The 42961-nt window shown below is 68.4% G+C and carries 42 protein-coding genes, 3 tRNA genes and 1 pseudogene; 14 read left to right on the top strand and 32 right to left on the bottom strand.

What is annotated here, in order from left to right:
- Positions 1–47 precede the first annotated feature (47 nt).
- The 5 genes from ftsH to AB2385_RS11780 all read right to left on the bottom strand — a co-directional run bounded on the left by ftsH (position 48) and on the right by AB2385_RS11780 (position 7281).
- Positions 48–1784: an ATP-dependent zinc metalloprotease FtsH gene (ftsH, locus tag AB2385_RS11800; protein ID WP_367655201.1), complete on the bottom strand. Its 1737-nt coding sequence runs from the start codon at positions 1782–1784 to the stop codon at positions 48–50.
- Between the two features lie 388 nt (positions 1785–2172).
- The gene (locus AB2385_RS11795; RefSeq protein ID WP_367655200.1) at positions 2173–3492 is read right to left on the bottom strand and encodes a citrate (Si)-synthase; all 1320 of its coding nucleotides are present in this window, start codon (positions 3490–3492) and stop codon (positions 2173–2175) included.
- A 49-nt stretch (positions 3493–3541) separates the two neighbouring features.
- Entirely contained in the window at positions 3542–4489 is a 948-nt protein-coding gene (gene mdh, locus AB2385_RS11790; RefSeq protein ID WP_367655199.1) for a malate dehydrogenase, read from the bottom strand.
- A gap of 35 nt (positions 4490–4524) precedes the next feature.
- Positions 4525–5790 (bottom strand): isocitrate dehydrogenase (NADP(+)), encoded by a 1266-nt coding sequence (gene icd / locus AB2385_RS11785; protein WP_367655198.1) that lies wholly within the window; start codon positions 5788–5790, stop codon positions 4525–4527.
- Between the two features lie 396 nt (positions 5791–6186).
- On the bottom strand, positions 6187–7281 hold the full coding sequence (locus AB2385_RS11780) for a hypothetical protein (RefSeq protein WP_367655197.1): 1095 nt from the start codon (positions 7279–7281) through the stop codon (positions 6187–6189).
- A 124-nt stretch (positions 7282–7405) separates the two neighbouring features.
- On the opposite strand from AB2385_RS11780, the gene AB2385_RS11775 reads away from it, so the two are divergent.
- Positions 7406–8233, top strand: coding sequence for a class I SAM-dependent methyltransferase (locus AB2385_RS11775; protein ID WP_367655196.1), 828 nt, complete (start codon positions 7406–7408; stop codon positions 8231–8233).
- A gap of 64 nt (positions 8234–8297) precedes the next feature.
- A complete protein-coding gene (locus tag AB2385_RS11770) occupies positions 8298–8531 on the top strand; it encodes a hypothetical protein (RefSeq protein WP_367655195.1) in 234 nt (77 codons plus the stop codon).
- Between the two features lie 78 nt (positions 8532–8609).
- Here AB2385_RS11770 and AB2385_RS11765 read toward each other — a convergent pair whose 3' ends face one another.
- Genes AB2385_RS11765 through AB2385_RS11750 form a run of 4 tightly spaced genes read right to left on the bottom strand, consistent with a single transcriptional unit; the run spans position 8610 to position 10499 of the window.
- Complete coding sequence (locus AB2385_RS11765) at positions 8610–9020, bottom strand: hypothetical protein (RefSeq protein ID WP_367655194.1); 411 nt, start codon at positions 9018–9020, stop codon at positions 8610–8612.
- Positions 9017–9313 (bottom strand): metal-sensitive transcriptional regulator, encoded by a 297-nt coding sequence (locus AB2385_RS11760; protein WP_367655193.1) that lies wholly within the window; start codon positions 9311–9313, stop codon positions 9017–9019. The genes AB2385_RS11765 and AB2385_RS11760 overlap by 4 nt, the downstream gene beginning before the upstream one ends.
- Positions 9306–9944 (bottom strand): DUF1405 domain-containing protein, encoded by a 639-nt coding sequence (locus AB2385_RS11755; protein ID WP_367655192.1) that lies wholly within the window; start codon positions 9942–9944, stop codon positions 9306–9308. The genes AB2385_RS11760 and AB2385_RS11755 overlap by 8 nt, the downstream gene beginning before the upstream one ends.
- A 27-nt stretch (positions 9945–9971) precedes the next feature.
- Complete coding sequence (locus tag AB2385_RS11750; RefSeq protein ID WP_367655191.1) at positions 9972–10499, bottom strand: TlpA family protein disulfide reductase; 528 nt, start codon at positions 10497–10499, stop codon at positions 9972–9974.
- Between the two features lie 211 nt (positions 10500–10710).
- Here AB2385_RS11750 and AB2385_RS11745 point away from each other — a divergent pair, with 211 nt between their 5' ends.
- Genes AB2385_RS11745 through AB2385_RS11735 form a run of 3 tightly spaced genes read left to right on the top strand, consistent with a single transcriptional unit; the run spans position 10711 to position 15219 of the window.
- Positions 10711–11670, top strand: a complete 960-nt coding sequence (locus AB2385_RS11745) for an AAA family ATPase (RefSeq protein ID WP_367655190.1) — start codon at positions 10711–10713, stop codon at positions 11668–11670.
- Positions 11651–12979, top strand: a complete 1329-nt coding sequence (locus AB2385_RS11740; RefSeq protein WP_367655189.1) for a DUF58 domain-containing protein — start codon at positions 11651–11653, stop codon at positions 12977–12979. The genes AB2385_RS11745 and AB2385_RS11740 overlap by 20 nt, the downstream gene beginning before the upstream one ends.
- A complete protein-coding gene (locus AB2385_RS11735) occupies positions 12943–15219 on the top strand; it encodes a DUF3488 and DUF4129 domain-containing transglutaminase family protein (protein WP_367655188.1) in 2277 nt (758 codons plus the stop codon). The genes AB2385_RS11740 and AB2385_RS11735 overlap by 37 nt, the downstream gene beginning before the upstream one ends.
- A 367-nt stretch (positions 15220–15586) precedes the next feature.
- On the opposite strand, the gene AB2385_RS11730 is transcribed toward AB2385_RS11735, so the two are convergent.
- From AB2385_RS11730 to AB2385_RS11695, 8 genes are all read right to left on the bottom strand, one after another.
- Positions 15587–16087, bottom strand: coding sequence for a hypothetical protein (locus tag AB2385_RS11730; RefSeq protein WP_367655187.1), 501 nt, complete (start codon positions 16085–16087; stop codon positions 15587–15589).
- Positions 16088–16249: 162 nt separating this feature from the next.
- Positions 16250–17224 (bottom strand): homoserine kinase, encoded by a 975-nt coding sequence (thrB, locus tag AB2385_RS11725; RefSeq protein WP_367655186.1) that lies wholly within the window; start codon positions 17222–17224, stop codon positions 16250–16252.
- 7 nt (positions 17225–17231) lie between these two features.
- The gene (gene thrC / locus AB2385_RS11720; protein ID WP_367655185.1) at positions 17232–18407 is read right to left on the bottom strand and encodes a threonine synthase; all 1176 of its coding nucleotides are present in this window, start codon (positions 18405–18407) and stop codon (positions 17232–17234) included.
- Positions 18408–18410: 3 nt separating this feature from the next.
- Positions 18411–19001, bottom strand: a complete 591-nt coding sequence (locus tag AB2385_RS11715) for a GNAT family N-acetyltransferase (RefSeq protein ID WP_367655184.1) — start codon at positions 18999–19001, stop codon at positions 18411–18413.
- An 86-nt stretch (positions 19002–19087) separates the two neighbouring features.
- A complete protein-coding gene (gene thrS, locus AB2385_RS11710) occupies positions 19088–21043 on the bottom strand; it encodes a threonine--tRNA ligase (RefSeq protein WP_367655183.1) in 1956 nt (651 codons plus the stop codon).
- 492 nt (positions 21044–21535) lie between these two features.
- Positions 21536–22702, bottom strand: a complete 1167-nt coding sequence (locus tag AB2385_RS11705; protein WP_367655182.1) for a sugar MFS transporter — start codon at positions 22700–22702, stop codon at positions 21536–21538.
- A 155-nt stretch (positions 22703–22857) separates the two neighbouring features.
- Positions 22858–22933, bottom strand: a tRNA-Glu gene (locus AB2385_RS11700).
- Positions 22934–22938: 5 nt separating this feature from the next.
- Positions 22939–23014, bottom strand: a tRNA-Lys gene (locus tag AB2385_RS11695).
- Between the two features lie 169 nt (positions 23015–23183).
- Here AB2385_RS11695 and AB2385_RS11690 point away from each other — a divergent pair.
- Positions 23184–23729 carry a GNAT family N-acetyltransferase gene (locus AB2385_RS11690; protein ID WP_367655181.1) on the top strand — a complete coding sequence of 182 codons (546 nt, stop codon included), beginning with the start codon at positions 23184–23186 and terminating at the stop codon, positions 23727–23729.
- A gap of 124 nt (positions 23730–23853) precedes the next feature.
- On the opposite strand, the gene AB2385_RS11685 is transcribed toward AB2385_RS11690, so the two are convergent.
- From AB2385_RS11685 to AB2385_RS11655, 7 genes and pseudogenes are all read right to left on the bottom strand, one after another.
- Positions 23854–24309, bottom strand: a complete 456-nt coding sequence (locus AB2385_RS11685) for a PaaI family thioesterase (protein ID WP_367655180.1) — start codon at positions 24307–24309, stop codon at positions 23854–23856.
- Between the two features lie 268 nt (positions 24310–24577).
- On the bottom strand, positions 24578–26587 hold the full coding sequence (locus tag AB2385_RS11680; RefSeq protein ID WP_367655203.1) for a sodium-translocating pyrophosphatase: 2010 nt from the start codon (positions 26585–26587) through the stop codon (positions 24578–24580).
- Between the two features lie 201 nt (positions 26588–26788).
- The gene (gene ytxC / locus AB2385_RS11675) at positions 26789–27715 is read right to left on the bottom strand and encodes a putative sporulation protein YtxC (protein ID WP_367655179.1); all 927 of its coding nucleotides are present in this window, start codon (positions 27713–27715) and stop codon (positions 26789–26791) included.
- 106 nt (positions 27716–27821) lie between these two features.
- Positions 27822–28256, bottom strand: coding sequence for a vitamin K epoxide reductase family protein (locus tag AB2385_RS11670; protein WP_367655178.1), 435 nt, complete (start codon positions 28254–28256; stop codon positions 27822–27824).
- Positions 28253–28708, bottom strand: a pseudogene (locus AB2385_RS11665) (DsbA family protein); the annotation flags it as partial. The pseudogene AB2385_RS11665 and the gene AB2385_RS11670, both read right to left, overlap by 4 nt.
- 12 nt (positions 28709–28720) lie before the next feature.
- The gene (locus tag AB2385_RS11660) at positions 28721–29074 is read right to left on the bottom strand and encodes a hypothetical protein (RefSeq protein ID WP_367655177.1); all 354 of its coding nucleotides are present in this window, start codon (positions 29072–29074) and stop codon (positions 28721–28723) included.
- A gap of 363 nt (positions 29075–29437) precedes the next feature.
- Positions 29438–29509, bottom strand: a tRNA-Cys gene (locus tag AB2385_RS11655).
- A 193-nt stretch (positions 29510–29702) separates the two neighbouring features.
- Here AB2385_RS11655 and AB2385_RS11650 point away from each other — a divergent pair.
- From AB2385_RS11650 to AB2385_RS11640, 3 genes are all read left to right on the top strand, one after another.
- Entirely contained in the window at positions 29703–29924 is a 222-nt protein-coding gene (locus AB2385_RS11650) for a hypothetical protein (RefSeq protein ID WP_367655176.1), read from the top strand.
- A 79-nt stretch (positions 29925–30003) separates the two neighbouring features.
- A complete protein-coding gene (locus tag AB2385_RS11645) occupies positions 30004–30468 on the top strand; it encodes a DUF2103 domain-containing protein (protein WP_367655175.1) in 465 nt (154 codons plus the stop codon).
- A 99-nt stretch (positions 30469–30567) separates the two neighbouring features.
- The gene (locus tag AB2385_RS11640) at positions 30568–30846 is read left to right on the top strand and encodes a DUF3243 domain-containing protein (RefSeq protein WP_367655174.1); all 279 of its coding nucleotides are present in this window, start codon (positions 30568–30570) and stop codon (positions 30844–30846) included.
- A 31-nt stretch (positions 30847–30877) separates the two neighbouring features.
- Here the strand turns inward: AB2385_RS11640 and AB2385_RS11635 are convergent, their stop codons facing one another.
- The 4 genes from AB2385_RS11635 to AB2385_RS11620 form a co-directional block, all read right to left on the bottom strand.
- On the bottom strand, positions 30878–32680 hold the full coding sequence (locus AB2385_RS11635) for a hydantoinase/oxoprolinase family protein (RefSeq protein WP_367655173.1): 1803 nt from the start codon (positions 32678–32680) through the stop codon (positions 30878–30880).
- A 29-nt stretch (positions 32681–32709) separates the two neighbouring features.
- Positions 32710–33975 carry a transporter gene (locus AB2385_RS11630; protein WP_367655172.1) on the bottom strand — a complete coding sequence of 422 codons (1266 nt, stop codon included), beginning with the start codon at positions 33973–33975 and terminating at the stop codon, positions 32710–32712.
- Between the two features lie 70 nt (positions 33976–34045).
- The gene (locus AB2385_RS11625; RefSeq protein ID WP_367655171.1) at positions 34046–35422 is read right to left on the bottom strand and encodes an FAD-dependent oxidoreductase; all 1377 of its coding nucleotides are present in this window, start codon (positions 35420–35422) and stop codon (positions 34046–34048) included.
- Positions 35419–35607 (bottom strand): hypothetical protein, encoded by a 189-nt coding sequence (locus AB2385_RS11620; protein ID WP_367655170.1) that lies wholly within the window; start codon positions 35605–35607, stop codon positions 35419–35421. Before AB2385_RS11620 ends, AB2385_RS11625 begins: the two co-directional genes overlap by 4 nt.
- 50 nt (positions 35608–35657) lie before the next feature.
- On the opposite strand from AB2385_RS11620, the gene AB2385_RS11615 reads away from it, so the two are divergent.
- The gene (locus AB2385_RS11615; protein WP_367655202.1) at positions 35658–35930 is read left to right on the top strand and encodes a substrate-binding domain-containing protein; all 273 of its coding nucleotides are present in this window, start codon (positions 35658–35660) and stop codon (positions 35928–35930) included.
- 165 nt (positions 35931–36095) lie between these two features.
- On the opposite strand, the gene AB2385_RS11610 is transcribed toward AB2385_RS11615, so the two are convergent.
- Positions 36096–37055 carry an NAD(P)H-dependent flavin oxidoreductase gene (locus AB2385_RS11610; protein WP_367655169.1) on the bottom strand — a complete coding sequence of 320 codons (960 nt, stop codon included), beginning with the start codon at positions 37053–37055 and terminating at the stop codon, positions 36096–36098.
- Between the two features lie 132 nt (positions 37056–37187).
- Here AB2385_RS11610 and AB2385_RS11605 point away from each other — a divergent pair, with 132 nt between their 5' ends.
- Complete coding sequence (locus AB2385_RS11605) at positions 37188–37418, top strand: GNAT family N-acetyltransferase (protein WP_367655168.1); 231 nt, start codon at positions 37188–37190, stop codon at positions 37416–37418.
- Between the two features lie 206 nt (positions 37419–37624).
- Positions 37625–37873: a hypothetical protein gene (locus tag AB2385_RS11600; protein WP_367655167.1), complete on the top strand. Its 249-nt coding sequence runs from the start codon at positions 37625–37627 to the stop codon at positions 37871–37873.
- Positions 37874–37960: 87 nt separating this feature from the next.
- On the opposite strand, the gene AB2385_RS11595 is transcribed toward AB2385_RS11600, so the two are convergent.
- Entirely contained in the window at positions 37961–38776 is an 816-nt protein-coding gene (locus AB2385_RS11595; RefSeq protein ID WP_367655166.1) for a histidinol-phosphatase, read from the bottom strand.
- Positions 38777–38916: 140 nt separating this feature from the next.
- On the opposite strand from AB2385_RS11595, the gene map reads away from it, so the two are divergent.
- Together map and AB2385_RS11585 are read left to right on the top strand one after the other, a co-directional pair.
- Positions 38917–39663 carry a type I methionyl aminopeptidase gene (gene map, locus AB2385_RS11590; RefSeq protein ID WP_367655165.1) on the top strand — a complete coding sequence of 249 codons (747 nt, stop codon included), beginning with the start codon at positions 38917–38919 and terminating at the stop codon, positions 39661–39663.
- Positions 39664–40622: 959 nt separating this feature from the next.
- The gene (locus AB2385_RS11585; protein WP_367655164.1) at positions 40623–40919 is read left to right on the top strand and encodes a hypothetical protein; all 297 of its coding nucleotides are present in this window, start codon (positions 40623–40625) and stop codon (positions 40917–40919) included.
- A 323-nt stretch (positions 40920–41242) separates the two neighbouring features.
- Here the strand turns inward: AB2385_RS11585 and AB2385_RS11580 are convergent, their stop codons facing one another.
- The gene (locus AB2385_RS11580; RefSeq protein WP_367655163.1) at positions 41243–42199 is read right to left on the bottom strand and encodes a hypothetical protein; all 957 of its coding nucleotides are present in this window, start codon (positions 42197–42199) and stop codon (positions 41243–41245) included.
- Positions 42200–42416: 217 nt separating this feature from the next.
- Positions 42417–42961: exonuclease domain-containing protein (locus tag AB2385_RS11575; protein ID WP_367655162.1), on the bottom strand; the 545-nt coding region annotated here is incomplete at its 5' end.

Here is a 42961-nt window from a genome sequence, read left to right as displayed (position 1 = left end):
CTGCTTTTTTCAGCAGAAATGTTGTGGCCTACCCACGAAAACTTTACTCACACCAACGCCTCCACGGCCGGGCCCTCCAGCCGCTCCTGCTCCAGGAGCGCCGCCGCCACGCGCTCCAGCGCCTGCCGGCGGGCGGCCAGCAGTCCCCGGGCCCGCGCCAGGGCTTCGTCCATCAGCGACCGCATCGCCCGGTCGGCCGCGCGCAGGCTCTCCTCCCCGGGCTCCTGCTCGGCCTGGCCCACCCGCAGCGGCCCGATGTCGGGGTGCATGCCCCAGCGGGTCACCATCAGCCGGGCCAGTTCGGTGGCACGCTCCAGGTCATCGGCTGCGCCGGCCTGGGGCTCGCCGAGGATCAGTTCCTCCGCGGCCCGGCCGGCCAGAAGTTCGGTCAGCCGGTCCATGGCATCCTGCCGGGTGTGCAGGTGGCGCTCCTCCTCGGCGTCCCGGAAGAGGGTGTGGCCGTAGGAGCGGCCGTGGGGCAGCACCGTCACCCGCACCAGCTGGCCGGGGCCCCGAAGGCAGATGCCCGCCAACGCGTGGCCGGCCTCGTGGTAGGCCACCCGCAGCCGGTCGGCCCGGGAGTAACCCACGCGCCGCGTCGGGCCGCCCGATGCCACCCGCTCCAGGGCCCGGGTGACCTGCTCCCACCCAATCTCCCGGCGTCCCTCCCGCACGGCCAGCAACGCCGCCTCGTTCAGCAGATTGGCCAGGTCCGCCCCCGTGAAGCCGGGGGTGAGCCGGGCCAGCTCGGCCAGGGCGACGGAGGGGCTGAGCGGTTTGCTCCGGGCGTGCACCGCCAGGATCGCCTCCCGCCCCTTCCGGTCGGGCGGATCGACGGTGAGCTGCCGGTCGAAGCGCCCGGGGCGGAGGATGGCGGGGTCCAGCACGTCCGGTCGGTTGGTGGCCGCCATGACGATGACCCCGTCGGTGGTGTGGAAGCCGTCCATCTCCACCAGCAGCTGGTTGAGCGTCTGCTCCCGCTCTTCGGCCCCGCCGCCGGGGATCACACCCCGGCGCCGGGCGAGGGCGTCGATCTCATCGATGAAGACGATGCAGGGGGCCAGCTTCCGCGCCCGCTCGAAGAGCGCCCGCACCCGGGCCGCGCCGGTGCCGGCGAAGAGCTCCACGAAGTCGGAACCGGAGGCGGAGAGGAAGGCGACGCCCGCCTCCCCCGCCACCGCCCGGGCCAGGAGCGTCTTGCCCGTTCCCGGCGGTCCCGAGAGCAGGATTCCCCGGGGGATGCGGGCCCCCAGCACGGCGTAGCGCTCCGGCTCCCGCAGGAAGTCGACCACCTCCTGCAGCTCCGCCTTTACTTCGTCCAGGCCGGCCACGTCCCGCATCGTCACGGCGTCGCCACCGGGGTGGTAGAGCCGGGCGGGGCTGCGCTCCACGAAGAGGATCCCGCCGCCCCGGCCCATCTCCCGCCGGCTCAGCCAGAGGATGGCGCCCAGCGCCAGCAGCGGCGGTGCCAGCCGAACCAGGGTGCGCAGCAGGGTCGGGTCCGCCGGCTGCGAGTACTCCACCTGCACACCGTACTGCAGGAGCAGGGACTGCAACCGTACGTCGCCGGGAGGCAGAGTCACCGCGGCGCGGGTGCCGTCCCGGTACACTGCTTCCAGCTCGTCCCCCGTGATGCGGACGCTCACCACCTGCCGGGTCTGGACGTCGCGCACGAACTGGCTGTACGGCACGGACGCCGTTTGCTGGGCCCCCGCCTGCCGGCCGACCAGCAGCGCGGCGATCACGAGGACCGCGCCCACCCACCTCCGCACCACGCTTGGCATCGCCACACCTCCCGGCTGAGCAGCCCACCCGGGTCTCTCTTTCTAACACGTACCCCGCACGGCAAAAGTTCGATGCCGTGGGGGCCGCTCTCCGAATCCTATTCGCACGGCCTGTCCGTGGTGCCAGGGGGAATGCGCCGCGGGGGAGGGCTCGTGCTGTGTACGCCTTGCGCCCCGGGGCAGCGGGGCTCGGCGCCCCGGCCGCGTGAGCAGCGGAAGGCTCCTCGGCGGACGGGGCGTGCTCGCTCCGCACTGCGCTTCGCGGCGCCGCGCCGCGCGCCTGCGGAGAACGGTGCAGACGCCCAGAAAGCGAAGTCCGGGGAGCGCCGCCGCCAGGCGCTCCCCGGACCCACGGGACAGTGTTCCGTCTTGCGGCACAGACGAGGCGCTACTCCCGCCCGCCTGCGGCCGCCCATTCCTCCAGCATGGCGGTGGTGACCGACTTGGGCCGCTCGATGGGGTAGCCCAGCGCCCGGTCCCACACGATGTTGGCCATCACGCCCAGGGCACGGCCGACGCCGAAGAGGACGGTGTAGAAGTCCCACTCCCGCACGCCGTAGTGCCACTGGATCACGCCGGACTGCGCATCCACGTTGGGCCACGGGTTCTTGGCCTTGCCGTGCTCCATCAGGACGCCCGGGGCCACCTCGTAGATCATGCTGACCAGCTTGAACAGCGGGTCGTCCGGCATGTGCTTCAGGCAGAACTCCCGCTGGGCGGTGTAGCGCGGGTCGGTCTTGCGCAGCACGCCGTGGCCGTAACCGGGGATGACCTGGCCGGCGTTCAGCGTCTCCCACAGCGCCTCCCGCACCCGCTCCGGAGTGGGCTCTACGCCCTCGCCCAGCTTCTTCTGGAAGTCCATGATCCAGCGAAGGACCTCCTGGTTGGCCAGGCCGTGCAGCGGGCCGGCGAGGCCGTTCAGCGCCGCCGAGTAGGCGTAGTAGGCGTCCGACAGCGCCGAGGCCACCAGGTGGCCGGTGTGGGCGGAAACGTTGCCCGACTCGTGGTCGGAGTGCAGGATGAAGTACATACGGGAGACGTCGTCGTACGGTTTCGGCACGCCCATCATGTGGGCGAAGTTGGCCCCCATGTCCAGGTCCTTGTCGGGGGCAATATGCACATCGTTCTTGTACTTATAGCGGTAGATAAACGCCGCGATCATCGGGATGCGGGCGACCAGGTTGCTGGCGTCTTCGTACATGTACTCCCAGGCCTGGTTCTTGTTGAACTTCCCGGAGTGGTAGTACTTGGCGAACTCCGATTCCCGCTGCATCGCCAGCACGCCCGCGGAGAGCATCACCATCGGGTGGCTGTCCTTCGGCAAGGCCCGGATCACGTCGTAGACGTAGTCGGGCACGACGCGGCGCTGCTTCCACTCCGCGATGACCTCGTCCACCTGCTCCTGCGTGGGCACCTCGCCGGTGAGCAGGAAGTACCAGAACGCCTCCACGGTCGGGTACTCCCCGCCCGGCGGCTTGGGCAGGTCGTTGAAGGTCTCGGGGATGGTCTTCCCCCGGAACCGGATCCCCTCATACGGGTCCAGGTAGGAGATGTCCGTGACCAGGCAGCGGACGTCCCGCGCACCGCGGATCGCCTGCTCGATGGTCACCTTGTCGATCACCACGTGGCCGAACTCTTTGAGGAGCCGCTGCGTGCGGGGGCGATGCTCCTCGATCTTCCGGGCCAGTGCAGTCTTGAGCTGCGACACGCTTATCCCCCTCCCCCGTGTCTGATCTGGCTGCCTTGCTGCGGCGGCGCTACTGGGCCAGAATGCCCGCCTTCAGCATCTCGACGAGCTTCTTCACGCCGGCCGCGCTCTTGTCCAGGGCAGCCTTCTCCTCGGGGGTGAGATCCAGCTCGATCACCCGCTCGAGGCCATTGCCGCCGAGGACCGTCATGACGCCCATGCACATGTCGTGGTAGCCGTACTCGCCCTCCAGGTAGGCGATGGACGGCAGGATGCGCTTGCGGTCCTTCAGGATCGCCTCGATCATCTCCACCAGGGACATGCCGGGGGCGTAGCCGGCGGAGGTGCCCATGAGGTTGACGATCTCGCCGCCGCCCTTGCGGGTCCGCTCCACGATGGCGTCGATGGTCTCCTTCGGCAGCAGCTTCTCCACCGGGATGCCGCCGGCGGAGGTGTAGCGGACCAGCGGGACCATGTCGTCGCCGTGGCCGCCCAGCACGCAGCCCACCACGTCCTGGAAGGAGCAGCCGATGGCCTCTGCCAGGAAGGTGCGATAGCGGGCGGTATCCAGCACGCCGGACTGGCCGATGACCCGGTTCTTGGGGAAGCCCGAGGCCTTCAGGGCCACGTAGGTCATCGAGTCGACGGGGTTGGTGAGGACGATGATCACCGAGTCAGGGGCGTACTTGGCCACCTTCTCGGCCACGTCCTTCACGATCGTCGCGTTGGTGTTGACCAGGTCTTCCCGGCTCATGCCGGGCTTGCGGGGAACGCCGGCGGTGATGACCACCACGTCGGCGCCCCGGATCTGCTCGTAGTCGGCGGTGCCCACGAGGTGGGTGTCGCTGCCGTAGACGGGCATCGCCTCCATGATGTCGAGGGCCACGCCCTTGGCGTAGTTCTCCCGGGCCGGCAGGTCGACCAGCACGATGTCGCCCAGGTCGCGGGCCGCGGCAAACAGGGCGGTTCCCTGCCCGGTGAAGCCCGATCCGATAATTGCGATCTTGTTCCGTCTCATCAGTGACTCATGCTCCTTCCCAAAATCCCGTCAGTCTACATGTTCTCGATGATGAGCCGCCCGAACTCGGAGCACTTCACTTCGGTCGCGCCCTCCATGAGGCGGGCGAAGTCGTACGTGACGGTCTTCTGGGCGATGGTGGCGCTGAGACCCTTGATGATCAGGTCGGCCGCCTCTTGCCAGCCCATGTGCCGGAGCATCATCTCGCCCGAGAGGATCACCGAGCCCGGGTTCACCTTGTCGAGGCCGGCGTACTTCGGGGCGGTGCCGTGGGTCGCCTCGAACAGGCCGTAGCCGTCGCTGTAGGAGATGTTGGCGCCGGGCGCGATGCCGATGCCGCCCACGATGGCGGCCACGTGGTCGGAGAGGTAGTCGCCGTTCAGGTTGAGGGTGGCGATCACGTCCCACTCCTCGGGCCGCATGAGCAGCTGCTGGAAGCTGATGTCTGCGATGCGGTCGCGAATCAGGATCTTGCCCTCCGGCATCTTGCCCTTGTACTCGTCAGACCAGAGCTCTTCCTCCGTGATGACGTAGGGGCGGAACTCCTCCAGGGCCACCTGGTACCCCCAGTCGCGGAAGGCGCCCTCGGTGAACTTCTGGATGTTGCCCTTGTGCACCAGCGTCACGGACCTGCGCTTGTTGTCGATGGCGTACTGGATGGCGGCCCGGACCAGCCGCTTGGAGCCGAACTCCGTCACCGGCTTGACGCCGATGCCCACCAGGTCGCTGCGGTCGGCGTTGGGGATGCGGACCCCCATCTCCTCCGTGAGCAGCTGCTGCATCTTGCGCGCCTCGGGGGTGCCGGCCTTCCACTCAATGCCCGCGTAGATGTCCTCGGTGTTCTCCCGGAAGATGACCACGTTGGTCTTCTGCGGCTCCTTCACCGGGCTGGGAACGCCGGGGAACCAGCGCACCGGACGGACGCAGGCGTACAGGTCGAGCATCTGCCGCAGGGTCACGTTCAGCGAGCGGATGCCGCCGCCCACCGGCGTCGTCAGCGGACCCTTGATGGCGATGCGGTACTCGCGGATGGCCTCCAGGGTGTCGTCGATCAGCCACTCGCCGAACTTGTTCAGGCACTTCTCACCGGCATAGACCTCGAACCAGGAGATCTTCCGCTTGCCGCCATACGCCTTTTCCACCGCGGCGTCGATCACGGGCTGGGCGGCCGCCCAGATGTCGGGGCCGGTACCGTCACCCTCGATGAAAGGGATGATGGGGTTGTCTGGAACGACCAGCCGGCCGTTCTGCATGGTGATCTTCTCACCCGCGGGCGGGGTCAGCTTGGTGAACTTCGCCACAACAGCACCTCCATCGTTCTTGCGGCCATCGCCGCCGCCGGGAGGGCGCAGGCAGCCTGCTGGAGAGGACCCCGCATGGTTCGGGGGTCAGGAGAGCCTGTACCCTCCGCTATGCGAAATGGAACACCTGACCGGACACGGTGGGCTGTCCGCGCCGGTCAAGATCGTGAACATGATCACAGAATGAGCATAGTGGAGGATAGTCAGTGCATGTCAGGACTATGTCTGATTGCCCTCATGCACTATAGTACCAACTCTTTACCCTGTGTGGAAGTATCATTGACGTTTCGAAGATGCAAATATCCTGCACGCTCCGGGCGGAAACCCTCCGGCCCGGGCGCGGCGCCGGCCCGGGGCGCCTCCGACGGCGCGCCCGGGCCGGGCGTCTCCCGGGGGCTAACCGCGGGTGGAGTAGCCGCCTTGCAGCCCCCTGGTGGAGTAAGTACCTGCACGTACCCTGCGCTCCCGCCTCGCCTCCGAGGCAGCCGTACCGGAGGCAGTCGGGAGAGCTGCGACCGGTTCGGACGGGGCCGTCCCCACCACCTGTGCGGCGAGGCCGGGGAGCATGGCGGCCAGGGCGGCCTGCTGCTGCACCGCCTGCTGGGCGAGGAGTTGCTGCGCCAGGGCCTGCTGCTGCGCCCAGAAGGGCCCGCCGTTCCTGGCGGCCGCCATCGTGCTCTGGGAGGAAACCCCCTCATCCGCCGCGTCGTCCGGGTCAGGTGCGGCCGGCCACGGCGCCCCCGGGAGCCCTCCGAAAGCGCCCACCGGGATGGCGGGGAACCCCTGCGCCATCCCCCCAAGGCCCAGGGTTGCAGGAACCGCCGGCGGCACGACCCGGGTGCCGGGCACCCCGGCCGGCGGCACCGGTCCGCCGGCAGGGGCCATCGACGGAGCCATCGGCGCAGCGGGCGCTGCCCCAGGGACCGCCTGCGGCCCGACCGACCCCACTGACGGGATCCCCTGCGGAGCAGTCGCCGCTGGCAGCGCCTGGGGACCGGCCGGAGCCATGACCGGAACCGCCTGCAGGCCGGGCAACCCGAGCGGGAGGCCGGGCATCGCGCCCGGAAGCCCCTGCGCTCCGGGTGCCGCCACCGGGACGACACGGGGCCCGGTCAACCCGGGCGAAGGCGCCGGCCCCGCGAGCGGGGCCATCACCGGAACCGCCTGCGGACCGGGCCCTGCCACCGGCAGCCCGGGCACCGCCCCGGAGGGCGTCCCCTGGGGGCCGGGCGCGCCCCATCCCTGCGACTCCGTCAGCCCCAGCGCCTGCCCTGCCGCGGCGCCCTGCGCGCCCGCAGGCTGCGCCTCCCCCGCGCCGGACTGGCCGGACTGGGCCAGAGCCGGCTGTGCCGCTGCGGTGGGCAGGGCCTGGGGTGCGGCCGGCGGCCGGGGCGGCGGGACCGGCATCGGCGGCATGGGCGGCGGGGGCCCGGGCAGCCTCATCCCGCCGGGCGGCAGGAAGGGCGGGGCAACGATGAGACCGTATCGCATCGACATACCACCTCTCAGCACGCGTTTGGCCTGGTTCAGGCCATCCTATGGGGCCGGTGCCGAAACGGTCCCAGGGGAAGAACGCGCGCCCCCTGAATATGCTGGGGCCGGGAGGTAGAGTGGTGTGGAAGGCGTGAAGGATCGGCTGGCCCGGGGGTACTCGCGGACGTCCGCTCTCTACGACGGCCTGGCCGGCTTCGGGTACCTCGCGGCCATTCGCCGGCTCCTGCCCTTTGTGCGCCTCGGGCCGCGGCCCAACATCCTCGACGTGGGCTGCGGCACCGGGCTCAACCTGCTGGAAGCGGCCCGCCGCTTCGCACCCACCGGCCTCCTGGTGGGCATCGACATCTCGCCGGGCATGGTGGCGGTGGCCACCGCCAAGGCCCGCCGGCTGGGCGCTCCGGCCCGGATCATCCTGGGCGACGCCGAACGCCTGCCGTTCCCGGACGCCACCTTCGACCTGGTCATCTGCAACTCGGTCTTCCACTGGTTCCAGGACCGGCCCGGGACGATGCGGCAGATGGCCCGCGTCCTGAAGCCGGGGGGCTACCTGGTCCTGATCGCCGCCACGGCCCCGGGCTTCCGGGAGTGGTTCCTGCTGATCGACGCCGTGATCCGCGCCATCCTGGGGCCCGAGCGCGCCGCACCGGTGCCGGAGTTGCCCACGCCGGAGGAGGTGGCGTCCCTCATGGAGGCGGCCGGGCTCGCCGTGCTGCGATTTGAAAACCACATCCAGCGCCACCTGGTGACCGAACCGGTTTCCTTTGTGCAGCTCATGTCGGTGATCGCCCCCACGTGGTCGGGCGACCTGACCGACGCAGAGGTCGCGGCGCTGCAGGCCGCGGCGGTGCGGCTGATGGCCGCCGGATGGCCGGGCGGCTTCCCGGTCACCTGGTCCGCCCTGGAAGCAATAGCCATCAAACCATTCACCCCCGGCCGCGATCGCTCATAGGCTGAGAGCAAGCCCCCTCAGGAGGAGCTTGCCGAGGTCACGAGTCGAAAGGAGAGCGCAGCGGATGAACTTTGGTGGATTCGGAACCGCCTTCTCCCCGTTCATCGGCGCCCAGGCCGGTGCAGACGACCTGTTCATCGCGCCCGGCTCGGCCTGGTACCCGGCCGCGAACGCGACAGTCTATCGGGTCTACGAGTACGCGGTGCCCGTCACCACCGTGGCCACGGTGCCATCCGCCTACCCGACGACGGCGGGAATCCCTGCCATCGCCGCGTACCCGGGCTGGTTCGGCATCTGATCCTTCCTACATTCGGCCATCCTGCGGGCGCGCTGAGGGCCGTGGGCGGTGCCCACGGCCCTTCCTGTGTTCGATTGCCTACCACTGCGGTGAGGCGGAGGCGCCCCGGCCGGCGCGGTACTCGAGCAGATGGCCCAGCAGGAGAAGCCCGCCGGCCGCCAGGAAGTGGCCCCTCGCCGGCACGCTCCGCACCGACCCGTAAAGCCCGGCGCCGTAAAGCACCGTGGAGAGTAAGCTGATCAGCGCCGGCCGCCCAACCCGGCGCTGCCGCGCCTCGGCGAGCGCATCGGCGTAGAGTGGCCAGCCGCCGACCAGTTGCAGCAGGGAGCCCCACACCGCCTGCAGCTTCGGGTCGGCCAGGCAGAAGAGTTCGTAGCCCAGGGCCTGGGCCGCGGAATCGGCCAGCAGCGGCAGCGCGAAGATCGCCGTGATCACCAGCCGCCCGAGTCGTTCCGCCCGGGTGCGGGAACGCGCCGGTCTCCCACTCATCGGAGGAAACGCCCCAGCACCTGCATCAGCTCTTCCACTGCCTCGTCACCCTCGCCGCGCCGCACCGCGGCCGCCATGCAGCCTTTGGCGTGGCCCTCCAACAGCATCAGGCTCACCTTGTTGAGGGCCGCCTCCACGGCGGCCACCTGGTTAAGGATGTCGACGCAGTAGCGGTCCTCCTCCACCATCCGCTGCAGGCCGCGGACCTGGCCCTCGATCTTCTTCAGCCTGTCGAGGATGCCCTGCCTGTCGCGCACCAGCGGCACACGCTCCCCCGGCCGCTTCTCAGACATCGGTGACGACCTCCTTCCTCACCCCGCCCTGGCCCTTCCGCTCCCACAGCCCCTGCACCAGCAGGAACGTCCCCCAGATGAGCGAGAGGGCCACGGCCATGCCGCGCGCAAACGCAAACTCCGACCGGTACGGCAGGGTCGGGTGCGTCATCCAGATGCGGTAGTCCACCACGTCCTGCACCAGCATCCAGGCCAGGGCCAGGCCGGCCGCCGGCCAGGCCGGGCGGTAGTGGCGGGCGAAGATCAGCCCCTGGGCCCACATGCCCAGATGCGACAGGGTGAGGTGGACGAACTGGAACTCCCACCCATACTTGATGCCGGCCTCTGGCAGCACGGTGGCCGTCCACAGACCGTACTTCATGTTCGAGACGAAGGCCACCGCGGCCAGGAGCTGCATCGCCGGCCTGCGCCAGTCGAGCCCGGCCAGCATCAGGCCCAGCCAGATGGTAAACAGGAAGGTGGCCCCGGGGCTGTCGGGCACGATGAACCAGCGGCTGCGAGGCGTTTGCGCGAGCTGCGGCCAGTACCAGTAGAAACCGTAGAGCGAGCCAAGCAGGTTGATCCAGAACAGCGCCCACCACCAGCGCCGGTCGCGGGCGACGCTGCGGAAGAACTCCCTCAGACGGGTCATTCGAGTAGGCTTACCCCTTGCCGCGGACTATTTTTCTGCTGTGTTCGAGACCTGCTGTGCGTACTCCTTCATCTGCTCCAGGGTCAGCGGCCCGGCGTGGCGCACCCGGATCACACCGTCGGCGTCGATGAAGAACGAGGTCGGGAAGCCCGCCACCTGGTAGTCGACGGCGGCCTGGCCCCCGTCGTGCACGACGCGGAAGGTGAGCCCGAACTTCTCGGCGAAGGCGGCCATCTTCTCCCGCGTGTCGAGGGAGTCGCCGCTCACCGCCACCACGCGCACCTCGTCGCCCAGCTCCTGGTGGAACGCCTCCATCGCTGGCATCTCTTCCTGGCACGGCGGGCACCAGGTGGCCCAGAAGTTCAGGAACACCGGCTGCCCCTTCAGGTCGGCCGTGGAAATCCGCTCGCCGGTCAGCACGTCGGTCCCCTTGATGCTGGCGGCCAGGTAACCCGGCTGCGGCTTCACCTCCAACCCTGGGGCCGCCGTCTCCTCGCGCACGCCGCCGCAGCCGGCGAGCAGAACGAGGACGAGGAGGACCGGCAGGAATCTCACTGTCAGCCCCTCACGCACCGGAAAGCACCCCATTCTGCGGACTCTGAAGGTAAGTATAGCATAAGCCGTGCGGCTCCCACCCCGGTGGAAACCGGGGGATTCCGCAGAACATATTTGTCTTTTCCGCCGTCTCAGAAGATAGGTGATTTTATCCAGCCCCGCGGCCGGCCCCGGGCCGGCCCATGGACGCTGCCGGAGGTGTGGCACGGACTTGCGCATTCACGAAGCCCTGACCCGGGTGATGCAGAACATCGAGCGCGCCGTGGTCGGCAAGCAGCGGGAGATTCAGTACGTGCTGGCCGCCCTGCTCTGCCAGGGCCACGTGCTCATCGAGGACGTGCCGGGGGTGGGCAAGACCACCCTGGTGCGCAGCCTGGCCCGCTCCCTCGGCTGCGACTTCCGCCGCATCCAGTTCACCCCCGACCTGCTCCCTTCCGACGTGACGGGCGTCTCCGTCTACAACCAGAAGACCGGCGAGTTCGAGTTCCGGCCCGGGCCCATCATGAGCCAGATCGTGCTGGCCGACGAGATCAACCGCACCTCGCCCAAGACTCAGTCTGCGCTGCTGGAGTGCATGGAGGAAGGGCAGGTGACCATCGACGGCGTCACCCGGCGCCTGCCCCGACCGTTCCTGGTGCTGGCCACGCAGAACCCCATCGAGTACGAGGGCACCTTCCCCCTGCCCGAGGCGCAGCTGGACCGCTTCCTGCTGAAGCTGCGCCTGGGGTACCCCACCCTCCGCGAAGAGATGCTCGTGGTGGAGCGGGCGAAGCAGCCGCCGCTGGAGGAGCTGGAGCAGGTGCTCACGGCCGACGAGGTGCTCCGGCTGCAGCAGGCGGCGCGCAGCGTTCATGTGGACGAGGCCGTGCTGGAGTACGTGGTGCGCCTCGTCCAGGCCACCCGCGAACACCGCGACGCTTACCTGGGCGCCTCGCCCCGTGGCTCCATCGCCCTGTATCGCACGAGCCAGGCCATCGCGCTGATCCGCGGCCGGGAGTACGTCACCCCCGACGATGTGAAGGAGATGGCCCCGCTGGTCCTGGCACACCGGGTGATCCTTCGGCCCGAGGCGCAGGTGCGCGGGACCGGGGCGGAGGAGCTGATCGCCGAGGTGCTCACCCAGGTACCGGTCCCGACGGGGGTGAAGAGCCATGCGGCACGGCAGGCGTGACTGGCGGCTGCCGGCGCTGATCCTGGTCGCCTTCGCCGTCGCCCGACTGGGCGGCGGCGAGCTGCCGTACTTCCTGCTCTACACCACCGGGATGGTCTGGATCGGCTCCTGGCTCGCCACCCTGTACGCCTCCCGTCGGGTCGCCGGGCTGCTCACCGTCGACCGGCACCAGGTCCAGGTGGGCGAGACCATCGCGGCAGCGCTGCGCCTGGAGAACTGGAGCTGGCTGCCCGTGCCCTGGCTCGAGGTCGACGACGAGACCCCGCCGCGCCTCATGGCCAGCGACCGGCCCCGCATGGGCACCGCCCTGCCACCCCGGAGCCGCCGCCAGGCGACGGTGCAGTTCACCGCCCGCCGGCGGGGGCGCTGCCCCGTGGGCCCCATCCGCGTCCGGACCGGCGACCCGCTGGGGCTCTTTGTGCGGGAGATCCAGGTCCGTTCGGAGGCGCCCGTCACGATCTACCCCCGGGTGCATCCCCTCGACGACCTGTCCCTCCTGCTGGCCCTGCCCTTCGGCCCGGTGCGCACCCGCGACCGGGCCTTCGAGGATCCTTCCGATCACGCCGAGATCCGCCGCTATGTGCCGGGCGACAACCCGCGTCACATCCACTGGCCCACCACGGCGCGCACCGGCACCCTGATGACCCGCCAGTACGGGCTGAGCGCCACCACACAGCTGGTGCTTTTCCTCGACCTGCACCGCAGCGTTCACGTAGACGGCACCGCGTCCGGCGGCGCCGAAACGGCGGAGACTGCGGTGGAGATCGCCGCCTCGCTCGCCGCCCTGGCTCTGCGCCGCAAGATGGAGGCCGGCCTCTTCTGCGTGGGTCAGGAGCGCTTCGCGGTGAGCCCCGGCGGCAGCGACCGCACCTTCCGTGAGATCATGGAGGTGCTGGCCCAGGTGGAGGCCGTCGGCAACGTGCCGGTCGATCAGCTGGTGGAGGCCGAGGCAGCACACCTGGCTCACCGGGCCACGGTGGTGGTGATCACCCCCCGGCTGAACCAGCGGCTCGCCCACCTGCTCCTGCGCCTGCGGTCGAGCCACCGCGTGATGCTCGTCCTCCTGGATGCGGCCACCTTCGCGGGCCGGCTCACCCCGGCGGACGGCAACCCGGGGAGCACGGCAGATCCGGACGCCACGGTGGGTGCGACAGCGGCCCGGCTGGTGGACATGCTCGCCCTCAGCCGGGTGCCGGTATACGTGGTGCCGGCCGGGGCCGACCTCAGCCGGCTCGCCGCCCTGCGGGTTCACACCGGGGAGGGGGTGTCGCCGTGGCCGCCGCGCGTCCATCCGCGGGCTATCAGCTGACCGTCGTGCTCTTCACGCTCCTCCTGGTCACCCTGGCGGTCCACTCGCTGGCCAGCTTCTGGCGCGTCCCGCTGCCGGGGTCGTGGATCCTGCTCCTGGCCGGCTTCAGCGCACTCTACGGCTGGCTCTGGTGGCGCAGCCGGCGGACCTGGCTTGTCTGCACGGCCGTTGCCGCGGCGGCCTCCGCCTACCTGGTCCGGCGGGACCCGATCTGGCGCTGGTGGCTGGCCCACGTGACAGCCGAGGGGAGGGCGCTGCTGGCCGAGCTCGCGGCCGGGAACCTCGCCGCCAGTTTCGACTACGAATTGGGGTTCGTCCTCGTCGTCCTCGCCGGGGTCGGCGCCGGCCTGCTGATCGCCGCGGAGACCCTGGGCCGGGGGCGCGCGTTCTGGACCATCGGCCTCGGTCTCCTCCTGTTCGGCACCCAGTGGGGCTGGTACTACCAGCCGTCGCTGATCTACTTCCAGGCCTACCTGGTTCTGGCGCTGATGCTCTGGGCGGTGGGGCAGGCGGCCGTGCGGGACGCCCGATGGCGGTCGGAGGGCCGGCACGGGGAGCGCCGCCCCGGGCTGGCTCCGGCGCTGGTCGGGATGCCTGCGGTGGCCTTGGTGGCGACCCTGCTGCCCAGCCATTTCGCGCCGGTGAGCCTGGGCGAACTGGGGCAGCGGATCCAGGATGCGGTGCCCGCCCTGCGCCAGTTCCGGGGCGGCGGAGTGGAGAGCTTCAGCAGCTTCTCGCTGGCCGCTACCGGCTTTGCGCCGGACCTGGGGCGGCTGGGCGGTGCGGTGCGGCCGGACGACCGGGTGGCCCTCCGGGTGGCGGTGAGCGGCCCCCTGACCGGGACGCTCTACCTGCGCGGGGCCATCCTCCCCACCTATACGGGCTCCACCTGGGAGCCCGGCGATTCCCTGTCCTTCACCCTGAGCGACGACAGCCTGCTACCCTCCCTGATGGGGCCCGAGACACGCTGGCGAAGCCTGACGGTGGAGGTAACGCCGGTCCTCAACTTCGGCCGCACCATCTTCCACGTGCTGGAGACCACCCGGGTGGACGGCCTCAGCGGGTACACGGCCGACGTCGAGGCCAACCTCGAGGCCCTGCAGCCCATCGTCCGGGGTGCGACATACACCGTCTCCGCCCGGGTTCCGCAGTACAGCAGCGACCAGATCCGGGCCACCGATGGTGTGCCGGGGCTGGGCATGGCCCGCTACCTGCAACTCCCCGAAGACCTGCCCCGCCGGATCGGGGACCTGGCCCGAAGCGTGACGGAGGGCGAGGCGCACCCCTTCGACCAGGCGGTGGCCATCGAGTCCTTCCTGCGCCAGATTCCCTACACGCTCACCCCGCCGCCCACGCCCGCGGACCGGGACTTCGTGGACTTCTTCCTCTTCAGCGCGCAGCAGGGCTACTGCGTCTACCACGCCTCTGCCATGGTGGTCATGCTGCGGGAGCTGGGCATCCCGGCCCGGTTCGTGGAGGGCTACGCCATCCCGGCCTCGACCCCGTTCACCCTCGATGCGCGGGGCCGATACGTCTACGAGGTCCGCAATACCCAGGCCCACGCCTGGGTGGAAGCCTACTTCCCCGGCTACGGCTGGGTGACCTTCGACCCCACCCCGCGGGCGGACCTGCCGGTGATCGCCCGCAGCGCCCCGCTGACCCTCATCGGGAATGAGGAGCCAATGGAAGAAGAGCCGGTGGAGACGGCGGAGCCGGCGCTGATCCCCACCCCGGCGTCGCCGCAGGCCGAGGAGTCGCCGCAGACGGGCGACCTGCCGGACTCCGGCGGCGGCACGGCCGCTGCGCCCGCAGACCGGTGGCGCAGGTGGCCTCGATACGCGGCAGTCCTCGCGCCGCCGGTTCTCCTCGCCCTGGCCGCAGCCCTGGCCCTCCAGGCGCAGGAGCGCTTCCGCTACCGGGACGCCCGCTCGGTGGTGCAGGAGGCCTGGGAGAAAACCGGCGACCTGCTGGGCCGGTTCGGTCTGGCGCGCCGGCCCGATCAGACGCCCGCGGAGTACGCCCGCACCCTGGCCACGGCGCTGCCGCCGCTGGGAGAGGTCGCCGTCCGGGCCGCCGCCGACTACAGCGCCGCCCGCTACGGCCCGCCCGGCCGGCCCGTGCTCGCCGCCGACGCGAAGCGGGCCCGCGCCTTCTGGCGGCGGGCCAAGGAGGTGCTGCTGGACCAGTTCGGCTGGCGCACCTACCTGTGGCGGCGGCTCAGGTGGCGGGGGAGGCGGTAGTGTCGCCGTGGCGATCACGTGGTCCGACCCGCTCGCCCTCACTCCCGGCCCATCGGTAACGAAATGAGCCACGCGCCACATCGGTCGTGGCTCATGTCGTTACCCTTGATGCTTCCACCATCGTACTCGGAGTTGCCGCCGAGCCTTTCCGGCCACGTGGGGAACAGGTTAGGCCGTCCGGGGCCCTCCTCCCAGTCATCGTCAAGTGCCGCAACAACCCTCCACCCGGGCCGAACGGTAACGATTTGAACCACGCACCACATCGGCCGTGGCTCATTTCGTTACCCTTGATGCTTCAACCATCGTACTCGGAGTTGCCGCCGAGCCTTTCCGGCCACGTGGAGGACGGGTTACGACCCTTGATGCTTCAAGCATTGGGCCTGCATTTCATCCGAGCCTTTCTGGTAAGTTGAGACGAACTCTTGCTTTGGTCGTGCACCAAGTGTAGACCCGTCTCACCCCGGCCGGTCCACCTGCGGCCCGTTCCATCCCGCTGGCCCAGCGGCATCATGCCCGGCGAGTGACCTTCGGATAAGGCGGATACCCCGGCAGCGGCTGATACGGCACCTCGGGCAGGGTCACCGCCCAACTCCTCGCTCCACGCCACGAACTCCTCCAGCACGTCCGCCTCGAGGTACTTGACGGCCATGATGACGTGCCCGAGGAAGTAGGCCAGGCTCCGCCGCATCTCCTTCAGCAGCGCTTCCGGCAGCGTGGAACCGCCCCACGGCCGGCCCCGGACGAGGTGGAAGTACGCCTGCGCCCGGGCTGCGAAGTAGCCGGCTTCCTTGCTCAGGAAGGCCGCCAGGTCGAGCAGCTGCTCCTCGAGCGGAAGGCCCTCCAGCCCGTCGCCGCCCTCCCTCCACAACGCAGACGACCCTGCCGCAGCAGGGTCCGCGCGGACCCAACTGGGGCAGGATCGCCTGAAGCCATCTTCACACCTGGTAGTAGAAGCCGGCCCGGCTGCCGGTCAGCGCACCACCCCGCCGGAGCCTGCCGCACCCCGGGGCACCGGCAGCCTGCCGCCGCCTCAACCCCAGTACGGCGCCCGGTCCAGCAGCTCGTGCTCCCGCCCCGGCCCGGAAAGCACCCGGGCCCCGTCCCGGGCCAGGTCCACGATCAGCGAGCGGGCGTCACTGCCCGCCCACTGGAAGGCGGCCTCCATCGCCAGAGCCACCGGCTCGGCGGACTCGGCCACGAAGGCGATGACGCTGGGCCCGGCCCCGGAGAGAGCCACGCCCAGGGCTCCCGCCGCCCGGGCAGCCTCGAAGACGGAGCGCATCCCGGGCACCAGGGCCGCCCGGTAGGGCTGGTGCAGCCGGTCCTGCATGGCCACATCCAGGAGGTCGGTGCGCCGCTGGGCCAGCGCCGCGACCAGCAGCGCCGCCCGGTTCAGGTTGTAGACGGCGTCCCGCATGGGCACCTCGGCCGGCAGCACCCCCCGGGACTGCTCGGTCTTTTTCCCCTTGATCTGCACCTCGGGCATCACCACCACCGCCCGCAGCAAGCGGGGCGGGTCGAAGCGCAGGTAGAGCGGCCCCCTCTCCGGGTCCATGCAGCAGACCGTAAAACCGCCCACCAGGGCCGGCGTCACGTTGTCCGGATGGCCCTCGATGGCCACCGCCATCCGGAGCAGCTCCTCCCGGGAGAGCCCCGGTTGGCCGGTGCGCTGGGCGACCAGGGCGTTGGCCGCCACCAGCCCGCCGACGATGGCCGCAGCGGAGGAGCCCATTCCCCGGGCCACCGGAATCGCCACCTGCTCCCGGATCAGGAGCCCGTTGGGCTCGTAGCCCAGCCGCTCGAAAACCCGGCGGGCGGCCTGGAAGACCAGGTTCTGGTCGGGCTTCTCGAGGGCTCCGGCCCCGGCGCCCTCCACCTCGATCACCACGTCGTCCACGCCGGTCTCGTCCATCTCGATTACGTTGCGGAGCTCCAGCGCCACGCCCAGGGTGTCGAAGCCCGAGCCCAGGTTGGCGCTGGTCGCCGGCACGCTCACCCGGACCATGGCCGAATCAGCCCCCGAGGACCAGCCGCTCCAGCCGCCCGTAGTCGGCAGGCAGCTTCTCCGGCGCCGCCGAGACCCGGATGGCCGTGTCGGGGTCCTTCAGCCCGTGGCCGGTGAGCACGGCCACCACCCGGGGACGGCCCCCGCGGCCGGTGAACGGCCGGTGCTTCGGCACGGGCACCGGTGCGCCCTCCACGAAACCGTGGGCGTCCTCCCGCCCCTCGAAGTAGCCGCTCGCAGCCAGCTTGATCAGCCCGGCGACCGAGGCGCAGGAGGCCGGCTCGGCAAAGACGCCCTCGGTCGCCGCCAGCCGCCGGTAGGCCGCCAGCATCTCCTCATCGGTGACGGACCAGAACGCCCCGCCGGACTCCCGCACGGCGTTCACCGCACCCTGCCGGCTGGCCGGCCGGCCGATCTTGATGGCGGTTCCCACCGTCCGGGGGTCGTCCACCTCGCCGCCGTTCACCAGGGGCGCGGCCCCGGCGGCCTGGATGCCCAGCATCCGGGGCAGCACCGCGCCGGCCGGTGCCCCGCTGCAGCTGCACGATTCGACGGCACCCATGCCGGCGGCGGCGTATTCCTTGAAGCCCATCCAGTAGGCGGTGATGTTCCCGGCGTTTCCCACCGGGATCGCCAGGAAGTCGGGGTAGCCGCCCAGGGCGTCCACCACCTCGAAGGCCGCGGTCTTCTGCCCCTGCAGCCGGTACGGGTTGACCGAGTTGACCAGGGCGATCTCGGGGTGCTCCGCGGCCAGACGGCGCACCAGGCGGAGGCCGTCATCGAAGTTACCCTCGATCTGGATCGTCCGGGCGCCGTACATCAAGGCCTGAGCCAGCTTCCCCATGGCCACCGCACCGTCGGGGATGACGACGAAACAGGGCAGTCCCGCCCGTGCGGCGTAGGCCGCCGCCGAAGCGCTGGTGTTGCCGGTGGAGGCACAGATCACCGCCTTCGCCCCGGCCTCCACCGCCTTGGACATCGCCAGGGTCATGCCCCGGTCCTTGAACGAGCCGGTGGGGTTCATCCCCTCGAACTTCAGGTAGAGATCGAGCCCCAGTTCAGCGCCCAGCCGCGGGGCGGGCACCAGGGGGGTGTTGCCCTCCAGCAGCGTCACCACGGGGGTCGCTTCGCTGACGGGTAGAAACCGTTGGTACTTCCGAATGACACCTGGCCACGGGGCCATCGCTCACACCTCCTCGCGCCTGGCGACCTGCGCCTGCGCCCACTCCCGCCGGAGCAGCGAGTACATGATGTGGTCGGCGAAGACGCCTTTCACGTTGATCGCTTCCCGCAGGATCCCCTCCGGCCGCATGCCGACCTTCTCCAGCACCCGACGGGACGCCAGGTTGGCGGGGCTGACCAGCGCCTCGATGCGGTTCAGGTCCATCCGCTCAAACCCGAAGCGGATGACGGCGGCCACCGCCTCGGTGGCGAAGCCCCGGCCCCAGTAGTGGCGGTTGAGCATGTACGAAATCTCCGCCCGCCGGTGCACGGGCGACCACCAGTTGAAGCCGCACGAGCCGATCTGCCGGCCCGTCTCCTTCAGCACCACCGCCCAGGGGCTCACCTGGCCCTGCGCGTAGAGGCTCAGGATGTAGCGGATCGAGCGCTCGGTCTCGGCCGGGCTCCGCTCGGGGCCCCAGGTGAGGAACTGGGTCACCAGCGGGTCAGACGTCCAGGCGAACTGGTCGGCCACGTCGTCCAGGGAGACCTTCCTGAGGACCAGCCGCTCCGTCTCCACGCTGGGCAGATCGCCGAAGATGTCCTGGATCTGCATCGGTTGCTTCCTCCGCCGCTTCTCCCCCCGGATGGGGCCGGGCCAGGGGGAACGTGGCCCGGCCCATCCACTGTCTCGACCGGGTTCTAGTCCTCCTTGCCGGAGACCGCCTTGAGGCAGGCGTCGTCCATCGCCTTGCTGGCGATCTCGCTCTGCACCAGTTCCATAAACGCCTCGAGAGGCATGGGCCCGAGGTCCTTCATGCCGCGGCGGCGCACCGCCACGGCTCCGGCCTGGGCCTCCTTGTCACCCACCACCAGGATGAACGGGATCTTCTGCACCTCGGCCTCGCGGATCTTGTAGCCGATCTTCTCGTTCCGGGTGTCGTTCTCCACCCGCAGGCCAGCGGCCTTGAGCCGGGCCACCACCTGAGCGGCATACTCGTGGTGCCGGTCGGTGATCGGCAGCACCCGAGCCTGCACCGGCGCCATCCAGACGGGGAAGTTGCCGGCGTAGTGCTCGGTGAGGATGCCGATGAACCGCTCCAGGGTGCCCATGATCGCCCGGTGGATCATCACCGGCCGGTGCTCCTTGCCGTCCTCGCCGATGTAGGTGAGGTCGAACTTGATGGGCATCTGGAAGTCGAGCTGCACCGTGGCGCACTGCCACTTCCGGCCGAGGGCGTCCGTCACGTCGAAGTCCAGCTTCGGCCCGTAGAAGGCGCCGTCGCCAGGGTTCAGCTTGTAGCTGCGCCCCATCCCCTCGAGAGCCCGGGCCAGCGCCGCCTCGGCCTGGTCCCACAGCTCGATCTCGCCCATGAAGTCCTCCGGACGGGTGGAGAGCTTGATCTCGTACTGCAGGCCCAGCGTGCCGTAGATGGTGTCCACCAGGCCGATAACCTCCCGGATCATCTCCTCGATCTGATCCGGCCGCACGAACAGGTGGGCGTCGTCCTGGTGGAAGCCCCGCACCCGCAGCAGGCCGTGCAGCGTGCCGGAGGCCTCAAACCGGGAGAGCGGGCCGTACTCCGCCACCTTCAGCGGCAGGTCGCGGTAGGAGCGCAGCTCGCTCCTGTAGAGCACGCAGTGGTTGGGGCAGTTCATGGGCTTGATGGCGAAGTCCTGGTCCTCGGCCTTCAGGGTGAACATGTTCTGCCGGTAGTGCTGCCAGTGGCCGGACGTCTCGTAGAGCTTGGACGAGACGATCCACGGGCACCGGACCTCCTGGTAGCCCAGTTCGGCCTGCAGGCTGCGGCTCCAGTTCTCCAGCTCCCGGTAGATCTTGTAGCCCTTGTCCAGCCAGTAGGCGAAGCCGGGGGCAACCTCCTCGAACCGGAAGAGGCCGAGCTCGGGCCCGAGCTTGCGGTGGTCGCGCCGCTTGGCCTCCTCGAGCTGGAACAGGTACTGGTCCAGGTCTTTCTTCGATTCGAAGGAGGTGCCGTAGACCCGCTGGAGCTGCTTGTTGGCCTGGTTGCCCTCCCAGTAGGCGCCGGCCACGCTGAGCAGCTTGAACGCCTTCACCCGGCCGGTGGAGGGCAGGTGCGGGCCGACGCAGAGGTCGGTGAACTCGCCCTGGGTGTAGATCGAGACGACCTCGTCCTCCGGGATCTTGTCGACCAGCAGCACCTTGTAGTCCTCGCCCCGCTCGGCGAAGAAGCGCTTGGCCTCCTCCCGGTCGACCTCCTGGCGGACGATCGGGTAGTCGGCCGCGACGATCTTGGCCATCTCGGCCTCGATCCGCTCCAGGTCCTCAGGCGTGAGCGGCCGGGGCAGGTCGAAGTCGTAGTAGAAGGAGTTCTCCAGGGGCGGGCCGACGGTGAGCTTCGCCTCGGGGAAGAGGCGTTTCACCGCCTGGGCCATGATGTGGGTGGAGGTGTGGCGGAAGACCTCGCGGCCCTCCTCGTCGGCGAAGGTGAGAATCCGCAGCTGGCAGTCCTCCGTCAGCCTGGCCGAGAGGTCGACCAGGCGGTCGTCTACCTTGGCGGCCAGTGCGGCCTTGGCGAGGCCCCGCCCGATCTGGGCCACGGCCTCGGCGATGGTGATGCCCTGCGGAAACTCCCGCACGCTGCCGTCCGGCAGGGTCACGTGCACAACGCTGGACATTGGTGATGAGCCCCTTTCTCTCCGTGGTTGGCGCAAAATGGAACAGCCTCCCGTCCCGCAAGGGACGAGAGGCCAGTGCTCCCGTGGTTCCACCCTTCTTCCCGGTGCGCTGTCTGCACCGGGGCTCGCGTGCGCTGTACAGGGCGCCCCCTCCCGCCTTATCCGCACGGCTTCGGCAGGCAGCTACGGGGTGGTTTCCCACGCACAGGGCCCCGGGGCGCTTTCAGCCGGCGGCGCTCCCTCTCTGGAGGGGATGGGCGTGGTGTTGTCCCCGATCATCGCTGTTCGGATTTGTGCGTTACTATAGCATGACCATGCGGGGGTGTCAAGCCGTGCCGCGGCCTACGGCTCGGTTCACGGATGGTCGGCAACGGGCGAGGGAACCCTGATCTTCCGGTTCACCTCTTTGATGACTTCCCCCCCCCCCCCCCCGCACGTGGTACGCGGGGCGATGGGAGAACCGCACCGTCCCCGTCGCCTCAGTGCAAGGGCTCAGCGAACCGCGTGGGGCACGACCGCCCGGGCGGTCCGCTCCACCTCGACGACCATGACCACGGCCAGGGCGATGAGATACAGCGGCAGCAGGCCCATGGTGAGATGCTCCCCGATGTACCCGAACAGCGGCGGCATGATCATGCCGCCCACGTAGGCGAACGCCATCTGCACGCCCATCATGGCCTGCGATAAGTCGGCGCCGAAGTGCACCGGTGTGTCGTGCAGCAGGGCGGGGAAGATCGGCGCGCAGCCCAGGCCGATGATGATGAAACCCAGGCGCAACGCCCACCCTGCAGGCAGCAGCAGGAGCAGCACGCCGGCGCAGATGAGCGCCTCGCCGAGCCGGATCAGGTTCCGGTTGGAGATCCGCATGGCCAGGAACCCCGAGAGCAGGCGCCCCAGGGTGATGCCGAAGTAGTAGAGCGAGATCCAGGAGGCCGCCGTCTCCGGCTCAACGCCCCGCGCCAGCACCAGGAACGTCCCGCCCCAGAGGCCCGCCGTCCCCTCGACGGCGCAGTAGCAGAAGAAGGCCGCCAACACGGGCTTCGCCCCGGGAAGCCGCAGCAGCTCCCGCAGGGGAAGCACTTTGAAGCCGCTTTCGGCCGCCGACTGGCCCGTCGCCCGCCTCCACAGGGGCAGCGAGGCGAAGAGCACGATCACGAGGCCCAGCTGGATCAGTCCGACTGTGGAGTAGCCGAAACGCCAGCCGTCGTGCGCCAGGGCCCAGGACATGATGAGCGGACTCAGGGTCACGCCGATGCCCCAGAAGCTGTGCAGCCAGTTCATGTGCTTGGCCTGGTAATGCAGGGCGACGAAGTTGTTGAGCCCGGCGTCGACACTGCCTGCGCCGAGGCCCAGGGGGATCGCCCACAGAAGGATCGCCCAGAAGCCCGGGGCCACCGCGATGCCCAACAGGGCGGCAGCGGTCATGGCCACGCTCACCACCGTGGTGAGGCCGGTGCCGAGGCGGCGGATGACCCGGCTGCTGAGGTAGCTGGAGACGATGGTCCCGCCGATCACGATGAAGGAGACGACGCCTGCCCACGAGACCGGCACCCCCAGTTCGGTGTGCAGCGTGGGCCAGGCGGTGCCCAGCAGCGAATCCGGCAGACCGAGGCTGATGAACGCCGCGTAGATGATGACGAGCAGAGCAGTCACGTGCATTCTCCATTCACTGCGATGATGTGCTTCAAACATAAGAATACAACCATGATCACATTCTACCGCAACGGCGGGCGCGTCAGTGCGGGCAGCCCGCCCAGCCGGGGACACAATGCAAGCAAGACCGCCCACCCGGGACGGTCTTGGTTGCCGCTGTATGGTGACCCCAAGGGGATTCGAACCCCTGTTTGCGCCGTGAGAGGGCGCCGTCCTAGGCCACTAGACGATGGGGCCGGAGCTGGTGGACCGCGTAGGACTCGAACCTACAACCTGCCGATTAAGAGTCGGATGCTCTACCAATTGAGCTAGCGGTCCGGGTCACGTTGTGTAGTTTATCAGGTGCATCGGCGATTGTGAAGCCCCAAAATGAAGATGGCGGAGAGAAACGCTGGCAGGTCCGCGCACCGTACCTGCACGGAACTCTCGGGTTCCTCCGCACGTCATTACGGTCGTAAACCTTTGCAACGATGGGAGTCCGATTCGCATGTTCCAGCTGATCACCCCGCGGCTCCGGCTCCGCCCGCTGGAGGCCGACGATGCGGCAGACGTCCAGGCGCTGGCCAGCGATGCTGACGTCAGCGCCCGCATGCTCAACATGACCCTGCCCCTTGCGAGCGACGGCGGCGCCGCCGCGTGGATCGCCGAGCAGCAGGCCGGGTGGGAGACCGGCACCCGGTACGGCTTCGCCATCCGCACGGGCGATTCCGATGCCTTCGTCGGCGTGGTGACCCTCCGGGTGAACCGGGAGGCCGGCAGGGCCGAGCTGGGCTACGCCGTCACCGCCGCTGCACAGGGGAAGGGCTACGCCACCGAAGCGGCCCGGGAGGTGCTCCGGTTCGCTTTCACCGGCCTCGACCTGCAGCGGGTCACCGCCCACTGCCTGGCGAGCAACACCGCCTCCCGGCGAGTACTGGAGAAGCTGGGCTTCCGCCAGGAGGCCCACCTGGAGTTCGAAGACCCCGCCAAATCTGACGGCTTCGCCCTGCTTTTCTACGGCCTGAACCGGGACGAGCACCGCGCGGACAGGTGACCGGTGCGCGGGTGCGCCGGTGGAAGGCCGGCGGTGGCGGAGCACACGGCCGCTGACCCAAATCAAGAAGGGGCTGTCCCCCCGGAGCGTTCGCTCCGCCGGGGCAGCCCCTCTCCGTCTGCGGCTACTCCTGATCGAGGAACTTGGCCACTCGCTCCTCGTCCATGGGGGCGAAGATCCCCCGGGCGCGCGCAACCTGGTTGCCCTCCGCGTCGCGGGCCTCGGCCTTGGCGGCGATGATGCGGGTGTTCTGCTTCACGATCCATGCGGTGAAGTGGTAGGTCTGGCCCACGCGCAGCGGGCGCCGGTACGTAACCTCAATCTTGCGGGTCACCGCCAGCTGCAGCTGCGCGTAGATGAGCTGGCTCATCACCTCGTCGAGCACCGCGGCGATGACCCCGCTGTGGGTGATGCCGGGCGGCCCCTGAAACTCGGGAATGGGGGTGAAGGTGCACTCCGTCTTGTCGCCCACCAGCCGGATGTTCAGGCGTAGCCCGAGGCGGTTCTCCTGACCGCAGCCGAAGCACTGCCAGTGCAACCCCTGAAGGTGGTCACGCTCGGACACAAACGACTCGCTCATACCAACGGCCCCTTTCGGCAGGAGATCCTCCTGGACTATTCTACCACGGATCGGAGGGCGGCTGCGAACCCTGGTGCGCAGGTACTCCAGGGGGCAGCCTCCAATGGACGATTTCGCCGGGGCCCGCCGCGATCCCTGTCGGTCCGGGCCCGTCCCGGTCGCTGCCGCCCGAGGCAGCGGAGACGCTGGCTCCGAACCCGGCCGCCTGCGCCGGCCCGGGAAACAAGAAAGGGGCCGCCCGTGGGAGCGGCCCCCGGCTGGCCCGGCACTAGAACAGCCCGTTGCCGAAGGTGGCGGCGAAGACCAGCGACACGATGGTCATCAGCTTGATGAGGATGTTCATGGACGGGCCGGAGGTATCCTTGAACGGGTCGCCCACCGTGTCGCCCACGACGGCGGCCTTGTGCGGGTCGGAACCCTTGCCGCCGTGCGCGCCGGACTCGATGTACTTCTTGGCGTTGTCCCAGGCGCCGCCGGCATTGGCCATCATGATGGCCATCATGACGCCGGTGACCAGGGCGCCCGCCAGCAGGCCCGCCAGGGCAACCTTGCCCAGGAGCCAGCCGATCGCCAGGGGTGCGATCACGGCCATCAGGCCGGGAACGATCATCTCCTTCAGCGCGGCGTCGGTGGAGATCGCCACGCAGCGGGCGTAGTCGGGCTTGGCCTTCTCCTCCATGAGGCCCGGGATCTCCCGGAACTGCCGCCGCACCTCCTCCACCATGTGCATGGCGGCCCGGCCCACGGCGTTCATCGTCATGGCGCCGAAGAGGAAGGGCAGCATGCCGCCGATGAAGAGGCCCACGATCAGCTTCGGATCAGTCATGGAGACGTCGCCCAGCTTCGCCGCAGTGGCGAAGGCGCCGAAGAGCGACAGGGCGGTGAGCGCCGCGGAGCCAATGGCGAAGCCCTTGCCGATGGCGGCGGTGGTATTGCCCACCGAGTCGAGCGTGTCGGTGATCTTGCGGACCTTGGGGTCGAGGTGGCTCATCTCGGCGATGCCGCCGGCGTTGTCGGCGATGGGCCCGTAGGCGTCCACCGCCACGGTCATGCCCGTGGTGGAGAGCATGCCCACGGCCGCCAGGGCGATGGTGAAGAGGCCCTGCCCCTGCGGGGCCCCCACCAGGTAGCCCACCAGGGTGGCCGCCGCGATGACCAGGATCGGCAAGGCGGTGGACATCATGCCCACGCCGAGGCCGGCGATGATGTTGGTGGCCGGGCCGGTCTCGGAGGCATCAGCGATGGACTTGACGGGGCTGTACTCGGCAGCGGTGTAGTACTGGGTCAGCTGGCCGATCAGAATGCCGGCCACCAGGCCCGCCACCACGGCCGTGAAGTAGATGTGGGTGCCGTAGCCCAGGAACGAGACCAGGCCGGCGATGATCACCGTGATGATGCCGGCGGCGTAGGTACCCATGTTCAGGGCCTTGGCCGGGTTCTCGCCCTCCCTGCCCCGCACGAACTGCGTGCCGGCGATGGAGCCGAGGATGCCGCCGGCGGCGATCAGCAGGGGCAGGACGGCGAGGTTGGAGTCGATGTTACCGTCGACGAGGGCGACGGCCATGGCGGCGATGACGGAGCCGACGTACGACTCGAACAGGTCGGCGCCCATGCCCGCCACGTCGCCCACGTTGTCACCGACGTTGTCGGCGATGACGGCCGGGTTGCGGGGGTCGTCCTCGGGGATGCCGGCCTCGACCTTGCCCACCAGGTCGGCGCCCACGTCAGCGGCCTTGGTGTAGATGCCGCCGCCCACACGGGCGAACAGGGCGATGGACGAGGCGCCCAGGGCGAAGCCGTTTACGATATTCGGATCCTTGAAGATCAAGTACATGATGCCCACACCGACCGTGCCGAGGCCGACGACGCACAGCCCCATCACGGCGCCGCCGGAGAAAGCGATGTCGAGGGCCTTGTTGAGGCCGTGCTGCGCCGCGTTGGCGGTGCGGACGTTGGCCTTGGTGGCCACACGCATGCCGAAGTTGCCCGCCAGGATGGAGCAGAGGGCACCGCTGACGAAGGCGATGGCGGTCTGCCACTCCATGGCATCGGTCGTGAAGCCAGCGATGAGAATGACGAGTGCGAGTACAAGAACGAAGTAGACCAGGGTCCGATACTCCCGGTTCAGGAAGGCCATGGCGCCGTCGTGGATGGCGGCACTGATCTCCCTCATGCGGGGAGTGCCTGGATCTTGCCGGCTGATCTTGCTGGCGAGCAGATACGCCGTTAACAGAGCCAGTAATCCAGCGACAGGCGCGGTCCAGGCTAGACTTGCCATGCTCACTGAAATCCGATCTCCTTTCCATCCGAATAGGATAGACCTACCCTACGAAAGTTATCCATTTAGGGGACAATTCCTCCTATCGCCATCACAACTTTCTGCAGACACCATGGGCGCGCCGGTCCGTACGAATCGACCAGCCCAAAAACAGCGAAAGGAGGGGCTTTCCCTCCTTGCGCGTCTATGGTCCCTCGGCCATCAGTGTTGCCAGGTAGCCTGCGACGGCTCGCACGCGCCGGCGTGGGTCGGGCTGCAGAGCGTACAGCCCTCGCACTCCGCCGTCCGCTCGCCGAACACGCCGAGAATGGTCTCGAACGCCTCGTCCCGGCCGGACGGACGACCGGACCGGTGGACGGTGAGCCGGCGTGGCGCGAGGGTGATCAGTGCCGAAATCAGCAGGTCCTCGTGGCTCACCTCGTCCTCAACCATCTCCACGACGAACTCCTCCAGCGCCTCGCTGCGGATGGCGCCGCCGTCGTCATCGACCAGCCGGAACGAGCCACCCGGGCCCAGGAGCACGTGCACATGGTCGATCCGAGGCTCCTGGATGTCGACGAAGTGCCGGAGCAGGCGGATGAACTCGCGGTGCTCCCGTTCCATCAGGTACTCGTCAACCGCCCTGTCCACGGCGTCTTCCAGCTCCTCGATGTAATCGCGCAGCCGGAAGTTGACGAAGCCTTCCAGGACCAGTTCATCAGCGGTATCGAGGTAGTCGCGCAGCCGGCGGAGGATCCGGGTCTTGCGGCCTTCAGCGTTCCCGCCCCGGGCGTCTTCGGCGCCGCTCCTGAGCGTGCGCCCGGTGTAGGCGGCGATGAGATCCTGCTCGTCCCGGGAGAAGTAGGAGTACGAGCCGCGGATGATCTTGCGGATCAGGTGGTCCTCCCATTTCTCCACGATCACGTCGGACAGGGCGGTGGCCACGGACTCACGCAGGAGGGAACCGATTTGTGCGGACCGGGCCGACCCGTCGGCGTCCACCGCGCAGTCGAGGAAGGCGAAGGCGCCTCTGTGCGACTGGCCGATCCGGACGCTCACGCCCTCTGCGCGAAGGATCCTGAACTCGTCGTCCAGGCGCTGCCGAATTTCGTCGATGCCTGCCGCAGTCCCTATCGTGATCGCTTGCACGGCCGTTCCACCCCACTTTGTAAGAAATCGGCTCCGAGGGAGCCTGTGCGGGCGTCTCGAAGCCGAGGGTATCTGCCGTATTAGTATATGACCAGCCGCGAAAAAGCTATACAGACTGCTGCAGGCGCCGCCAGACCATGGTGGACAGCACAAACAGGAACACCTGGATGACCGCGGAGACCGCGCACCAGAAGCAGATGGCGTGGATGACGAAGAGCTCCAGGTAGGTCAGGTAGGCCGAGAAGAGCAGGCCGACCAGTGCAGTGCCGAACAGCGCCAGCACGCTCCAGTCCGCCGGCTCCCGCCCCCGCAGGGCCAGGAGGGCCAGCACCAGCACCAGCAGGTAGGCGCCGAGCCCCAGCACGGGCATGGGGATGCCGAATATCCACGCGTAGGCGCTGTGCTGCACGGTGTCGCAGCCGCCGCTTCCCATGCAGATGGCCACCTGGTCCGTGGTGTACACGTAGGTCAGGTAGGCCGAAATCGCCAGCCCCATCACCGCCAGCACGCCGATTCCCTGAAGCAGCCTTCGCAGGCTCACTGAGCTTCCAAAGCCTCCTTCACCGCGTTGATGAGATCGTCCCAGGTCTTGAGCGAGACCAACTCACCATTTATGACGAACGAGGGGGTTCCCTTGATGCCGAGCTCCTGCCCGGCCGAAGCCTGTGCCTGCACCCGCGGGAGGAACTCCTGCGCCTTCTCATCGGAGGTAAAGCACTGGGTGAACGCCTCCGTGTCGAGGCCGAGTTCGTCCGCGTACCGGATGAACAGGGCGTCCAGATCCTCCGCCGTCTCCTGAGCGTGAATCCCCTGTGCCTGGTCCTCGAAGATGCGGTCGTGCATGGCCCACCAGTAGCCCTGCTCGCCCGCGCACTCCACCGCCTTGATCGCCCATCCCGTGGGCTGGAAGAGCGGGTAGTAATGTACCTCATACCGGATCTTCCCGGACGCTGCGAGGTCCGCCAACTGCGGACCGACGACCGCATGGGCCGTGCTGCAGGCCGGTCAGACGAAGTCCACGTACTCGATCACAGTCACCGGGGCGTCCGCCGGACCCATGGCGTTCCGCACCGCGCCCCGCTCGGCGTCGCTGAGCACCCGGCCATCCGTGGCGCCAGGCTCCCCGTCCTGGCCCGCCTGCTCGCCAGGCGCGGCCGACTCTTCCCTGCCGGGCGCCTGCTCGTCCGAAGCGCCTGGCTGCGTCTCGCCGGCAACCTGCCCGTGCGGGGCGGTGGGCCCCCCCTCCTTCGCTGACCAGATGTTGACCCCAATGAGGCCCGCCGCCAGCACGACGGCGATGCCCGCGACGATCCAGATCACAAGCGAACCGCGCTTTCCGCCGTCTTTCTGCCTGTTCACTGCTCCCACACACCCTTCGACGCCTGGTTTGGACACGGCGTTCGCTCTTTTACTATTCCACGCGCGCCCGCCCCTTCTCCTCCCGCCATCGCCGTCCGGCCCGCCCGCGCGCCAAGGGCGGGCCGTCCAGCTGGCCCGCCCGTTCATGCTTATCCTAGATTCCCCAGGGGAACTTCCAATACTTCCAGAACGGAAACTTAGAGAACGGCTTCTTAGAGAACTTCCCGTACGGCACATCCCCCACCTCCGGTCCAGCGTATGCCGGCCCCTCGGATGATGTGCACCCGACCTGGGCTCCGCCCTGCCCGGGCCATGCCGCGCAAGACGCCCGGCTGCCTGTTGCAGCCGGGGGGCCGCCGCGGGAGGTGGGTGTGGGATTTGAACCCACGGATAACGGTTTTGCAGACCGCCGCGTTACCACTTCGCCAACCCACCGCTCGACGGCACCGCTCATTCTATCACAGACTGTGTGCGGGCGTCAATCGCTCCCGCGATCCCGAAAACGGGGTGGCAACCCGCTGTCGCTCTTTTCGCGCTAGACCCTTTTCGGCGCATGGTCTATAATGATCCATTAGCACTATGGTCTTATCAGACTGCGATTTGAAACTGTCAGCGGGGAGGCACTCAGGTGAACTCGACCGAACTTCTCATGTGGTGGGTACTGTTCCTCATCAGCAACGTCGTGCTCGCCGCGTCCGTTGGCCTGCTGGCCAAGGCCGGCCCGTTCGCCCGGCTGCGCGTGCCGCCGATCCTCAGCACCTTCATCCTGATCTGCGGCATGACGCTGCTTCTGGTCTCGGGCAAGCAGAACCTCCTCCAGGAAACCATCACGGCCATCTTCGGCAGTTAGCGCCGGCGGGCGGAGAGTCGGCGGGCCCGGCGCTCCGCCCCCGCGCCGGTCAGGACGACGCAGCAAGGACTGAGGCCTGTTGAAGAAGTACCGTGCAGGCAAGATCAAGCGGGAACACAGCGTGATCGAACAGCTCTGGCCGGTGCTGGAACAGATCGCCGAATGCGACCTGGTCACGAGCATCATCCCGGGCCCGATCCGCCCGCTGAACACCCATGGCTTCGAGGTGACGTTCCAGCGGTTCACCGAGACGGGCCTCCGACTGCTGGCCAAGAACGGCTCCGCAGTCCAGGAGGTTTATTTGGTCGCGCCCGACAAGCAGGCAGCCCTGGAGTGGCTGGCCGCCGAGGGCATCGTCGACTGGAAGCCGGAACACAAGGAGGCCCCGCCGCGCCGCGGAGCGCCCGAGCCGCTGAAGACTGTCCTGCTCCCCTCTGACATGCCGTGCGCCATCTGTGGCCGGACGATGCGCGCCGGCACCCGTGCCGCCCAGCTGGGCCGGAAGCGATATACCTACGCCCACGTGCGCTGCGCGCGCAGGTGAAACGCCGCCAGCAGGCATGATTGCCTGTGCCCTGGCGCAGACTACTTGCCGAGGCTCAGTCCAATTTCGTGTACGCGGCACAGGAGGTCAAAGGTTAGGATGGACAACGTCTCCCCGGATACCCCGGTCCTGGAATCGTTCGAGCAGTGGAAGCAGTTCCTCTCGGATCGGGTGAGCGAGGCGAAGCGGGCCGGCGCCTCGGAGTCGACCATCGTGAACGCGGCGAAGAGCATCGGCTCGTTCCTCGCCCAGAAGGTGGACCCGCGCAACCGGGAGCAACGCCTGCTCAAGGAGCTCTGGGACGTGGGCACCGAGCAGGAGCGGCAGGCCCTCGCCAGCATGATTACCAAGATGGTCTCGGACGGCAAGGTGCACTGAACCAAAGGGAAGAGGGGCGGCCATCCGCCCCTCATTTGGTCGTCACAGGGTCCGGCAGACCCTCCTGGCGACCGACTGCCGCCATCAGTTCCTCCTCTGCCCGCGCCAGCGCCCGACTCAGTTCCGCCTCGGACCACCTGTCGGTGGCGACCAGGATCAGGTAGTCAACGGCGTTGGGCAGGAAGGGCAGGCCGAGCAGCTCCCTGGCAAACGCATGCGCGGCAATTTCACGGCAGCGCCGGGCCCGGGTGCCCGGTGCGGCGCCTGAGCGAATGGCCGCCTCCAGCGCCTCCTGCCGGATGCTGAGAATATCCTCTTCCGTCGGATTCGGCTTGGTGCGCTCGACCACCTCGCGCACCAGCGCCAGCGCCACACCAATCGGGGAGATGACGTGGTGGTTCCGGGCCAGACGCGCCTCCAGACCCATGAACTCGCCGACGAACGGAACAAGGGCTCCAGATCCGCCCCCGCCGCCCAGGAGGACGGCATTGCTGCGGTCGAGATCGTACTGCTGCATGAGCGACTCCACGACCGGCGCAACCTTCGCGGCTGCCAGGCGCATCACGGTCCGGGCCGCCTCCTCGACGCTGCAGCCAACTGCGGCCGCAAGGGGGGCAAAGGCTCGGCGTGCCGACTCGGGGTTGCCGCGGGCGTAGCCTCCTTCGGGAACGTAACCGAGCAGATTGGCGGCGCAGGACAGGGTCAGGGCGAAGCGCTGGCCGTTTGCGCACCGGACGCACACGTAATCCGCCGGATCACCCGGTTTGGGCGCAAAATACTCCAGCACGGGGTCGACGATCTCGTCCGGATCGGCGTAGACCGCGTAGCGGAGGCCGGCGATGTGCGCACTGCGGGGCCCCACATCCCGGATGGCACCTCCGGCGGCGCGGACCACCGAGCCGCCGGCAACGCCAAGGGTCCGCACGTCCAGGGAGGTGAGGTATGTCTTGTGCCCGCCCACCTGGGCGTAGTCCACCATCACCCGGCCGTTCCGGATGGCGCTGATGTCCGTGGACGTACCGCCAACCTCCAGGAAAATGCCGTCCGAGATCCGCTCGTACATGAGCGCCCCGGCCACGCCGGCGGCGGGGCCTGACAGCAGCGTCAGTATGGGCCGCTGCCGGACCTCGTCCACCGTCATCACGCCGCCGTCACAGCGCATGACCATGAGCGGGGCGGCGATGCCCGCCCGCTTCACCGACTCCTCGGTCATGGTGGCCGTCCGCATCATCTTCGGCAGGATGGAGGCGTTGATGACCGCGGTGCGGGTGCGGATTCGCAGGCCGTACAGCTTGCTGATCTCGTGCGTCCCGGCCGAAGGCAGGCCCTCGTCCAGCGCCGCCTTCATGATGGCCCTCTCACCCTCGGGGTTGTCCACGCTGAACGGCTCCGCGGCCACGACGACCCTCGCCCCGGCGTTCTTCAACTGACGGAGCGCCTCTTGGAGCTTCCCCAGCTCCGCGTGGACGTGGCTGGTGCGCAACCACTTGCCGGGTGCCAGTTCAAGGTCGCCCACCTGGGTTTCGGAGCGAGCGCGCAGTCCGTCCATACCGGTGCCGGCACAGATGATGCCCACCCGTTCCACGTCGCCCTCCAGCAGCGCGTTGGTCGCCTGGGTCGTCCCGTGGGCGATGAAGCGCACCTGGTCGGGCGCGATATCATACTGCTCCATCAGCTTGTGCAGCGACTGCACGATCCCCGCTGCAACCCCTTCGGGGGCGTCTTGGGTGGTCGGCACCTTCACCTGCCCGATCAGTTCATAGGTCTCTTCATCGATGGCAACCGCATCCGTGAAGGTGCCGCCGACATCTATGCCGATACGCACCGCTCTCATGGCTAACCCTCACTTCGTCGCGCGTTCTCTTATGCGGCCCAGCGGGTCACGGCGATGACGGCCAGCGCCGCCAGGGTGGCTGCAAAGACATACGGCAAGGTCGCCTTCAGGATGTCGTTCACATCCGTCTTGGTGAAGCCAGCTGTCCAGGCGTTGTGGGTGTTGGTGGGATCACAGACCCCCTGGATCATGCCGGTGGACATGAGTGCACCCATCACCAGGTGCGGCTGGTAGACCGAGGTCAGGATGGCGCCTACGCCGGCACCGAGCCCGTAGAGGTTGAGCGGACCCCGATAGAGCGCCAGGGGGCTCAGCAGGCCGAAGAAGAGCACGTATCCCAGCGGGGACTTGGGCACCACCGCGCTGAGCAGCGGGGTCATCACCGCCTTTACAGGCTCTGCCGTCAGGGCCACAACAGCCATACCGATGCCGACCATGAGCCCCAGCACGGGGGCGACATTCTTGATGCCCTCCGTGATGGCTGCACCCAGCGTGTTCAGGATCTGGCGGGGCCGCGTGGTCAGGATGCCGTAGAGGGCGCCGATCGTGAGGGCGGCGTTGATGTCAAACGAGATGCCCCCGATGAACTGGAAGCCGAGCAGGATGGCCACCGGAATGAGCGGGGTGATGAGCGCGTAGCCGGGCACGCTGGGGGCCTCGGTGGGAGGCTTGGTGGGCATGGCCCAGGTGGTCCGCCGGGGCCGTGCGTTCACAATGATGTAAGCCAGGGTCGCGATGGCCAGCAGGAGGGCGTTGGTGGTGGCGAAGCTGGAGATGGTCTCCATCGGCACCTGGAGCACGCTCTGGTAGAAGCCCCAGTTGGCGACGTTCCAGAGCCCGCCGATGGAGATGCCCAGCAGGAACATGCTGGCGGCAGCCAGCGGACGGATGCCCACGCCGATCAGGATGGGCAGGACCAGGGTGCCGACCATGATGATGGAGCCGAGGCCGCCCAGTGCGATAAAGGCGATGGCGGTGGCCAGCGTCATGATCAGCGCGACAGGCAGGGTCTTGTCTCCGGCCAGTTCGGCCGCCTTCTTGACGATGGTTTCGGCAATCCCCGTGGAGTAGACCACATAGGCCAGGATGGCGCCGAAGATCGCATTCATCATCGCACTGGCAAGCCGGGTTGCGCCGGTGCCGAAGACGAGCGTGATGGCGTCCAGGGGTGCGCCCGGGTTCGGCAGGTATGCGATGAGCAGTGCCATCATCGGCAGGGCGAGGATCGCGGAGAGCTTCTTGGTATACATGAGCACTGCGAACACCAGAAACACCAGCAAGATGACCCAACCCATACTGCAGTACCTCCTTCGAAGAGGGCGAATGAGCGATCCGGATGCCAAGCCGTGGAGCCTGATGGGAGACTTAACCCGGCCCTCCTTTCTCCTGTGCTTTCCCCCAGGAGGCACCCGCTGCCGCCAGCGCCTTCTGAAGGGTGGAAATCTCCAACTGGCCCGGTTCGACCCCGGCCATCGCGGACAGCGCCGCCGCCGTTCCGGCCGCCTCGCCCACGGCCATCGCGGTGGCCGTGATGCGCGCCGAGGCCAGTGCTTCATGCTCCGCAGAGATGCACCGCCCTGCCACCAACAGGTTGGTGACTCCCGTCGGCAACAGACACCGATAGGGGATATCGTAAGAGGTGCCCGGGGCCATCGGGATGACCTCCAGCCCAACACCGGAAGGACTGTGGATGTCCACGGGGTAGGCGCCCCGGGCCACGGAGTCCGGAAACGAGGCTCCGGAGACCACGTCCCTTCCGGTGAGCACATACTGCCCCTTTACGCGCCGGCTTTCCCGCACGCCGACCTGCGTTCCGGTCTGGATCAGCTCCACCCGGCTGCATCCGGGAACGTACCGGCGCAGAAACGCCATGACCTGGGCCACCTGCCGCCGCCCCTCCACCTCGCCCCGCGTGAGCCCGCTGCTGGTGGTGCCGTCAGCCCGGGTGATGCGGGTCATATTGACGATCGCCTCGCCGGGCCGGCCCGTCGCGAAGAGCAAGACCCGGTCTCGCTCAAGCGGGAAGTCGCCCCGCGCCCGTGCCGCGGCGACGAGGCGGAAGAAACCGGCGATGGCCGGTGCAGGCAGATGGGCGAGGTCGGTCGGGTCGCATCCCAGGACGAAGTCATCCGGGTGGGCCGCGGCGTACCGGGCGATGGGCTCCCAGTCGACCCCTGCGATGCGGAACAGCAGCGTCATGGGCTGGGCGAGGCCGTCCTCCGGGCGGCCGTACTCAAAGGGAGCGCCGACCCGCGCCGCCAGGTCAGCATCCCCCGTGGTGTCCACGAAGACGGCCGCCTCCAGCCGCCGCAGGCCCTCCTTGGCTAAAGCGAGCACGTGGGTGATACGTCCCGCTGCGACGTCGGCGCCGACGACCTGGGTGTGCAGCAACAACTCCACGCCCGCCTCCAGGCACAGCTCCAGGTGGGCGGACTTCAGCGCTTCGGGGTCCACCGGCGTGATGGTGGCACAGAACCCGATCGGGTCGGGCACGTGCCCCGGGCTTCCGCCCCGGGCCACCAGCCGGTCGATCAGCTCCTGGGGGAGCCCGGTCACCACCTGCTCCCCCCGGCTGGCGTGAAAGGTCATAAGCGGCAGCGTCAGCGCCGCCGTGGACATGCCGCCCAGGAACCCGTACCGCTCCACCAGCGCCACCCGTGCGCCGCGCCGCGCCGCCGCCACCGCGGCCATGATACCGGCGGGGCCGCCGCCACAAACCAGCACATCATACCGCTCTCTCACCGCAACCCCACCTCAAGTTCCACTTCAAACGTGCGCGGCCAGGGCAGCCGGGCAGAGAACTGGTGGACCTGATAACAAGCAGCGAACGCCGGCAACCGGGCGAATTCTGCCAGCTGACCGCTCATCGCCTCCGCCACCTCCGCGCTCACCCGGGACCATGCAGCCCCCAGATTGACGGGACTCACTCCCTCCGCCCTCAGGCGGGCGTTGATCCCGGGCCGCACCAGGTTCCAATCTGGACCCGCTGCCCGACGCGTTTCTGTGTGATTTTGAAACCACCGCCCTGGCCGTGGCCCGCGTGCTCTCCGAACAGGGCCGGCAGGACGTGGCCCTTGCGTGTGCGGACCAACTCAGCATGACCAGCCGCGTCACGGCTTCGATCCCGCACATCTACTACCACCGGGACTACGCCGGCCGGGAGGCGGTGAAGATGCTGCTGCACCGGCTGGAACACCCGGACGAGCCTTTCCGGCACGTCCGCATCGCGGTGGACTTCCGCATGGGCTAGCGGAAGGCCGGACTCCCTGACAGCGAGCGACCCCGGCGCCGTCATCATCCGGCGCCGGGGTCGCTCTTGGTCTCGCCCGCTGCCGCACTCCATCCGGGCAGCGGCGCATCTGGCACGCACCGCCAGGCCATCGGGGCCCGTGCCGTCACCGCAGGTCGATTCCTTCTACTGCAGTGCGCTCAGTTTCCGGCTGATGGCCCTCGCCTCGGCGAGAATCCGGTCGAACAGTTCCGCCACCGTCGGCACGTCGTGGATCATCCCCACGCCCTGGCCCGCGTAGACGAAGCCCTCCTCCATGTTCCCCTCCAGGGCCGCCTTCGCGTTCACCTGCCCCGAGATGAGCGGCAGCAGCTCCTCCAGGGCGGCACCCCGGGCCTCGGCGTCGAGCACCCGCTGCGCCCCGCCGGTCTTCAGCACCCGGGCCGGCCGGCCGATGCTGCGCTCCATGATAATCGTCTCGTTCTCCTTGGCCTCTACCAGCATGCGTTTGTAGGCCTCGTGCGCGGGGCACTCCTGCGTGGCGACGAAGCGGGTGCCCATCTCGATGCCCTCGGCACCCAGTGCGAGAGCGGCCATCAGCCCCCGCCCGTCGACGATACCGCCGCTGGCCACCACGGGAATCTTCACCGCGTCCACGACGCGGGGCACCAGGGCCATGGTCCCCACGTCGTCGCGCCCCAGGTGGCCGCCGCCGTCGTACCCAACAGCGATGACCGCGTCGGCCCCCAGCGACTCCGCCTTCTGCGCCGCCCGCACCCCGGCGACCAGGATGATCTTCTTCACTCCCGGCACCCGCTCGTCGATGTACTTCATGTACGGCTCCGGGTTGCCGCCGGTGATGGTGACGATGCGCACCCCTTCCTCAAGGGCGACGTCGATGTAGGCCTCCAGCTTGCGATAGCCCATGGCGAAGTTGACGCCGAAGGGTTTGCTCGTGGCGGCTTTCACGAGGCGAATCTCGGCCCGGAGCGCCTCGGGGTCGGGCAGGGTGGCGGCGGTGATCTGCCCCAGACCTCCGGCCTCGGAAACCGCGGCACACAGACCGACCCGGGCCAGGTAGGCCAGCCCGCCCTGGATGATGGGGTACTCAATCGAAAGCAGGTCGCACAGTCGGGTTCGCAGCATGCCCACTCAACCTCCTCGCACCAAGTATTAACCCGGTAGGCAGGCGAATCCTTCTCCTGAAATGGCCAAATTGTCTGTGCGGCCGCCGGTTTGTACAGGATTGGCGGGCTTCCCGCTCCCCGGGCAGGCCGCATGGGAACGGCCCTGACCGATCCCGACCGGGTCCTGGGCCTCATGGCGGCCCAGGGCGGCGAGCTGATCGGCTACGCGTCGGCCCGTCCGGATCCGGCCTACCCCCCTGAGTGGGCCTACTGGCGGATCGGGCTGGGAGTCCGTCCCGACCACCGCCGGGGAGTACGTCGGCCTGGCCCTGAAGCGGCACGGCTACCGCCTGGAAACCACCGCCACGCAGGAGGCGAATGAGGCGATGCTGGCGCTCAACCGGCGGCTCGGCTTTCGGGTGGCGTACAGCCACCTCCTCCTCGAGCTGCTCCCCGGGCACTCCCGGCCCGGCCGGGACGTATGATGGGGCGGAGCCGCAGGACCTTGCGGACCCCGGGATCCCTGCGGCCGCTTTCACCAGCCGCCTACGGCACCCATAGACTGTGTAGGAGAGGAGGTGCACCGCTGTGCAATACGGTGGCTTTGGCAAGATCCCGGCATTCTCCCCCTTTATTGGCGCCCAGGCCGGTGCGGACGACCTGTTCATCGCCCCCGGCGCGGCCGCATACCCGGCCGCCAACGCGACGGTCTACCGGGTCTACGAGTATGCCGTGCCCGTGACGACCGTTGCGACCGTTCCCTCCGCGTACCCAACCACTGCCGGTATTCCGGGGATCGCAGCCTACCCGGCGGGCAAGGGGTTCTTCGGCATCTAGCCCTCTTCCGGCCGTGTACACGCGCGGCGAGCGGGCTCCCCTCCAGGGGGGACCCGCTCGCTCTGTGTCCCGGGCCGGGGCGTTCGGTCAGGCCAGCGGCACCATCCGGCGGCGCCGGCCCTCGAACCGCGCCGTCTCGGTGAAGCCGGTGCGCAGCGCCAGCTCCCGGGCGTCCTCGAAGCCCCAGCCCACCTCGTCCGGTGCGTGGGCATCCGACGAGATGACCAGCGGCACACCCCGCTCGCAGCAGGCCCTGAGCAGCGCCGGCGCCGGGTAGACCTCGCCCACGGGCTTCCGCAGCCCCGCGGTGGAGAGTTCGATGGCCACGCCGGCCCGGGCGATCGCGTCCGCCAAGTCGGTGTAGAGGTGCGTCAGCTCCCCCGGCGGGCGGTGGCCGAACTTCTTGATCAGGTCGATGTGGGCCAGGATGTCGAACAGGCCGCTCTCCGCGGCCGCCCGCTCCAGGGCAAAGAAGCGGGCGTACAGCTCGGCGATGTCCCACTCGCTGTAGCGGTGCACGTAGTCGGGATTGTCGAAGTTCCAGTCGTCCAGGAAGTGGACCGAACCGATCACGTAGTCCCAGGGGTACGCCTCCAGCAACCGGGTAAGCGCCTCCTCGTGGCCCGGAATGAAGTCCGCTTCCAGGCCCAGGCGGATGGGGATCTCGGGATAGCGCTCCCGGAGGCGCAGCACGTCGGTCACGTACTCCTCCAGCTCCGCCATGGCCATGGCGCCGCCGGGGTCGCGCCGCTCCTCGGGCAGCCAGTACATGGGAACGTGGTCCGAAAAGCCGATCTCGCCGAGGCCCCGGGCGATGGCCGCCTCCACGTAGGCCTCCATGGTGCCTGTCGCGTGGCCGCAGCGGACGGTGTGGGTATGGTAGTCTGCCAGCCGGTTCAGCACGATGGGGATCGCCTCCTCGCCCTGAGGTTCGCCCCGGCCGGACGGGACTCCTCCCGGGCGAGTGGTACAAGTGCGACTTCCTGATCGGCTGCGGATGCGCTAGGATGGAAGGAGAACCAGTTCCACTGGGAGGCAGTAGATTGATCAAACTGAAGTCGCAGCGTGAAATCGCCATCATGCGGGACGCGGGCCGGATCGTCGCCGAGTGCCATGCCGCCCTGGCGGAGAAGGTCCAGCCGGGCGTGACCACGCGCGAGCTCGACCGGTTCGTGGAGCAGTTTCTCGCCCGCTACCATGCCACGCCGAGCTTCAAGGGATACAACGGGTTCCCGGCCTCGATCTGCGCCTCGGTGGACGACGTGATCTGCCACGGCTTCCCCTCGAACAAGCAGCTGAAGCCCGGCCAGGTGATCACCATCGACATCGGCGCCTACTACAAGGGCTACCACGGCGATTCGGCCTGGACCTACGCGGTGGGCGAGGTCTCGCCCTCCGTCCAGGAGCTCATGCGGGTCACCCAGGAGGCGCTCTACGCCGCCATTGCGGTGGCCCTGCCGGGAAACCGGATGGGCGACATCGGCCACGCCATCCAGACGCTGGCCGAGGCACACGGCTTCGGCGTGGTGCGGGACTACATCGGCCACGGGGTGGGGCAGGACCTGCACGAGCCGCCCGAGGTGCCCCACTACGGCACGCCCGGCACGGGCCTCATCCTCCGGCCGGGACTGACGATCGCCATCGAGCCGATGATCACGCTCGGGGACTACCACACGAAGCTGGACCCCGACGGCTGGACCGCCCGCACGGTGGACGGCTCGATCTGCGTGCAGTACGAGCACACGATCGCGATCACGGAGAACGGGCCGGAGATTCTGACGAAGCTGTAGTGCGATGAAACCCGCAGGCTTACTGGCCTGCGGGTTTCCGCGGGTTCACGGGCGCTCGTCGGCGCGCTTCGGGTGGGCGTTTTCCTTCTTGAAGCCCGATTGGTCACCACCACCGGCTCCACCGTGAGGTCGCCCTCCGCCATCCGTGAGGCCACCCGGGCGATCGCGGTCACCGGTCGGACAATCTGCCCGCCCAGGATGAGCCCAATCGCGAGGCCGGCCGCCACCGCCACCGCGGCCGCCATCATGATGATCCGCTCGGCCCGTACGGCGGATGCCGCGGCCGCCTCCCGGAGTTGCTCGGCCAACTGATCGCCCATGGCCAGCAGCCTGTCCCCGTTGGTCACGAGTTCCGCACGCAGCGCCTCGATGCTGGCGCTGTCGACGCTCGTTCCCCTGAAGTAGCTGTCGGCCTGCTCGCGGTAGGCTCGACTATCCGCCATGATCTGGGCCAGGATCGCCTTACCCTCGGCCACCTGCATCGTACGCTCCATCTCTGCCAGCGTGGTCTCCAGCTGGTCGGCCGCTGCGTTGAACTCCTCCTGATAACGGGCGCTGCGGAACGCCTGGTAGGCTGACAGGGCACGGGCCTCTTCCGTGATTGCCATCTGGACCGTGCGGGCCATGAACTGAACCCGCTGCACCCGACCGGTCAGGTCCTGATACCTGGACTCGACCCTGTCCATGCCGATGATTCCCGCTACCGAGACCGTTACGAGTAGGAGAAGGACCGTCAGGAACCCGATAACCAGCTTGATGCGAACTCCGAGCTTGACACGTTTCCCTCCTGCGTTTTCGACTGTGGGCGGTCCTTAGGAGCGGTGCCGGTCAACTGGAACCTGGATTTCCTCAACCCTCCCGGAGTGGGGAATGATCCCATTTTACCGCGACCTAATAGTTGCACTCAATTTGTTTGTGATTTCAGTGTATCATCGGGTGCTTACCGCAAGTAGCGCCCCGTGCGAAGCGTGATCGTGGCGGCCATGGCCGCCGGAACGGCGGTCGTGTATCAGGTCCTCGGCCTGACCCAGGCGTTGCCGAGAGCGTTCGCCGGGGGCCTCGTGGGAGCGCTGGCCCTGGACTGGGCCTACCCTCCGCATGGTTCGCCCTTTTTCGGGATTGGGGTCGTCTGCGGCGCTGCCGGAGCGGTCCTGGCACCGTGGGCCGCCTCCCGAAACCGGGCGTGGCGGGTCTGTCTCCCCGCCACGGTTCCCGGCGCCGTCCTGCTCATCCACGTGGTCACGACATGGGCATGAGTGCTTCGCCGCCGTCCACGTCAAGACCGGGCTGGCTGACCGGGGAGCACGCCGCGCCCAGGTTAGACAACGGTACGGCCTGCCGAGACGCGGCCTGTCTTCTGCAACTGTCTGCCCATCCGAGGAGCAGAAAGGGGAGCGGCGATCCGCTCCCCTTTCGTTTGTGCTGCCGGCTGATCCGGCCATGCACAGGTGGTTCCTGCCCGTCCGGTCACACGGCGGGCTGCCTGCCCGGAAGCAGCGCCTTCACCGCCGCCCCGGGATGGGACCTGAAAGCGCCGTCCTTCAGTCCGGAGCCGAGACTCCCCATCCGGCCGGCTGGCCTACTCCGAATACGGAATGGACGTATCGATGCCGATGGTCCCGGTAGTGGCATCCCAGGTGACGCCGAAGTCCAGCAGTGCGGCGATATCCCGCAGCCGGAAGTAGTTGTACCCGCAAATGTTATATGCCTTAAGGACCAGCGGCACCACGCCGTTGCTGAGCAGCGTCGACGTGCTGGGCACGGCCTGCTGCGCCGCGGGATTCGGGGCCGCGGTCAGCTCGCCGCCCACCGGCGTGTAGGGCTGGCGGTACAGGAGGGTAATGGCGTTCTTGGCGCCGTCCCACGTGACCTCGAACTGCTTCTCGCTCCCGTTGAGGGCCATGGCCAGGTCACGGAGCTTGAAGTAGTTGTAGCCGTTGATGTTGTAGGCCTCGAAGGCCACCGCCTTGCCGTTGACGAGAACCGTCGAGGGGGTGGGAATGGCGGAGACGGATCCGTCCGCGTCCAGTTCAGCAGCGTCCGGGGCCAGGACCTCGATGGCCACCGTCGTCGGCGCGACGGCCTCCGGACCCGCCGTCACGAGGTAATACCCGGGCTCGGTGAGGACCGCGTAGTTGCCCGTCACGTAGTAGGGGATATCCCACAGCTCTTCGGTCAGTTCGTCGTGAATCTCGGCCTCCTCGTAATAGGTGAAGTTCTTCACGGTGAACCGGACCGACTCTCCAGTAGACTCGAAGTACACGGCGCCCTCCTGCGTCACCAGTTCGGCACGCTGAACGCTCTCCTGGGCGAGGTCGTCGCCGTGGAAGGTCACCGTCACAGGGGCCACAGCCTTGTAGACGACGGGCGTGGTGAACCCCGTGCCGACGACGTTCGTGATCGTGTAGTACCCGTTGAAGGAGTACTGAATGTCCATGCGCACTTCCTGGGCCGCCAGAGCCGGGGACGCGGTGAACACGGATGCCACGATACCGAGGGCCACGCCTGCAGAGATACCCTTCCTGAACCTGTGCACGAATTCGACCTCCTGTGATGGATTGTTAAGTACTGGACCGTGGGATTCAGTATATCAGGAAGTGAATATGGATTAAAATGGTACTTTCGTCCCGTGTAGTACTGCCGAAAGGCCAATGTTGCGGTTCCCGCGCCGGCGGGCAGGTCACCGACGACCTGGCCGCCTTCCAGCACCGGTGCGATTGCCGGCGCGGCGCGAAACGGGCCGTGCAGCTCGCCTACCACACAGCCACCAGGAGCAGAAGTGCGATGACCGCGACAATCAACACGCCGAGGCAACCGGACGTTGCGGTGGCGGACCGCGGCCTGACCCGCACGTCACCAACTACCCTTTGGCTCGGTCGCGGATTCCCTTGTTTCCTGCCGGGCCTGTGCGCTCTGATCGGTCCACTACCTAACAGCTCCTTGAGATAGGGTTCGGGACTGCCGAGGCCCAGCAACAAAACCGCTGCCTTCGCGTCGTCGAGGGCACGGTGTGCCCTCCCCGGGTGGATGTGGTGATCCCGGAGTAGCTGCTGAAGCCCCTTGGAGGGGAAACCCTTTCCGGCCCAGTCGATGCCCCTCATCGAGCAGTACCAGGGCTTGCCGACCGCCTCAGGAAACAGGCGCTCCACAAAGCGCCTGTCAAACGCTGCGTTATGTGCAATCAGGATGTCCGCTCGGTCGATCATGGCGGCGATGCGCTGCCGGTCCAGCCGCTTGCCGCGCACCTGGCGGATGCTGATGCCGTGCACACGCTGGGCATCCGGACTAATGGGCACGG

Source organism: Symbiobacterium sp. (assembly GCF_040797425.1).
Taxonomy (GTDB): Bacteria; Bacillota; Sulfobacillia; order Symbiobacteriales; family Symbiobacteriaceae; genus Symbiobacterium.
This window is presented reverse-complemented; position numbering and strand designations above follow the sequence as displayed.

Bases quoted from the DNA above. Each gene is read 5' to 3' on its own strand.
- ftsH (WP_367655201.1), bottom strand. From the start codon at position 1,784: ATGCCAAGCGTGGTGCGGAGGTGGGTGGGCGCGGTCCTCGTGATCGCC.
- mdh (WP_367655199.1), bottom strand. From the start codon at position 4,489: ATGAGACGGAACAAGATCGCAATTATCGGATCGGGCTTCACCGGGCAG.
- AB2385_RS11780 (WP_367655197.1), bottom strand. From the start codon at position 7,281: ATGCGATACGGTCTCATCGTTGCCCCGCCCTTCCTGCCGCCCGGCGGG.
- AB2385_RS11770 (WP_367655195.1), top strand. From the start codon at position 8,298: ATGAACTTTGGTGGATTCGGAACCGCCTTCTCCCCGTTCATCGGCGCC.
- AB2385_RS11765 (WP_367655194.1), bottom strand. From the start codon at position 9,020: ATGAGTGGGAGACCGGCGCGTTCCCGCACCCGGGCGGAACGACTCGGG.
- AB2385_RS11760 (WP_367655193.1), bottom strand. From the start codon at position 9,313: ATGTCTGAGAAGCGGCCGGGGGAGCGTGTGCCGCTGGTGCGCGACAGG.
- AB2385_RS11755 (WP_367655192.1), bottom strand. From the start codon at position 9,944: ATGACCCGTCTGAGGGAGTTCTTCCGCAGCGTCGCCCGCGACCGGCGC.
- AB2385_RS11740 (WP_367655189.1), top strand. From the start codon at position 11,651: ATGCGGCACGGCAGGCGTGACTGGCGGCTGCCGGCGCTGATCCTGGTC.
- thrB (WP_367655186.1), bottom strand. From the start codon at position 17,224: ATGGTCCGGGTGAGCGTGCCGGCGACCAGCGCCAACCTGGGCTCGGGC.
- thrC (WP_367655185.1), bottom strand. From the start codon at position 18,407: ATGGCCCCGTGGCCAGGTGTCATTCGGAAGTACCAACGGTTTCTACCC.
- AB2385_RS11715 (WP_367655184.1), bottom strand. From the start codon at position 19,001: ATGCAGATCCAGGACATCTTCGGCGATCTGCCCAGCGTGGAGACGGAG.
- thrS (WP_367655183.1), bottom strand. From the start codon at position 21,043: ATGTCCAGCGTTGTGCACGTGACCCTGCCGGACGGCAGCGTGCGGGAG.
- AB2385_RS11705 (WP_367655182.1), bottom strand. From the start codon at position 22,702: ATGCACGTGACTGCTCTGCTCGTCATCATCTACGCGGCGTTCATCAGC.
- AB2385_RS11690 (WP_367655181.1), top strand. From the start codon at position 23,184: ATGTTCCAGCTGATCACCCCGCGGCTCCGGCTCCGCCCGCTGGAGGCC.
- AB2385_RS11685 (WP_367655180.1), bottom strand. From the start codon at position 24,309: ATGAGCGAGTCGTTTGTGTCCGAGCGTGACCACCTTCAGGGGTTGCAC.
- AB2385_RS11680 (WP_367655203.1), bottom strand. From the start codon at position 26,587: ATGGCAAGTCTAGCCTGGACCGCGCCTGTCGCTGGATTACTGGCTCTG.
- AB2385_RS11640 (WP_367655174.1), top strand. From the start codon at position 30,568: ATGGACAACGTCTCCCCGGATACCCCGGTCCTGGAATCGTTCGAGCAG.
- AB2385_RS11635 (WP_367655173.1), bottom strand. From the start codon at position 32,680: ATGAGAGCGGTGCGTATCGGCATAGATGTCGGCGGCACCTTCACGGAT.
- AB2385_RS11630 (WP_367655172.1), bottom strand. From the start codon at position 33,975: ATGGGTTGGGTCATCTTGCTGGTGTTTCTGGTGTTCGCAGTGCTCATG.
- AB2385_RS11610 (WP_367655169.1), bottom strand. From the start codon at position 37,055: ATGCTGCGAACCCGACTGTGCGACCTGCTTTCGATTGAGTACCCCATC.
- AB2385_RS11605 (WP_367655168.1), top strand. From the start codon at position 37,188: ATGGGAACGGCCCTGACCGATCCCGACCGGGTCCTGGGCCTCATGGCG.